Origin of the sequence: Pseudomonas sp. W2-17, assembly GCF_041060445.1 — a bacterium.
Taxonomy (GTDB): Bacteria; Pseudomonadota; Gammaproteobacteria; order Pseudomonadales; family Pseudomonadaceae; genus Aquipseudomonas.
On record NZ_JAUFNS010000013.1, the window covers coordinates 1 to 56570 of the forward strand.

55 protein-coding genes are annotated in these 56570 nt (G+C 61.1%); 31 read left to right on the top strand and 24 right to left on the bottom strand.

Annotation, left to right across the window (positions count from 1 at the left end; all coding sequences use genetic code 11):
- Positions 1 to 316: 316 nt before the first annotated feature.
- Both QWI20_RS16875 and QWI20_RS16880 read left to right on the top strand, forming a co-directional pair.
- Positions 317 to 1456 (top strand): colicin E3/pyocin S6 family cytotoxin, encoded by a 1140-nt coding sequence (locus QWI20_RS16875; protein ID WP_369306421.1) that lies wholly within the window; start codon positions 317 to 319, stop codon positions 1454 to 1456.
- A gap of 11 nt (positions 1457 to 1467) precedes the next feature.
- Positions 1468 to 1707 carry a pyocin S6 family toxin immunity protein gene (locus QWI20_RS16880; RefSeq protein ID WP_369306422.1) on the top strand — a complete coding sequence of 80 codons (240 nt, stop codon included), beginning with the start codon at positions 1468 to 1470 and terminating at the stop codon, positions 1705 to 1707.
- 121 nt (positions 1708 to 1828) lie between these two features.
- Here QWI20_RS16880 and QWI20_RS16885 read toward each other — a convergent pair whose 3' ends face one another.
- The gene (locus tag QWI20_RS16885; protein WP_192172776.1) at positions 1829 to 3505 is read right to left on the bottom strand and encodes a DEAD/DEAH box helicase; all 1677 of its coding nucleotides are present in this window, start codon (positions 3503 to 3505) and stop codon (positions 1829 to 1831) included.
- A 414-nt stretch (positions 3506 to 3919) separates the two neighbouring features.
- Between QWI20_RS16885 and QWI20_RS16890 the strand changes: the two genes are divergently transcribed.
- Positions 3920 to 4711, top strand: a complete 792-nt coding sequence (locus QWI20_RS16890) for a crotonase/enoyl-CoA hydratase family protein (RefSeq protein WP_369306423.1) — start codon at positions 3920 to 3922, stop codon at positions 4709 to 4711.
- Here the strand turns inward: QWI20_RS16890 and QWI20_RS16895 are convergent, their stop codons facing one another.
- Positions 4712 to 5467, bottom strand: coding sequence for a spermidine synthase (locus QWI20_RS16895; RefSeq protein ID WP_369306424.1), 756 nt, complete (start codon positions 5465 to 5467; stop codon positions 4712 to 4714).
- Between the two features lie 227 nt (positions 5468 to 5694).
- Here QWI20_RS16895 and QWI20_RS16900 point away from each other — a divergent pair, with 227 nt between their 5' ends.
- The gene (locus tag QWI20_RS16900) at positions 5695 to 7041 is read left to right on the top strand and encodes a class II 3-deoxy-7-phosphoheptulonate synthase (RefSeq protein WP_369306425.1); all 1347 of its coding nucleotides are present in this window, start codon (positions 5695 to 5697) and stop codon (positions 7039 to 7041) included.
- A 189-nt stretch (positions 7042 to 7230) separates the two neighbouring features.
- Here the strand turns inward: QWI20_RS16900 and QWI20_RS16905 are convergent, their stop codons facing one another.
- Both QWI20_RS16905 and QWI20_RS16910 read right to left on the bottom strand, forming a co-directional pair.
- Entirely contained in the window at positions 7231 to 8478 is a 1248-nt protein-coding gene (locus tag QWI20_RS16905) for a winged helix-turn-helix domain-containing protein (RefSeq protein WP_369306426.1), read from the bottom strand.
- Positions 8479 to 8527: 49 nt separating this feature from the next.
- The gene (locus tag QWI20_RS16910) at positions 8528 to 8761 is read right to left on the bottom strand and encodes a DUF1127 domain-containing protein (RefSeq protein ID WP_369306427.1); all 234 of its coding nucleotides are present in this window, start codon (positions 8759 to 8761) and stop codon (positions 8528 to 8530) included.
- A 96-nt stretch (positions 8762 to 8857) separates the two neighbouring features.
- Between QWI20_RS16910 and QWI20_RS16915 the strand changes: the two genes are divergently transcribed.
- Positions 8858 to 9712 carry a LysR substrate-binding domain-containing protein gene (locus tag QWI20_RS16915; protein WP_065993052.1) on the top strand — a complete coding sequence of 285 codons (855 nt, stop codon included), beginning with the start codon at positions 8858 to 8860 and terminating at the stop codon, positions 9710 to 9712.
- A 19-nt stretch (positions 9713 to 9731) separates the two neighbouring features.
- On the opposite strand, the gene QWI20_RS16920 is transcribed toward QWI20_RS16915, so the two are convergent.
- Positions 9732 to 10478 carry a sulfite exporter TauE/SafE family protein gene (locus QWI20_RS16920; protein ID WP_369306549.1) on the bottom strand — a complete coding sequence of 249 codons (747 nt, stop codon included), beginning with the start codon at positions 10476 to 10478 and terminating at the stop codon, positions 9732 to 9734.
- A 222-nt stretch (positions 10479 to 10700) separates the two neighbouring features.
- On the opposite strand from QWI20_RS16920, the gene QWI20_RS16925 reads away from it, so the two are divergent.
- From QWI20_RS16925 to QWI20_RS16955, 7 genes are all read left to right on the top strand, one after another.
- Positions 10701 to 11174, top strand: a complete 474-nt coding sequence (locus QWI20_RS16925) for a MarR family winged helix-turn-helix transcriptional regulator (RefSeq protein ID WP_369306428.1) — start codon at positions 10701 to 10703, stop codon at positions 11172 to 11174.
- 155 nt (positions 11175 to 11329) lie between these two features.
- Complete coding sequence (locus tag QWI20_RS16930; protein ID WP_369306429.1) at positions 11330 to 11749, top strand: organic hydroperoxide resistance protein; 420 nt, start codon at positions 11330 to 11332, stop codon at positions 11747 to 11749.
- Positions 11750 to 11800: 51 nt separating this feature from the next.
- Positions 11801 to 12820 (top strand): alpha/beta hydrolase, encoded by a 1020-nt coding sequence (locus QWI20_RS16935; RefSeq protein ID WP_369306430.1) that lies wholly within the window; start codon positions 11801 to 11803, stop codon positions 12818 to 12820.
- Positions 12821 to 13083: 263 nt separating this feature from the next.
- Positions 13084 to 13581, top strand: coding sequence for a hypothetical protein (locus QWI20_RS16940; protein WP_369306431.1), 498 nt, complete (start codon positions 13084 to 13086; stop codon positions 13579 to 13581).
- Positions 13582 to 13689: 108 nt separating this feature from the next.
- Positions 13690 to 15558, top strand: coding sequence for a PAAR domain-containing protein (locus tag QWI20_RS16945; RefSeq protein WP_369306432.1), 1869 nt, complete (start codon positions 13690 to 13692; stop codon positions 15556 to 15558).
- Entirely contained in the window at positions 15545 to 16216 is a 672-nt protein-coding gene (locus QWI20_RS16950; protein WP_369306433.1) for a DUF2931 family protein, read from the top strand. The genes QWI20_RS16945 and QWI20_RS16950 overlap by 14 nt, the downstream gene beginning before the upstream one ends.
- Entirely contained in the window at positions 16203 to 16889 is a 687-nt protein-coding gene (locus tag QWI20_RS16955) for a DUF2931 family protein (protein ID WP_369306434.1), read from the top strand. Before QWI20_RS16950 ends, QWI20_RS16955 begins: the two co-directional genes overlap by 14 nt.
- Positions 16890 to 17038: 149 nt before the next feature.
- Here QWI20_RS16955 and QWI20_RS16960 read toward each other — a convergent pair whose 3' ends face one another.
- Positions 17039 to 17608: an elongation factor P gene (locus QWI20_RS16960; RefSeq protein ID WP_037011849.1), complete on the bottom strand. Its 570-nt coding sequence runs from the start codon at positions 17606 to 17608 to the stop codon at positions 17039 to 17041.
- An 87-nt stretch (positions 17609 to 17695) separates the two neighbouring features.
- Positions 17696 to 18841 carry an elongation factor P maturation arginine rhamnosyltransferase EarP gene (gene earP, locus QWI20_RS16965; protein WP_369306435.1) on the bottom strand — a complete coding sequence of 382 codons (1146 nt, stop codon included), beginning with the start codon at positions 18839 to 18841 and terminating at the stop codon, positions 17696 to 17698.
- Between the two features lie 123 nt (positions 18842 to 18964).
- On the opposite strand from earP, the gene QWI20_RS16970 reads away from it, so the two are divergent.
- The 12 genes from QWI20_RS16970 to QWI20_RS17025 all read left to right on the top strand — a co-directional run bounded on the left by QWI20_RS16970 (position 18965) and on the right by QWI20_RS17025 (position 30539).
- On the top strand, positions 18965 to 19360 hold the full coding sequence (locus tag QWI20_RS16970) for a hypothetical protein (RefSeq protein WP_369306436.1): 396 nt from the start codon (positions 18965 to 18967) through the stop codon (positions 19358 to 19360).
- Positions 19361 to 19414: 54 nt separating this feature from the next.
- Entirely contained in the window at positions 19415 to 19897 is a 483-nt protein-coding gene (locus tag QWI20_RS16975; RefSeq protein WP_369306550.1) for a transcription elongation factor GreAB, read from the top strand.
- 123 nt (positions 19898 to 20020) lie between these two features.
- Complete coding sequence (locus QWI20_RS16980; protein ID WP_065993044.1) at positions 20021 to 20227, top strand: hypothetical protein; 207 nt, start codon at positions 20021 to 20023, stop codon at positions 20225 to 20227.
- Between the two features lie 102 nt (positions 20228 to 20329).
- The gene (locus QWI20_RS16985; protein ID WP_369306437.1) at positions 20330 to 20890 is read left to right on the top strand and encodes a DUF1003 domain-containing protein; all 561 of its coding nucleotides are present in this window, start codon (positions 20330 to 20332) and stop codon (positions 20888 to 20890) included.
- A gap of 395 nt (positions 20891 to 21285) precedes the next feature.
- Positions 21286 to 22089, top strand: a complete 804-nt coding sequence (gene dkgB / locus QWI20_RS16990; RefSeq protein WP_369306438.1) for a 2,5-didehydrogluconate reductase DkgB — start codon at positions 21286 to 21288, stop codon at positions 22087 to 22089.
- Between the two features lie 522 nt (positions 22090 to 22611).
- Entirely contained in the window at positions 22612 to 23349 is a 738-nt protein-coding gene (locus QWI20_RS16995) for a FadR/GntR family transcriptional regulator (RefSeq protein WP_369306439.1), read from the top strand.
- Complete coding sequence (locus QWI20_RS17000; protein ID WP_369306440.1) at positions 23346 to 24350, top strand: ABC transporter ATP-binding protein; 1005 nt, start codon at positions 23346 to 23348, stop codon at positions 24348 to 24350. The genes QWI20_RS16995 and QWI20_RS17000 overlap by 4 nt, the downstream gene beginning before the upstream one ends.
- The gene (locus QWI20_RS17005) at positions 24347 to 25480 is read left to right on the top strand and encodes an ABC transporter ATP-binding protein (RefSeq protein ID WP_369306441.1); all 1134 of its coding nucleotides are present in this window, start codon (positions 24347 to 24349) and stop codon (positions 25478 to 25480) included. The genes QWI20_RS17000 and QWI20_RS17005 overlap by 4 nt, the downstream gene beginning before the upstream one ends.
- Positions 25477 to 26976: an ABC transporter substrate-binding protein gene (locus QWI20_RS17010; protein WP_369306442.1), complete on the top strand. Its 1500-nt coding sequence runs from the start codon at positions 25477 to 25479 to the stop codon at positions 26974 to 26976. Before QWI20_RS17005 ends, QWI20_RS17010 begins: the two co-directional genes overlap by 4 nt.
- A 43-nt stretch (positions 26977 to 27019) precedes the next feature.
- The gene (locus QWI20_RS17015) at positions 27020 to 27964 is read left to right on the top strand and encodes an ABC transporter permease (RefSeq protein WP_037011865.1); all 945 of its coding nucleotides are present in this window, start codon (positions 27020 to 27022) and stop codon (positions 27962 to 27964) included.
- On the top strand, positions 27964 to 28872 hold the full coding sequence (locus QWI20_RS17020) for an ABC transporter permease (protein WP_369306443.1): 909 nt from the start codon (positions 27964 to 27966) through the stop codon (positions 28870 to 28872). The genes QWI20_RS17015 and QWI20_RS17020 overlap by 1 nt, the downstream gene beginning before the upstream one ends.
- A 71-nt stretch (positions 28873 to 28943) precedes the next feature.
- On the top strand, positions 28944 to 30539 hold the full coding sequence (locus QWI20_RS17025) for a gamma-glutamyltransferase family protein (RefSeq protein ID WP_369306444.1): 1596 nt from the start codon (positions 28944 to 28946) through the stop codon (positions 30537 to 30539).
- Between the two features lie 210 nt (positions 30540 to 30749).
- Here QWI20_RS17025 and QWI20_RS17030 read toward each other — a convergent pair whose 3' ends face one another.
- From QWI20_RS17030 to QWI20_RS17040, 3 genes are all read right to left on the bottom strand, one after another.
- Complete coding sequence (locus tag QWI20_RS17030; protein ID WP_369306445.1) at positions 30750 to 31100, bottom strand: DUF202 domain-containing protein; 351 nt, start codon at positions 31098 to 31100, stop codon at positions 30750 to 30752.
- Positions 31097 to 31525, bottom strand: a complete 429-nt coding sequence (locus tag QWI20_RS17035; RefSeq protein WP_237253568.1) for a YidH family protein — start codon at positions 31523 to 31525, stop codon at positions 31097 to 31099. The genes QWI20_RS17030 and QWI20_RS17035 overlap by 4 nt, the downstream gene beginning before the upstream one ends.
- Positions 31526 to 32088: 563 nt before the next feature.
- Complete coding sequence (locus tag QWI20_RS17040; protein WP_369306446.1) at positions 32089 to 33402, bottom strand: L-fuconate dehydratase; 1314 nt, start codon at positions 33400 to 33402, stop codon at positions 32089 to 32091.
- Positions 33403 to 33659: 257 nt separating this feature from the next.
- On the opposite strand from QWI20_RS17040, the gene QWI20_RS17045 reads away from it, so the two are divergent.
- From QWI20_RS17045 to QWI20_RS17060, 4 genes are all read left to right on the top strand, one after another.
- Complete coding sequence (locus tag QWI20_RS17045; RefSeq protein ID WP_369306447.1) at positions 33660 to 34568, top strand: LysR family transcriptional regulator; 909 nt, start codon at positions 33660 to 33662, stop codon at positions 34566 to 34568.
- Between the two features lie 218 nt (positions 34569 to 34786).
- Positions 34787 to 36340, top strand: a complete 1554-nt coding sequence (locus QWI20_RS17050) for a UxaA family hydrolase (RefSeq protein ID WP_369306448.1) — start codon at positions 34787 to 34789, stop codon at positions 36338 to 36340.
- Positions 36341 to 36625: 285 nt separating this feature from the next.
- The gene (locus QWI20_RS17055) at positions 36626 to 37951 is read left to right on the top strand and encodes an MFS transporter (protein ID WP_369306449.1); all 1326 of its coding nucleotides are present in this window, start codon (positions 36626 to 36628) and stop codon (positions 37949 to 37951) included.
- A gap of 449 nt (positions 37952 to 38400) precedes the next feature.
- On the top strand, positions 38401 to 39912 hold the full coding sequence (locus tag QWI20_RS17060; RefSeq protein ID WP_369306450.1) for a diguanylate cyclase: 1512 nt from the start codon (positions 38401 to 38403) through the stop codon (positions 39910 to 39912).
- Here QWI20_RS17060 and QWI20_RS17065 read toward each other — a convergent pair.
- The 3 genes from QWI20_RS17065 to QWI20_RS17075 form a co-directional block, all read right to left on the bottom strand.
- The gene (locus QWI20_RS17065) at positions 39890 to 40672 is read right to left on the bottom strand and encodes a DeoR/GlpR family DNA-binding transcription regulator (RefSeq protein ID WP_369306451.1); all 783 of its coding nucleotides are present in this window, start codon (positions 40670 to 40672) and stop codon (positions 39890 to 39892) included. The two genes, QWI20_RS17060 and QWI20_RS17065, sit on opposite strands and share 23 nt — an antisense overlap.
- Before the next feature lie 67 nt (positions 40673 to 40739).
- On the bottom strand, positions 40740 to 41303 hold the full coding sequence (locus tag QWI20_RS17070; protein WP_369306452.1) for a GNAT family N-acetyltransferase: 564 nt from the start codon (positions 41301 to 41303) through the stop codon (positions 40740 to 40742).
- Positions 41304 to 41333: 30 nt separating this feature from the next.
- On the bottom strand, positions 41334 to 42611 hold the full coding sequence (locus tag QWI20_RS17075; protein ID WP_369306453.1) for a serine/threonine transporter: 1278 nt from the start codon (positions 42609 to 42611) through the stop codon (positions 41334 to 41336).
- A 357-nt stretch (positions 42612 to 42968) separates the two neighbouring features.
- Here QWI20_RS17075 and QWI20_RS17080 point away from each other — a divergent pair, with 357 nt between their 5' ends.
- Positions 42969 to 43418, top strand: coding sequence for an SgcJ/EcaC family oxidoreductase (locus QWI20_RS17080; RefSeq protein WP_369306454.1), 450 nt, complete (start codon positions 42969 to 42971; stop codon positions 43416 to 43418).
- A 71-nt stretch (positions 43419 to 43489) separates the two neighbouring features.
- Here the strand turns inward: QWI20_RS17080 and QWI20_RS17085 are convergent, their stop codons facing one another.
- Together QWI20_RS17085 and QWI20_RS17090 are read right to left on the bottom strand one after the other, a co-directional pair.
- Positions 43490 to 44824 carry an ATP-binding protein gene (locus tag QWI20_RS17085; protein ID WP_369306455.1) on the bottom strand — a complete coding sequence of 445 codons (1335 nt, stop codon included), beginning with the start codon at positions 44822 to 44824 and terminating at the stop codon, positions 43490 to 43492.
- Positions 44821 to 45504 carry a response regulator gene (locus tag QWI20_RS17090; RefSeq protein ID WP_369306456.1) on the bottom strand — a complete coding sequence of 228 codons (684 nt, stop codon included), beginning with the start codon at positions 45502 to 45504 and terminating at the stop codon, positions 44821 to 44823. The genes QWI20_RS17085 and QWI20_RS17090 overlap by 4 nt, the downstream gene beginning before the upstream one ends.
- Positions 45505 to 45714: 210 nt before the next feature.
- On the opposite strand from QWI20_RS17090, the gene dsbG reads away from it, so the two are divergent.
- Both dsbG and QWI20_RS17100 read left to right on the top strand, forming a co-directional pair.
- Entirely contained in the window at positions 45715 to 46473 is a 759-nt protein-coding gene (dsbG, locus tag QWI20_RS17095; RefSeq protein ID WP_369306551.1) for a thiol:disulfide interchange protein DsbG, read from the top strand.
- A gap of 140 nt (positions 46474 to 46613) precedes the next feature.
- Positions 46614 to 47177, top strand: coding sequence for a TetR/AcrR family transcriptional regulator (locus tag QWI20_RS17100; RefSeq protein WP_369306457.1), 564 nt, complete (start codon positions 46614 to 46616; stop codon positions 47175 to 47177).
- Positions 47178 to 47236: 59 nt separating this feature from the next.
- Here the strand turns inward: QWI20_RS17100 and fabF are convergent, their stop codons facing one another.
- The 9 genes from fabF to ihfB form a co-directional block, all read right to left on the bottom strand.
- A complete protein-coding gene (fabF, locus tag QWI20_RS17105) occupies positions 47237 to 48511 on the bottom strand; it encodes a beta-ketoacyl-ACP synthase II (RefSeq protein WP_369306458.1) in 1275 nt (424 codons plus the stop codon).
- 40 nt (positions 48512 to 48551) lie between these two features.
- Positions 48552 to 49355, bottom strand: coding sequence for an SDR family NAD(P)-dependent oxidoreductase (locus QWI20_RS17110; RefSeq protein ID WP_369306459.1), 804 nt, complete (start codon positions 49353 to 49355; stop codon positions 48552 to 48554).
- Between the two features lie 170 nt (positions 49356 to 49525).
- Positions 49526 to 49870, bottom strand: a complete 345-nt coding sequence (locus tag QWI20_RS17115; RefSeq protein ID WP_369306460.1) for a ComEA family DNA-binding protein — start codon at positions 49868 to 49870, stop codon at positions 49526 to 49528.
- Positions 49871 to 50068: 198 nt separating this feature from the next.
- Positions 50069 to 52066 (bottom strand): polysaccharide biosynthesis protein, encoded by a 1998-nt coding sequence (locus QWI20_RS17120; protein WP_369306552.1) that lies wholly within the window; start codon positions 52064 to 52066, stop codon positions 50069 to 50071.
- Positions 52067 to 52172: 106 nt separating this feature from the next.
- The gene (locus tag QWI20_RS17125; protein ID WP_369306461.1) at positions 52173 to 53189 is read right to left on the bottom strand and encodes a glycosyltransferase family 4 protein; all 1017 of its coding nucleotides are present in this window, start codon (positions 53187 to 53189) and stop codon (positions 52173 to 52175) included.
- A complete protein-coding gene (locus QWI20_RS17130; protein ID WP_369306462.1) occupies positions 53186 to 54154 on the bottom strand; it encodes a UDP-glucose 4-epimerase family protein in 969 nt (322 codons plus the stop codon). The genes QWI20_RS17125 and QWI20_RS17130 overlap by 4 nt, the downstream gene beginning before the upstream one ends.
- Before the next feature lie 123 nt (positions 54155 to 54277).
- Entirely contained in the window at positions 54278 to 55651 is a 1374-nt protein-coding gene (locus tag QWI20_RS17135) for a phosphomannomutase (protein WP_369306463.1), read from the bottom strand.
- A 196-nt stretch (positions 55652 to 55847) separates the two neighbouring features.
- On the bottom strand, positions 55848 to 56087 hold the full coding sequence (locus QWI20_RS17140; protein WP_369306464.1) for a lipopolysaccharide assembly protein LapA domain-containing protein: 240 nt from the start codon (positions 56085 to 56087) through the stop codon (positions 55848 to 55850).
- 17 nt (positions 56088 to 56104) lie between these two features.
- The gene (gene ihfB, locus QWI20_RS17145) at positions 56105 to 56404 is read right to left on the bottom strand and encodes an integration host factor subunit beta (RefSeq protein ID WP_037011901.1); all 300 of its coding nucleotides are present in this window, start codon (positions 56402 to 56404) and stop codon (positions 56105 to 56107) included.
- Positions 56405 to 56570 lie beyond the last annotated feature (166 nt).

The window sequence follows — 56570 nt, forward strand, 5'->3', positions numbered from 1 at the left end:
GTTACTGGCCTGAGGAGGGCTTTTTTTCTCTTTGCATAAATAAAGAATACCCCGAGTTGATCGGGGCATTTTTTGATTAGCTGCTGGTTATTTCGTTTTCACACGGTCTGTGTAGGACCGGCTTTAGCCGGGAAGAGGCCAGCGTGGGCGCCATCAGTTTTGCGGTGTTGCACCTGACGCTTTCCCGGCTGAAGCCGGTCCCACTGACATCATAAGCCTGTCCGCACGGCAACATCCCGTAACCGCCCCATCGTTGACCACTCGTCGGACCGCCTGCATCCTGCGCCGCCTTAAATTGGCGGGCATCAGGAAGGTCATGTTCAAGGACGATAAAGAAGATCCCTTTTGGGCTAACTCGATCTTCAAAGGCACTACGCTTCCCAACGGAGGCGCGTCGTGGGCAGCGTGGAACCCGCCTCCCGAACCCGTGCGGGTGCCCACTCCAATGCCTGAGCGCTGGCCCGAGCCGAAGGCGCGTACCGACAAGGTATTCGCTAAATCCTGTACCGGGGAATGGTGCAGCACTGCCGCCGGAACCACAGTAGAACCCGTCTCCAACTTCGGCGCGATCATGATGGCGGGCGCCATGCTGCTGCCCTCTGCCTCCGACGCCATTGCCGCCGCACTCGGCGCAGACATGGGATTAGGCCGAATGGCCGGTGGCGGCATCATGCAGCGCAGCCACACTTGGCTGCTTCGCGGAGCCGGCGGACCGGCGAGTCTCTTCATTGTGGGCATGCTCCCGGCGAAGATGGGCGACGGCACGCTCTACACCGATGACGAATTGCGCAACCTGACTCAGGCAACAACACGGGTGCGTTTCCAGCTGCGCCTGGATGCCGAAGGCGAATTGCAGATTTACGGCATCCATTCCAAGGCATCAGGCGACGATTCGGTCCGCACCGTGCAAGCCCGCTGGAATGCCGACAAAAGCGCGATGGAAGCCCATCTCAACGGCGTCACCATTCTCATGACGCCGCGCCGAGGTCGATACGGGACGCTGGAACCGCTGGTTTATCCTGAAAACAGCGACGCGCGCTTAGGCACCATTCTCGTCCACCCGATCCCGGACGACGCCGACAGCCAGCTCGAAGGCCTCCCCGGCGACGACATCACCGCAGAAGACTGCATCCTCGTCTTCCCCGCTGATTCGGGGCTGAGGTCGATGTATGTGGTGTATGCGCGGCCGTTTAATGGGGATCATGGGTATCATCCGCCACCCGCTGGACTTGAAGCCTTCCCAGATGCAGTGAAAGTGACCGGTAAAACAAAGGTCCAAGGTGGAGGTGGTCTTCGCAAACGCTGGAAGGATGGCAAGGCCCGTATATTGGAATGGGACAGCCAACATGGAGCGGTTGAGATTTACGATAAACAAGGTAAGCACCTGGGTGAGTTCGACGCCGTCACTGGCGAGCAAACCAAACCAGCACAGCCCGGCCGCAAAGTAGAAAAATAGGAGCTACCTCCATGTACCTAGAGATTAATGGTTTTCTGCCGAATGATGATCCGGACGATTCTTTGAAATACGAGCTGGCAGTGGACAGAGCGCTGACTGATCAGATAGTCAGCGTTCTCGGCCACGAAAGTCTTAATGCCATGGCTGCAGCCGAATGGCCTCTTAAGAGTAAGCAAGTTGCAGAGCTCTCGTTACTGCTTGGACAGCCCCTCCCCTCGCATCTGGCATTATTCATAGGCGTCGTCGCGTAGGCGTCATCACCGTGGCTCAAAGTGAGTCTCCACTCAAGCCCAGCAAATCGCCAAATCTCACACAAAAAAAATCCCCGAACCAGTCGGGGATTTTTATTCGGACGATCAGCTCAAGAGCAGATCAGTCCTCGCGATAGCGACGCAGCTTCAGCTGCTTACCGGCAACGCGGGTGTCTTTCAGCTTGGCCAGCAGACGCTCGAGGCCGTCTTCCGGCAGCTCGACGAGGCTGAAGCTGTCACGCACCTGGATGCGACCGATTGCTTCGCGAGCCAGACCGCCTTCGTTGAGGATGGCGCCCAGCAGGTTTTTCGCAGCGATGCCGTCGCGGGCACCCAGCGCGGTACGGCAGCGAGCACGGCCTTCGGCCAACGGCACCGGGGCACGACGTTCGCGATCGCCACGATCAGGACGGTCGCCTGCTGGACGCTCAGGACGATCACCACGTGGCGCGTTGTTCGGCACCAGTGGACGTTCTTTTTCGATCGCGCTCAGGGTCAGCGCCTGACCATTGGTGGCCTTGCGCAGCAGAGCAGCGGCCAAGGCACGCGGAGTGCAACCGATGTCGGCAGTCAGGCGGTCCAGCAGTTCGCCATGGCTTGCTTCGGCATCAGCAACCAGCGGCGACAGGCTGTTGGTCAGTTTCTTGATGCGGGCATCGAGAACGGCCTGGGAGTCCGGCAGGCGGACTTCGGCGATTTTCTGACCAGTCATGCGCTCGATCACTTGCAGCATGCGACGCTCACGCGGCGTTACCAGCAACAGCGCGCGACCTTCGCGACCGGCACGACCAGTACGGCCGATACGGTGAACGTAGGCTTCCGGGTCGTACGGCATATCAACGTTGAACACGTGGGTGATACGCGGAACGTCAAGACCACGAGCAGCAACGTCGGTCGCAACAACGATGTCCAGACGGCCATCCTTGAGGGAGTCGATGACGCGCTCACGCTGGTTCTGGGCGATGTCGCCGTTCAGCGCAGCAGCCTTGTAGCCTTTGGCTTCAAGGGCGCTGGCCAGATCCAGAGTGGCCTGCTTGGTGCGCACGAACATGATCAGGGCGTCGAAATCTTCGACTTCCAGCAGGCTCAGTACGGCAGAGGTCTTCTGGTCAGCGTGAACCAGCAGGTGAGCCTGCTCGATCGCGGTAACGGTTTGGGTCTTGCTCTGGATCTTGACGTGTTTCGGGTCTTTCAGGTGACGCTCTGCGATCGCGCGGATCGACTGCGGCAGGGTCGCCGAGAACAGCACGGTCTGACGCGTTTCAGGCATGGCCTTGAAGATGACTTCGAGGTCATCCATAAAGCCCAGCTTGAGCATTTCGTCGGCTTCGTCGAGAACCAGGTGGTTCACGGTCGCCAGGACTTTCTCGTCACGACGCAGGTGGTCGCACAGACGACCCGGAGTAGCGACGACGATTTGAGCGCCGTTACGAATGGCTTTCAGCTGCGGGCCCATCGGCGCGCCGCCGTAGACAGCCACAACGGTCACGCCCGGCATTTGCTTGGCGTAGGTTTCGAACGCGGTGGCCACTTGCAGGGCCAGCTCACGAGTCGGCGCGAGGATCAGCGCTTGCGGCTCGCGTTTCGTCGGGTCGATCAGGCTCAGGATTGGCAGAGCGAAGGCGGCGGTTTTACCGGTACCTGTCTGCGCCTGACCGATCATGTCGTGACCAGCGAGAATAATTGGGATCGATTGCTGCTGAATGGCCGAAGGCTCTTCGTAGCCGGTAGCGATAACAGCTGCAAGAATGGTCGGGTGAAGGTTAAGAGCGGCGAAGCCGCCGGATTCCTGGGTCATGGGTCTGCCTCTGAGTGCATCCGCAAAGACCCATGCTTCAAAGCTGCGCGTGCCGTGTAAGACCCTAGAGTCACCCTGGCTGCTTTGTCGGCGGGGATTTGCGAAAACGTATTGATGAATGGATCGTCATGGGTGATTCGTGACCGAACCGATTCGAGAAGATGGCTTCGCGAACCTAAACCGTGACGAGGGCCCTATGAAAGGCCGGCGCGCACTATACCGGAATTGCTGAAACAAGTGAGGATTTTTTTCGCGAAACAGCCCCTTGCGGCCAACTGTCACAGGCTTTGCGCAAAGCTGCGTCAGTGTCTACTTTTCAAGTGCCCGGTATCGGTTGCGAGCAGAGCTTAAACGATTCACCCAGACAGTGCGACACCCCACCCTCCTTTCTCCTCATCTGCAGGACATAGCGACATGACCTCTTCGATCAAAGGCCACGTCAGCCGGGAACAGCGCGGCGCAATCATGCTCATCGGTCTGGACCGGGTCGCCAAACGCAACGCCTTCGACCTGGACATGCTCAATCAGTTGAGCCTGGCCTACGGCGAGTTCGAGCGTAACGATCAGGCACGGGTCGCGGTGGTGTTTGCCCATGGCGATCATTTCACCGGCGGGCTCGATCTGGCCGAGGCCGGCCCGGCATTGCGTGAGGGCTGGACACTGCCGCCCGGCGGTTACGATCCCTGGGGGCTGTCGATCGGTCCGCGGGTCAGCAAGCCGGTGATCGTCGCGGCCCAAGGGTGGTGCCTGACGCTGGGCATCGAGCTGATGCTCGCCTCCGATATCAACCTGTGCGCGAGCAATGCCCGCTTCGCCCATCTGGAAGTGCAGCGCGGCATTTTTGCCTGCGCCGGCTCAACCCTGCGGCTGCACCAGATCGCAGGTTGGGGCAATGCCATGCGCTGGCTTTTGACGGGCGATGAATTCGATGCCCACGAAGCCTGCCGCATGGGCCTGGTGCAGGAAGTGATGGCACCCGAGGACCTTCTGCCCTCGGCGCTGCGCCTGGCCCAACACATTGCCGACCGCGCACCGTTGGGGATTCGCACCACTCTGGAGTCCTCACGTCAGGCGCTGCTCGAAGGTGAAAGCGTGGCGGCCAAGGCGTTGCCGGCGCTGGTCCGGCGGGTGCTCGACAGCGAGGACGCCAAAGAAGGCCTGCAGGCGCTGCTGGAAAAACGCCCGCCGCTGTTCAGGGGTTGCTGATCAGGTCGCAGGCCGCAGCGTATTGATCAGCGGCAACAGCGAATAGCCCAGGTGCGGCGCGAGGTTTTCGGCGCGCAGGGTCAGGGCGTCAATGTCCAGCGTCTGGTCCAGGTCGGCAGGCACGATAAGGATGACGTTGCCCTCCTTGACCGGCAGCTCCCAGTAATGGCGGTGATACAAACCGCGCAGCAGCGCCGCGCCCAAAGGTTTGCCATCGTCCGACGCCCACTGATTGATGATCAGCCAGCCGCCGGGGTTGAGGCGCTGTTGGCATTTCTCGAGAAACCCCCAGGCCAGATGGCCCACGGCGGGACCGGTATCGGTGTACAGGTCGACGAAGATCAGGTCCGCGTCCTCGGCGGTCGGCAGCAGGTCGAGGGCGTCGCCGATGCGCACATACAGCCGGGGATCGTCCTGCAGGCCCATGAATTCCATGGCCAGACGCGGCACGTCGGGGCGCAGTTCGATGGCTTCGACGTCGTCCAGAGGCAGAAACTTCAGACACGCCTGGGTCAGCGTGCCCGCGCCCAACCCCATGAACAACGCGCTTTCCGGGGCGGGATGGCACAGCGCGCCAATGAACATGGCGCGGGTGTAGTCGTATTCGAGCCAGGCCGGATCGGCCGTGAACGTGCAGCTTTGCTCGATGGCGTCACCGAACTCCAGGAAGCGGTAATCGGCCACTTCAAGTACACGGATCTTGCCGAATTCGTCGTGAACTTCGGCCAACACGTGCTCTACGCGTTCCTCGGTCATTGCTGTTCTCGTGCCCATGGTCAAAGTGATCGGGATCGCGCCCGCAGGGATCGGCCTCGCCGCACTCAGCGATTGGCGTTGCCGTGCGCCGCGCCTCGTGTGCAGACAGACGCAAGAGGCAACCCGGAAAAGCGCGGATTGTCGGCGAATCGCGCCACGCAGGTCACGCAAATTCTCGGGGTGAGCTGCTAACATGCCTGCCCGATCGCACTGACTTCGAGTTCAACATGAGCCAACCCTGGAGCCCCGACAGCTGGCGCAACCTGCCTATCCAGCAGCAACCTCAATACCCCGACGCCGACCATGTTCGCCGTGTCGAGCAGACCCTCGCCAGCTATCCCCCGCTGGTGTTTGCCGGGGAAGCGCGCGAGCTGCGCAGGCAGTTTGCCGAGGTGACCGAGGGCCGGGCGTTTCTGCTGCAGGGTGGCGACTGCGCCGAGAGCTTCTTTGAGTTTTCCGCTGCGAAAATCCGCGACACCTTCAAGGTGCTGCTGCAAATGGCGATCGTCATGACCTTTGCCGCCGGCTGCCCGGTGGTCAAGGTCGGGCGCATGGCGGGGCAATTCGCCAAGCCGCGGTCTTCCAACGACGAGACGATAGACGGCGTCACTCTGCCGGCCTATCGCGGCGACATCGTCAACGGCATCGGTTTCGACGAGAAGAGCCGCGTGCCCGACCCGGATCGTCTGCTGCAGGCGTATCACCAGTCCACCGCGACCCTCAATCTGCTGCGTGCTTTCGCCCAGGGCGGTTTCGCCGACCTGCATCAAGTGCACAAGTGGAACCTGGATTTCATCGCCAATTCGGCGCTGTCGGACAAATACAGCCAACTCGCCGATCGCATCGACGAGACCCTGGCGTTCATGCGCGCTTGCGGCATGGACACCTCGCCGCAGCTGCGCGAAACCAGTTTCTTCACCGCCCACGAAGCGTTGCTGCTGAATTTCGAGGAAGCCTTCGTCCGCCGCGACAGCCTGACCAATGATTTCTACGATTGCTCGGCGCACATGCTGTGGATTGGCGACCGCACGCGGCAACTGGATGGCGCCCACGTGGAATTCCTGCGCGGCGTGAAGAACCCGATCGGCGTCAAGGTCGGCCCGAGCATGAACACCGACGACCTGATTCGCCTGATCGATATCCTCAACCCGGACAACGATCCGGGCCGCCTGAACCTGATTGCGCGCATGGGTGCCAACAAGGTCGGCGACCATTTGCCGGGGCTGATCCGTGCCGTCGAGCGCGAAGGCAAGAAGGTGCTGTGGAGTTCGGACCCGATGCACGGCAACACGATCAAGGCCAGCAGCGGTTACAAGACCCGCGACTTCGCCCAGATCCTGGCGGAAGTGAAGCAGTTCTTTCAGGTGCATCAGGCGGAAGGGACCTACGCCGGTGGCATCCACATCGAGATGACAGGACAGAACGTTACCGAATGCATCGGCGGCGCCCGTCCGATTACCGAAGATGGCTTGTCAGACCGTTACCACACCCACTGTGATCCACGGATGAATGCCGATCAGTCGCTGGAACTGGCGTTTTTGATTGCCGAGACGTTAAAGCAGGTGCGTCGGTAGGTCGTGATGGGACCGACTGTAGGAGTGAGCTTGCTCGCGATGAGGCATTAACAGACACCCTTGCAGCGTCTGAATGACCGCATCGCGAGCAAGCTCACTCCTACAATGAACCGCGAATAAGAGATGCAGTAAACGCCGCCCGCGCATTGCTCCCCGCCCCTTCCCGGCTAAAGCCGGTCCTACGTTTCATTACAGATGATCAAAACCGCTGGCCACAAACGCCTCCCGCAAGCGCGCCGCACTGGCGCGCTGGCAGTTGATCAGCACATCAGGCAGCTCCAGCCAGTTGGCCAGTTGCCGCAAGTGGAATGCGAGGGCGTGCATGCCTTCGTCATCCAGTCCGGGTTGCTCTTCGTGAACCCCATGAACTGCCAGACGCCCCGCCGCCCTTTCAGCACGCAGGTCAATGCGCGCGGCGATGCGTTCGTTGTGCAGAAACGGCAGCACGTAATAGCCGTACACCCGCTTGTGCGCCGGGGTGTAGATCTCCAGTCGGTAGTGGAAATCGAACAGCCGCTCGGTGCGCGCCCGCTCCCAGATCAGTGAATCAAACGGCGACAGCAACGCGCTGGCGGCAATCTTGCGCGGCACGGTCAGCCCCGGAAGTGTGTACGCCGGTTGCTTCCAGCCCTGCACCTGAACCTGCTGAACCGCGCCCTCCTCCACCAGTTCCGCCAAACCGCGCTTGGCCGGTGCCGGGTCCTGCCGAAAATAATCGCGGACGTCCTTTTCGGTACCGACGCCCAGCGCTTTGACCGCATGCAGCAGCAAGCCGCGCTGGGCATCGGATTCGCTGACATCAGGGTGATTGACGATCGCCGACGGCAGAACCCGCTCGGGCAGATCGTACAGCCGCTCGAAACCGCGACGGCCGGCGACCGTGACCTCACCCGCTGCAAACAACCATTCCAGCGCATGCTTTTCGGCGCTCCAGTCCCACCAGGGTCCGGCGCGCTCCTGCCGGGTGCTGATGCTCCCCGCGCCCAACGCGCCCTGCTCGCGGACGGTCTGCAGCACCCGGGCGATAACGGTCTGCTGCTCGCGGCCGAACTTCGCCAGTTGCTGATAAATGCCCTCGCCCTGGGACGCGCGCTGCATCCGCCAGCGCATCAGCGGGTACAGCTCGACCGGCAGCAACGACGCCTCGTGGCCCCAGTATTCAAACAGCTTGCGATGCCGCCCCTGGCTCCACGCCGCCTGCTCCAGCAATGTGCGCGAATAAGGGCCGAGCCGGGAAAACAGCGGCAAGTAGTGCGATCGCACCAGCGCATTGACCGAATCGATCTGCAGCACCCCGAGTCGTTGGACCAGTTGCGTGACGTGCGCTGCCTTGATCGTCGCAGGCGGCTGGCGGCTGTTGAAGCCTTGGGCGGCCAGCGCGAGGCGACGCGCGTGCTTGAGGGAAAGGGGCGGGTAAATCGACGGTTCGGCGGGCATTGCGACCTCCATGGCGGTGCCCAACGCTAACCGATCCCCCGCTGCTCTGTCAGTGCTTCATCGGGTCATCCCAGAAAGGACGCTCCATTTCTTCGTAGACATCCGCCCGGCTCAAACCCAGGTCTTTCAGCGCGTCATCGCTTAGCGTGGCCAGTTCGACGCGCTGCCGATGCAGCTTGCGCCAGCGAGCGACGTGCGCCACTAACGACTTCCACCAACGTTCCGGCGCGGATTCCCGCGACAGAGGTTTTGCGACCAGTACGTAACCTTTTTGACCTTTCATCGTCTTGCCCTCCAGTGGGGATGGGCAGATTCTCTCGCCGCGCCTAAGATCAATCCAACGAATGTTTCTTATGCACTGCATCTGGGAGATTGATGCATGACCACTTACCCGAGTATCGACAGCGAGCTGCTGCGCACCTTTGTCGCGATCGCCGATGAGGGCGGTTACACCAAGGCGGGCGAGGTGGTGAATCGCACGCAGTCGGCCGTGAGCATGCAGATGAAACGGCTCGAGGAGGACGTGGTGCGACGCCCGTTGTTTCTCAAAGACGGCCGCACCATCAGTTTCACGGCCGAAGGCCAGGTGCTACTGGGTTACGCGCGACGGATCCTGAAACTGCACAGCGAAGTGTTCAACACCCTGCGCGAGCCGCACATGGTCGGCACGGTGAAGATCGGTACGCCGGATGATTACGTGATGCGCTTTCTGCCGGGGATTCTGCAGCGCTTTGCCCAGGCGTATCCGCTGGTGCAGGTGGAAGTGCATTGCGAGTCTTCGTCGCAATTGCTGCAACGCCAGGACCTGGACCTGAGCATCGTCACCCGTGAACCCGGCAAGGAAATCGGCCAGATCCTGCGCCAGGAGCGGTTTGTCTGGGCAGTCGGCGCAGGCTTTTGCCCACAGGAGCAGACGCCGATGCCGCTGGCGATGTTCAACACCGATTGCTTTTGCCGCCAGTGGGCAATCAACGCGCTGCAGGCGTCCGGCCGTGAATTCCGAGTGGCCTACACTAGCGCGAGCCTGTCAGCGATCATGGCGGTGGTCAGTGCCGGCCTGGCAGTAACGGCGCAGTTGCAAAGCCTGATCACCTCGGACCTGGAAGTGCTGGGTGAACAGCACGGGCTGCCGCAGTTGCCGTCGGCGAGCATCGTGCTGCTGCGCAACCCCAATAACCCATCGCCGATCACCGAATGCCTGGCCGATCACATTGCTGAAGGGTTCAGGCTGTAACAAGTACTATCGCGCTAGATCACAGCTTGAAGCACAGCATGATCGCGCAGATCACCAGAAAGCCGCAGAACAGCGAGCGCAACACGCGCTCTGGCAAACTGTGGGCCAGCGCGACGCCCCAACTGATACTCGCCAGCCCGCCAATGGCCAGCGGAATGCCCATCAGCCAGTCGACGTGGCCGTGCAACGCGTAGGTCGCCAGCGTGATCGTGGTGCTCGGCGCCGCCAGTGCCAGCGCCAGGCCTTGGGCCGCCACCTGGGTCGCGCCGAACAGGCCGGTCAGAATCGGCGTCGCAATCACTCCGCCGCCGACGCCGAACAGCCCGGCGGTGACACCCGAGCCGAGGCCCAGCAGCCACAACCATCGGGTGTGACGCAGCTCGGCGCCGGCGCTGCCTTTGCGCCAGAACATCTGGATCAGGTTGAACAGCGTCAGCACGACGAGAAACCCGACGAAGCCCAAGCGCATGCTTTGCGGGTCAATGCGCACGGCCCACAGCGAGGTCAGCCAGGACATCGTGAAACTGGGCACGATGAGCATCAGTGCATGACGCACCGACACCCGATTGCGCTGGTTGTAGCGCCACAGCGCCAGCAGCACATTGGGCAGCACCATCAATAACGCCGTGCCCTGGGCCAGTTGCTGGTCGAGCCCGAACAACACGCCCAACGCCGGAATGGCCACCAGCCCGCCGCCAATGCCGAACAGTCCGCCCAGCGTGCCCATGGCGGCGCCCAGCAGCAGGTACATCAATACATCGACAATCCGGGCGATCCTCTGAACCGATTTCAGCGCGCATGCTACGCAGTCAGCACCGCCGAGGAAATCCGCTTTGGCGATATCCAGGATGTCCACCCGACGCACAAACAGCGACGTTTACCTCCGATCGATAGAGAGCCACACGCCGGGCGATTACCGAAATTATCTGGTGCATTAAACATCAGGGCACTAAATTACCGAGCATTACTGACTGAGCGAGGGACACCCATGAACGCCAACGAGCCCACCCACAAGGCCGGCGCTGGCAGTTGCGATGAATTGCTGCTGGATAACCAGCTGTGCTTCGCCCTGTACTCGACTTCGCTGATGATGACCAAGGTCTACAAGCCGTTGCTGCAGGAGCTGAAGCTGACTTACCCGCAATACCTGGCGATGCTGGTGCTGTGGGAGCGCGACGGCCTGACCGTAGGAGAAGTCAGCACTCGCCTGCTGACTGACCCCGGCTCGCTGACGCCGCTGCTCAAACGTCTGGAAGTCGAAGGCCTGATCCGCCGGACCCGCAGCAAGGAAGATGAACGCGTTGTGCTGCTGACCCTGACCGAGCCAGGCAAGGCGCTGCACGCAAAGGCGCAAAGCGTTCCGCAATGCATTCTGGCCGCCAGCGGCATCAGTCTTGAGCAGCTCAAGGCCCTGCAGAAAGATCTGCTCGCGCTGCGTGGAAATCTCCACGAAAGCATCTGATCAACCGCGCAATCGGGCCCTCTGAAAAAATCTTAGAAATTTATCTTGCGCGCTAAACATTAGCGCAGTACATTCTCCCTCACTTGCTTAGCGCACAAACATTTAGCGCCAAGCTAAAGCTCGAATCCAGAACCATCAGCACGTGAGGAATTACCATGCAAGCTCTCTACACCGCAGTCGCAACCGCAACCGGTGGCCGTGATGGCCGCGCTGTTTCCGACAACAAAATCCTCGACGTCAAACTGGCCACGCCTAAAGAACTGGGCGGCGCAGGCGGCGAAGCCACCAACCCTGAGCAACTGTTCGCTGCCGGTTACTCGGCCTGCTTCATCGGCGCACTGAAATTCGTTGCCAGCCAGAGCAAGAAAACCATCCCCGCTGACGCATCGATTACTGCCCATGTCGGCATCGGCCAGATCCCCGGCGGTTTCGGTCTGGACATCGACCTGCACATCAGCCTGCCGGGCCTCGAACAAGCCGAAGCTCAAGCGCTGGTCGATGCAGCCCACCAGGTCTGCCCTTACTCCAACGCCACACGCGGCAACGTCGACGTTCGTCTGCACGTGACTGTGTAAAAGCCTGGCGTAAGACCTCGCCTCCAACCCTCGTCTGACCGGGAGAAGAACATGAACACCTTTGGCAAGATTGTGGCTGGCTCGCTCCTCGCACTGTCCGTCGGCAACGCTTTCGCGGCAACCGACACGGGCGTCGAGCACAACACGCAGGCGTTTCTGGACGCGCTGAATTCGGGAAGCGGCAAGCCGATCGAACAGCTTTCGCCCAAAGATGCCCGCGCCGTGCTGACCGGTGCCCAGGCCGGGGTCAAGCTGACCCTGCCCAAGGCCGATGTCAGCCAGAAGACGATTTCGGTGGACGGCCAGAACATCAGCCTGACGATCGTTCGTCCGGCGGGCGTCAAAGGCACCTTGCCGGTGTTCATGTACTTCCACGGCGGCGGCTGGGTGCTCGGCGATTACCCGACCCACGAACGTCTGGTGCGGGATCTGGTGGAGGGTTCGGGCGCAGTGGCGGTGTTCGTCAACTACACCCCTTCGCCTGAAGCGCACTACCCGACGGCGATCAACCAGGCCTATGCGGCGACCAAATGGGTCGCCGAGCATGGCAAGGAAATCAACGTCGACGGCAAGCGTCTGGCGGTGGCGGGCAACAGCGTCGGCGGCAACATGGCGACGGTCGTCAGCCTGATGGCCAAAGACAAAGGCACCCCGGCCATCCGTTACCAGGTGCTGTTGTGGCCGGTGACTGATGCCAACTTCGATACCGGTTCGTACGATCAGTTTGCCGAGGGTCACTTCCTCACCCGCAACATGATGAAGTGGTTCTGGGACAACTACACCACCGATCCGAAACAGCGCGCCGAGATCTATGCCTCACCGCTGCGGGCCACGACCGATCAGTTGAAAGGTCTGCCGCCTGCCCTGGTGCAAACGGCGGGTGCTGACGTGCTGCGCGACGAAGGTGAAGCCTACGCTCGCAAGCTGGACCAGGCCGGTGTGCCGGTCACCGCGGTTCGCTACAACGGCATGATTCACGACTACGGCTTGCTGAACGTGGTCAGCCAGGTGCCGGAAGTGCGCTCGGCGCTGCTGCAGGCCTCGCAAGAGCTGAAGGTTCATCTGAAGTAAAAGCGTAAGCCGGCGTCAACCCGGCGCCCACCAGCAAACTGAAGCCCCTGAACTCGCCAGAGTCAGGGGCTTTTTGCTGAGTACGAATAGACACTTTCTGCAAGAAAAGGACGACGCGTTTTTCATTTCCGTCCTACGTCATCGCAGGCTAGGCGCTTCGGTTTCCGGCTTTGATCCTGATCATCATTTCTGCCCGACCCGCTCAATCACCCCGCATTGATTGATACGGCCCTCTCAGAATGATCACGACTCAGGACCTGAGCATGAATACCTCACTCGCTCCTATGTACACCAATGAAGTGACCGGCGACTTTCTTCAGTCGCTCGACACGCCCACCTTCACATCTGAGCAAATAGCTGGATTTCACGAAAAAGCTGCGGCGGTCATTCGCAAAAACGAAGCCTATTGCCTGGCCCATCCGCCCATCGGCATCTACCGGCTTGCCACTGAAGGCAGCCAGACCCGCAACGGCGGCATTGTTCAAGAAACGCAGTCGACTATCACGTGCACCCTGGAGAACGGCGAGCAAGTGCGCGTAGCGCATAAGGGAGACTGCGTTCGTTATCCCGATGGTTCCACGGCCCACATCATCACAGGCGCAGGGCACAGCAATAGCCACATTGCACTGGTGGGAAGCCGCTTGTGCAATGGCGACGACATCATCAACACGCCACAGCCCCACGTATTGTTCGTAGCCCGTCAGGGCGTCCCGTTGGCTGACGACTTTCTGCCCGCCGCTGGCAGCGCGAACGCCGAATAACACCCCACTTGCTTCCATTGCGCGACCTGCCCATCAGGCTTTCGCGTGGATCTCTCACATCTCCACTCTTTCGCGTGGACGCGACACCTGAACAGGGAACGAGCATCGATGGCTATCGGTTATTACATTCGACTGTACGACAAGACCAGCTGTGGCGGATTCGTTACGCAAGCAACCTCCCGCATGGTGTTGCACGGCATTGAACAGTCGCGAGAGGGCGACGCGGTGAAGTGTGGTGTGGACGGTAAAACCTATCGGATCAGAGGCGGAATTTCCCACAGGACCAGTGACGGCATTCGCCTGGCCGGCACCCTGGACAGTGTCAGCGGTTGCCCCTGTAGAGCCCGGTTGGAGGCATCGCTGTTCTGTGCAATCTACGAGAGCGAGGAAAGTGCGGCGGCACTAGCGGCCAAACCTTCTTCCGCCGCTGGTGACAGGCAAGGTGCTGCCGTTGCAGCTAAGTCCATGCCACTCAGTGCACGCCGTACTGCCGACGCGCAGAGGGAGCAGGACCTCGAAGAAGAAGAAGAGGAAGAAGTCGAGCAAAAGCAACTTATCACCTTGCGCCTTGGCGTGTTCTTTGATGGCACCGGTAACAACCAGGCCAACAGCGAAACGGTTGCAGGTTGCATGGCGCAGGATGTCGGGCTGGGAAATGAGGCCGAAGAGATTCAGAAGTTCTGTGCCGAGTTTGGCTATGGGATTGACGGGAGTGCGCCGGACAACAGCTTTGGGAATGAAACCTCGAATGTGGCGCGGCTTTATGATTTGTATAGGGACCATTCTGACGTCTCGATCGAGCCGGATGCTGAAGAAGCCGCACTAAAGGTTTATCTGGAAGGCATTGGGACTGTTAGCGGTGGCGAGGATGACCTGTGGGGGCAGGCGACTGGAATAGGGAAAAACGGGGTCGTTGCGCGGGTTGAGCAGAGTTCGGCATTGATCGTGGAGCGCTTGCTGAGATTTAACCGCAACAATCCTGAAGTAACTATTCGCCGTCTTGAGATCGATATATTCGGTTTCAGTCGTGGAGCCGCCGCGGCTCGTCATTTCGCCAATGACATACGAAAAGGCGTCGACAGCCTGCTTGCAAAAGCATTGCCTACCGATAAATCAATGTTCGTTGAAGGATTCGGTTGGCGAGTCCAGGATGATCTCCATCTGAACTTCATTGGTCTTTTTGACACCGTGCCAGCTATCGTCACGCCGTTAATGCTGGATTTCAGCCCCGGCAATGATCGCAACGGGGGACTCAACCTGGGACTTCCAACGGGTGCCGCTCGCAAAGTGGTGCATTTGGTAGCGCGGGATGAGCATCGCTTGAATTTCGCCCTGATTCGCACCGACAACGATATCGTTCTGCCCGGCTCGCACTCAGACATTGGTGGAGGCTACCGACCTCGTATGCGTGAACGGCTGCTGGTTGCGAAACCGGCCAGTAGCCAGGAACGAAAGAGCACGGCTAACGAACAGTCGCTTGCGTTTTCGCAATCCATTCAAAGCGTCGGTCCTTTGGTCAGGCGCTTAATAGATCAAGGTCTTGAGGTGGATATACATTGCCGCTCCGAAGACGATGAGCGCACGCAGGAAAATCAAATTCCCCTTCACAAGCAGGTTTACGTCCTCACCACACTTGATCGTGAAGTGGAGGGAGACTTGTCGAAGATTTATTTGCGGGTTATGCGTGAGCTAGCAGTACAGCACGGCGCCCCGCTCGATGTGATAAACGACCGCGACCAGCGCCTGTCCTTGCCCACTGATCTCGCCACTATTTCAGCGAAGATCCTGGATTATGCAACTGGTAGGAGAGCAACGCTTGATTTGAACACCGCTGAAGAGGCCTTGTTGTTACTACGGTACATCCATCTTTCAGCCAGTTGGAACGCAGTGAAAGACAGGAATAGAACGAGCGTCGGGCCCATGTTCATCAACCGGCCAACCAATAACCATCAGCGGATTGTTCATGGCAATCGGTAAGTTCAATTCGCTGATTGGATGTGTATTGGGTTTGATCTTGAGCGGATGCAGTAGCGCTAATGACTATGGCGTAGAGCTACCGTACGACGCATGGCGATTGGGCTTTCTGGCTCCCAACTACATGGAAGTCTGGATTGAGACAGCAAACGTCGTCGATGTGAAAGGCCGATTATTTAGACGTGCAATGAGTGGCGTGGCGGCAGTTCAGACTCCGCCCAACCTTAAGGGAACCCCGAGAGGATGGCCCAAAAACCCCGGGGATGGAGCAGGAAAACATGTTTGGCGTGCAGATGTCCCTCGGCTGATCTATGTACGCTGGCAATCGTTAGCAGAACCCCAAACCTATGACGCCTACATTGATATTCCGGAACGAATTCAGCAATCCATGCTTGAAGGCGGGAAAACCTATTGCGATTCAAGCAACGTATGGATCGATGACTACCGAAAGAATCTGGTGGTGGGACTCGCTCCCGGTGGTGTTGTCAAAACCTGGCTCATGGGAGTTTGTATCGACGCGATTGAAGTCAGCCGCGTGCAAGGTCGTATAGTCGAAAAAGGTCCTCATGAAGGCCATTCAAACGGCCTTTACTATCGCCCTCCCAATGAGGCGTCGCAAGCATACATCGACAAGTTCGGCATCCCTTATGACTCTTGGTAAAGGCCGATCAAACAACATCAGCGTCCTATTCGGATGCGCACTGGGCCTGATCCTGAGCGGATGCAGTAGCGCTAATGACTACGGCGTGGAGCTGCCTTACGACGCATGGCGACTGGGCTTCTTTGCTCCCAGCTACATGGAAGTCTGGATTGAGACAGCCGATGTAGTCGATGTCAAAGGGCGGTTATTCAAACGGGCCATGAGCGGAGTGGCGGGGATTCAGACCCCACCCAAGCTCCGGGGGAATCCAAAAGGCTGGCCTGAACAACTGGGCGACGGAAAAGGCAAGCACGTCTGGCGAGCAGATGTTCCCCGGCTGATCTACGTACGCTGGCAGTCTTTGGCCGAGCCACAAACCTACGAGGTTTACATTGATATCCCGAAGCAAATTCAGCGATCCATGCTTGAAGGCGGGAAAACCTATTGCGATTCAAGCAACGTATGGATCAATGACTACCGAAAGAATCTGGTGGTGGGACTCGCTCCCGGTGGTGTTGTCAAAACCTGGCTCATGGGAGTTTGCATTGATGCGATTGAAGTCAGCCGCGTACAAGGTCGCATAGTCGAGAAAGGTCCTCATGAAGGCCATTCAAACGGCCTTTACTATCGCCCACCCAATGAGGCATCGCAGGCCTACATCGACAAATTCGGCATCCCATACGATTCCTGGTAGGCCCAGTCGAAGATGAATCCCCGTAATAACCGCTCGCTCAGCCCCGCGTGACGCACCCAGCCCCGCAAAAACCCCCACAAAAAAGCCCGACTCGATGGTCGGGCTTTTTCATTTCCGGCATCACATCACCGGCATTACAAAAACTGTGCTTATTTGGCACGGCCTTTGTAGGAACCGCCTTCGCGGGTGTCGATTTCGATCTTGTCACCGATTTCGATGAAGTCAGCCACCTGCAGCTCGGTGCCGTTGGCCAGTTTGGCCGGCTTCATGACCTTGCCCGACGTGTCGCCACGAGCCGAACCTTCGGTGTAGTCGACGGTGCGCACGATGGTGGTAGGCAGCTCTACGGAAACCAGACGGTCTTCGAAGAAGATCGCTTCGCAGACGTCGGTCATGCCTTCTTCAACGAATGGCAGAACGGCTTCGATGTCTTCAGCGTTCAGCTCGTACATGGTGTAGTCGGTGGTGTCCATGAACGTGTAAGTGTCGCCGCTGATGAAAGACAGCGTGGCTTCTTTACGGTCCAGGATCACGTCTTCCAGCTTGTCATCGGCGCTGTAGACGATTTCGGTCTTGTAGCCGGTCAGCAGGTTCTTCAGCTTGGTCTTCATGATCGCGCTGTTACGGCCCGACTTGGTGAATTCAGCTTTCTGAACCAGCCAAGGATCGTTTTCCAGCTTGATCACGGTACCGGGTTTAAGCTCTTTACCAGTTTTCATTACGAGTATCCGAATTTGGATGAAAGATCTTTCTAAGCCCTGTACGAAAAGCCACTTTTCGTACAGGGCTTAATACAAGGCCGCGTATCATATCCAACTTTGGTAAAACCTTACCAGCGCAGTCGTCAGATCGTCCTGCAAGGCCTGTTCCAGACACCAGCGCTGGGCATGGGCGGCCAGTTCGTCGGCGTGTTGTTCCAGCGCCTTCCAGCCCTGAGTCATGTCTGTTCCGCCATTCCAGCTGCGCCAGACCTCGGTCAGCGCCTGCTGCGCCTCCTCCGACAATCCCGCCAGATACAACTCCAGAAACGCATCGAGTTTGGCCCAGTGGGCGTCGTCGTCCTGCTCATAGATGTGCCAGATCAGCGGCCGCCCCGCCCATTGCGCGCGGACGAATGAATCTTCGCCGCGCACCACATTGAATTCGCAGCACCACAACAGCTGGTCATAGTCTTCCTGGCGCACAAACGGCAGCACCTGAATCGTCAGGCCATCGCGCACCTGCACGGCGCCCGCCTTCAATTCTTCCACGCCCAACCAACGCTGAACGTCGCCCAGAATACGGCCTTCAGGCACCAGCAAATGGGTCGTGCGATCAGCCCGGGCCAGGCAATCCAGCCAACTGCCGAGGCCGGCGTGTTCGTAGGCAAACAGCGACATCAGCCGCGCATCGGCGTGGGGCGCGATGTTCAGGCGCTGGAGAAAGGACTGCCGCACGGCAGGATCCGCCTGAAATGCCTGACGTTTTTCGATCAAGCCTGCTTCACGCAACAACCCGCCGGTTTTTTCGGTGAAGCCGGGGAAGAAGAAATACTTGCGCAGGCCCGAGGACTGGATCGAAGGCAGGCCATGGCAACCGGAGACCCATTCCTCGGCGCTGAGGTATTCGAGGTTGAACCACAGCGGCCGCTTCTCCCGCCCGAGCATGGCCTCGATGTAGTCCGGCGGCAGGCGACAGGCGAAGGCTTCGACCACGACGTCCGGCAGCGCGGCCGGTTGCCACGTGTTGGGCCATTCCTTCGGCCAGTGACAGACGGTCACGCCATCGCGCATTTGCTCTTCAGCAAGGGGATCGGCGCCCGGGCACAGCCGCGCGAAGGCGTTCAGGTCATCGATCCAGAGGCGAACCTTCAGGTCGTGTTCGGTGACCAGTTGTCGGGCCAGGCGAAAGGTCACGCCGACGTCGCCGAAATTATCGACAACGCTGCAGAAAATATCCCAAGAGGCTTTCATCCGGGCTCCCTGAGGATGTTCAAAAAAACCGATTGTCCTTCATTGCGGCGCAGAATCACCAGCCCCGGTCGTGCGACAATCACTGCCACCGCTGGCCACATGCATACAAGTCTGGAGTCTGTCATGTACGTCAACCACCGCGAACTGTCCGTCACGCTGCGCCCGCTCAAGCTGATTCTGTCGATTGCCGCCGGTATCTGGCTGGGCTTTCTCGCCGTCCTGCTGAGCCTGTGGCTGATCTATAAAATGCTCCCCGCCGAGCAGACCCAGGCGCTGAACAATGCGGCCGCGCAGATCACCGCCCCGCCTGCGGCCAAGTCTAAGCCGGAAAGTGATAACCCGATGTTCGATCAGTACCGGCAGATCCTGCGCGACAGCGAAGCGCGGCAGAACCAGGAAGCCGAACAGGCCGAGCGGCAACGCAGCTTCAATGGGCCGAAATGTCAGTTCTGGATGCAGCAGAACCAGACCGCCCCCAGCGAGAAAAGCCGTGCGAGCGTCTATCAGTTCTGCGGTTGAATCCCCTTTGTCGAGCCATTCCATGTCCGTGAATACGCCATGCCCGCCATGCCCGTGAACAAGCAAACCGTCCTGCAGTGCATCGTCGAGAAGCTGCAGGTCGATCTCGATGTGGCCGTGCGGGCGGCGCAAACGGCGTACGAAACCGCGACCCACGAAGAGAACATCGCTGAGAACAAGTACGACACCCTGGGGCTTGAGGCGTCGTATCTGGCGGCGGGTCAGGCGCGGCGCGTGGAAGAAATCCGCCAGTCGCTGAACCTCTGCCGCAACCTGGTGCTCAAGCCTTTTGATGACCAGCGCGGCCTCCAGACCGGCGACCTCATTGCCCTCCAGGCAAGCAGCGGCGCGGAGCAACTGCTGTTTCTCGGGCCAGACGCGGCGGGGCTGAAAGTCACCGTGGACGGCCAAGTGATTACGGTGATCACGGCACGCTCGCCACTGGGTCAGCGCCTGCTTGGCAAGCTTGATGGCGATGAGGTGGAGGTGGTAGTGAACGGCAGCCGCCAATCGTTCGAGATCACGCAAATCCTGTGACCCACTGATCATTTGCAGGGTTGTAGCGTCCGACTTTTTGTGGGTAAGGTGCAGAGTCGCACCACAAAGGGTGAACCCCGGAACACGGAGCCGGGGACACGGATTTAACCAAGGAGATATTTCATGACGAACGTCATCACTTTCCCTGACGCCCATGAACGTGATCGCCTCAAGTCCAGTGACCACCACGGGTTGAGATACCTGAACAAGAAAGAGCGACAACTGATCGACCGCCTGCGCATGACCAGTCACGCCGGCCGCCAGTACGTTTACGACTACGCCAGCATCATGCAGCGCTCCAAGCCGCTGTACCCCGAACCGGTGGACTGAAGCGGCTCACTCGGGACAGACGCTGGTTCAGCAGAGGTTCAGTACAACGCCAGGGGGCGTGGGCCTATAGTGGGCAGATGTTTCTGTCTTCAGGAAAGCCCCATGCCCACTGCAACGCCTGTCCCTTCGCCCGCAGAACCGGGCACGCCCGCCGCCGACGCGCCGGTGGATCACCTGCGTTTTCACAAACGCCACGCGCACCTGGCGCCGACCTTTGGCACCGATGCCTTCGCCCTCAAGGCAGAGGCGTTCGCGCGCTTCTTCGGCACGCCCACTTTTCTCGGCGCACAGACGCTGCTGGTGTTGCTGTGGGTGGGCGCCAACCTGAGCGGGCTGGTGTCGTTCGATCTCTACCCGTTCATCCTGCTCAATCTGGCATTCAGCCTGCAGTCGGCCTATGCCGCGCCGCTTATTTTGCTGGCCCAGACTCGACAGGCCGCCCGGGACAAAGCCAGCGCCGATGCCGACGCGGAGCACCGAGAAGCGCTGGCGACGGCCAACGAAGAGCGTATGGCCCGCGCGGCGCAAAACACCGCACAGATGCTCGAACTGCTGGAACAAAACACCCGACTCACCGAAATGACCAAAGTGCTGACCGAGCGGGTGGAAGCGCTGACGGCGGACATGCACAAGCATTTCGTTAAACGCGATGGGCATGTTTGAAGGTGTTCGGGATTTGGCTTGCCCCCACAGCAGATCTGCGGCACGCGCAAAATCTTGGTCTGGCAAGGGACCTTGTAGGAGTGAGCTTGCTCGCGAAGAGGCCAGTACATCCGCTAAATCTTCTTTGGCTGAAATACCGTCTTCGCGAGCAAGCTCACTCCTACAGTTTCTCCGTTTTTCGGCATGACAATGCAGCGCGCTGGCTAAGGACAGCTTCTACGGAGATCACATCTCACTGAACGATCACACCTACACGCTGCCCCAAACTCCATGGCATTCATGATCCCCCTTCAAAAGTCCCGTGCCCGCGCTGTGGTTTTTCCCTGCCAGCCGACGCGGGATACTGGGCATCTGCTTCGTTTATCCCCTTCCCCCTTGAACTCTGGAGTCTTCCCATGACTGTTCCCGCATTTGGCCTCGGCACCTTCCGCCTGAAAGATCAGGTCGTCATCGACTCGGTCAGCAACGGCCTGGAGCTGGGCTATCGCGTGATCGACACCGCGCAGATCTACGGCAATGAAGCCGAGGTCGGTCAGGCCATCGCACAAAGCGGCGTGCCCCGTGACGCGCTGTACATCACCACCAAGATCTGGACCGACAACTTCGCCGCCGACAAGCTGATCCCGAGCCTGAAGGAAAGCCTGGCCAAACTGAAAACCGATCATGTCGACCTGACGCTGATCCACTGGCCATCGCCGAAAGGCCAGGTGCCCGTCGCCGAATTCATGGGCGCGCTGCTGGAAGCCAAACAGCAAGGCCTGACTCGCGAGATCGGTGTCTCTAACTTCACCGTGGCGTTGATGAAAGAGGCCATTGCCGCGGTCGGCGCCGAAAACATCGCCACCAACCAGATCGAACTGCACCCCTACCTGCAAAACCGCACCGTGGCCGATTTCGCCAAACAGCACGGGATCAAGATCACGTCTTACATGACCCTGGCCTACGGCGAAGTGCTGAAGGACGCGGTGATCGAGCAGATCGCCCAGCGCCACAATGCAACGCCCGCCCAAGTGACGCTGGCGTGGGCCATGCAGTTGGGTTACGCGGTAATTCCGTCTTCGACCAAACGCGCGAACCTGGAAAGCAACCTGAAAGCCGTCGACCTTAAGCTCAGCGAAGACGACATGGCGCAGATTGCCCAGCTGGACCGCGGTCATCGCCTGACCAGCCCGGCCAGCCTCGCGCCGCAGTGGGATTGATTTGAGCATGAGACCAGAGCGATCCATCTGACACCCTGCTACCTGGATGTAAATATGGCTCGTGTGGGAGTGAGCTTGCTCACGAAGACGGCAATTCAACCAATGAAGATGTAGCGGATGTAATGGCCTCTTCGCGTTCAAGCTCGCTCCCACAGTAGCCAGTGTGTGCTTGGCCGGAGCGGGGTGTCAGGAAAAAGGGAATGCCACAACACTCGAACTGAGCCCTGAATCCGACGCCCCCTAATAACGCACCCGAACCATAAACAGGCGCCCTGCCTGGCCCCTTCCTGAAATTGGTTCGCTTACCGCCTGAACCAATCCCGCCCCTCCCCGCGAACCAGACTTCCGAACCATTGCCGATTGGCCCGAAGCGCCGGGATCACGCCTGTGCGCCCCCCCGGCCATCGGACCTCGCCAGTGAACCAATTTCCATTGGCATCGCTATTGCACTCGTCCTCTGTAGCCTAGCCGTGCTTCACAAAACGGCCAGGCCTCCGGTTCACCCCGTGACGAGAGACGCAGATGGACAGCATCGACACCGACGCAACCCACGACACTTCGTCGAAGATGGCCCTCGACGCGCTGCGCCAACTGGTTGCGCAGCAGGCGGCGTTTCCCCAGCGGCCGTTGCCGACCGAGCGCGACCTGGCAGTGGATTTCGGCGTCAGTCGCCGGGCCATTCGCCGCGCGCTGGCGGTTCTTGAAGCCGAGGGTCATATCTGGCGGCGGCAGGGCAAGGGCACCTTCGTCGGCCCTACCCCGCCGAGCGCTGCCATGAGCTTTGCCAAGCTCTCAAGCCGGACCAATTTCAGCGAGGTCATGGAAGCCCGCATCTATCTGGAACCGGCATTGGCCTCCTTGGCCGCGTTGCGCGCCAGCGGCGAACAGATGGCGATCCTGCGGCGGCTGGCCGAGCGCACCACTCACCAGCAACACGCCAGCGAACCCGACGCCGAAGGCATCGAACTGTGGGACAGCGCGTTGCATCGCGCGATCGCTGAAGCCGCCGGCAACCGGCTGATGCTGGACATCTTCGAAATGCTCGACGCGATCCGGCTTGATCCGGCATGGCGCGACCTGCGCCAACGTGCCCGCAACACCGACCGCCTGAGCACCTACAGCCACGATCACCACGACATCATCGGCTCCATCGAAAGTCGCGACCCGGCCAAGGCCGCCACCGCCATGCGCGGTCACCTGCGTGCGCTGCAACAGGCGCTTGATAACGTCATCCAGCAAGACCTCGAGGCCAGCGTATGAGTGCTTCACCCGCGAACACCCCATCGGTATTGAGCGTCAGCGACCTCACCGTGCGCTTCAAGGATGCCCCGGCGAATGTCGTCGACGGCGTGTCGTTCTCCATCCAGCCGGGCAAGACCCTGGCCATCGTTGGCGAGTCCGGCTGCGGCAAAAGCGTGACGTCCATGGCCTTGATGGGCCTGTTGCCCGACACCGCGACGGTTCAGGCCAGCGCCTCGAACCTGCTGGGCGAGCCCTTGCTCGGTATGTCCGACGCGCGCTTGCTGGACGTGCGCGGCAATCGCATGGCGATGATCTTTCAGGAGCCGATGACCTCGCTGAACCCGGTGTTCACCATAGGCGATCAGATTGCCGAAAGCGTGATTCGCCACCAGGGCCTGTCCGCCAGCGCCGCCCGCCAGCGCGCGCTGGAAATGCTGGAAAAGGTCCGCGTGCCCGACGCCCTCCAGCGCCTCGACGCCTACCCCCACGAGTTGTCCGGCGGCATGCGTCAGCGCGCGATGATCGCCATGGCGCTGGCCAATGATCCCGCGCTGATCATCGCCGACGAACCCACCACCGCCCTGGACGTGACGATTCAGGCGCAGATTCTTTCGCTGGTCGCCAGCCTGCAGGCTGAAACCGGCACCTCGATGATGCTCATCACCCACGACCTCGGCGTGGTCGCCGAAGTGGCCGACGAGGTCATCGTGATGTACGCCGGCCGCGTCGTCGAAAGCGGTTCGGTGAAGACACTGTTCGATGATCCGCAGCACCCCTACACCATCGGCCTGATGGGTTCGATGCCCTCGGTCGGCCCTCGCGAAGGGCGGCTGGCGACGATCAACGGGCGCGTGCCAACGCCGGCTGAAATGCCCAGCGGTTGCCGCTTTGCCAGCCGTTGCCCGTTCGTCATCGCCGCCTGCCGCGAAACTCGCCCGCCGTTGCTGGAAGTCTCCGTTGGGCATTTCGCTGCGTGCATTCGCGTGCCACTTGAACAGCATCTGGGAGTCAGCGCATGAGCCGGTCAGGACAACAGATCGTTGAGGTCGGGAGCGCGGAAACGGCGCTCGACAAACCGATTCTGGAAAGCATCGCGGTGAGCAAACACTTTCACAGCGAAGCCGGCTTGTTCCAGCGCAAGAAGCCGCCAGTGCAAGCTGTTAACGAAGTGTCCCTGGCCGTGCGCCGGGGCGAAACCCTGGCACTGGTGGGTGAATCCGGTTCGGGTAAATCGACCCTGGGCCGGGTGTTGTTGAACCTGCTCAAGCCAACCGCCGGGGACGTTATTTACGAAGGCCGCAATCTGGGCAATCTGCCCGCCGACAAGCTGCGTCAGGTCCGCCGCGATCTGCAGATCATTTTCCAGGACCCGTTCGCCTCACTGAACCCGCGCATGAGTGTCGAATCAATCATCGGCGAGCCGATCTGGCTGCACCGCGACGACAGCCGCAGCGCACGCCAGGACAAGGTCGCGGAGCTGTTGCGCACGGTGGGTCTGGCGCCGGAGCACGGCAGCCGCTTCCCCCACGAATTCTCCGGCGGTCAGCGTCAGCGCATCGGCATCGCCCGCGCGCTGGCCTCGGAGCCACGGCTGATCCTCGGCGACGAACCGGTGTCGGCGCTGGATGTCTCGGTGCAGGCGCAGGTGGTCAATCTGCTGGAAGACCTCAAGCACCAGTTCGGCCTGACCCTGCTGATCGTCGCCCACGGCCTCGCGGTGATCCGCCACATGAGCGACCGCGTGGCGGTGATGTACCTCGGCGAGATCGTCGAGCTGGCGCCGGTCAATGCACTGTTCGAAACGCCCTTTCACCCCTACACCCAAGCGCTGATGGCCGCCGTGCCGGTCAGCCACCCGGACCTGCGCCGCCCGCGCCCGTTGCTCGGCGGCGACATGCCAAGCCCGAGCAAGCCGCCCTCAGGTTGCCGCTTTCACACCCGTTGCCCCCACGCGAAAGCGCTGTGCCGCGAAGTGAAACCGCTTTTCGAAACCGTCGAGCCGGGGCGTCAGGTGGCCTGCCATTACTGGCGCGAAATCGCCAACGCCGGCGCCGGTTCGCTGATCGTGCCGACCCCCAGCGCCGCCTACAGCCAGCGCCTGAATCTGTTCAAAAGCCATCAAGCCCTTTCTCTGGAGAGTCAGCCATGAAATTCGCCCACCTGATGACAACCACGTTGTTGCTGCTCGCTGCGAATGCGGCTGTCGCCGAAACCACCTTGCGCATCGGCATTCAGGACGACCCTGACATGCTCGACCCGCACCGCTCGCGCACTTACTCGGGGCGTCTGGTCTACACCGCGCTGTGCGACAAGCTGGTCGACGTCAATCCTGATCTGACCTACGCGCCGCAACTGGCCACCGCCTGGAACTGGAGCGAGGACGGCAAGACACTGACCATGACCCTGCGCGACGGCGTGACCTTCCACGACGGCGAGGTATTCGACGCCGCCGCCGTGAAGTTCAACCTCGACCGCGCGCGCACCCTGCCCGACTCCCTGCGCAAGAGCGAACTGGCGTCAGTGGAAAGCGTGGACGTGATCGACGCGAAAACCGTGGCGATCAAGGTCAAGCAGCCCGACGCGACGCTGATCTCGCAGCTGTCGGACCGCGCCGGCATGATGCTCGCGCCCAAGGCTTCGGCGACCGACGTGGCCTCCAAGCCGGTGTGTTCCGGGCCGTACAAATTCGTTCAGCGCGTGCAGCAGGACCGCATCGTGCTGGAGCGCTTCGACAACTACTGGAACAAGCAGGCGTACCACTTCGACAAGGTGATTTTCCTGCCGATTCCGGACACCTCGGTGCGCCTGGCGAACCTGCGTTCCGGCGACCTGGACATCATCGAACGCGTCGCGCCCACCGACGTGAAGACCGCCAAGGCCGACAGCCACGTGCAGGTGTTCAGCACGCCGGGCCTGGGCTACATGCAGCTGATGTACAACACCAACAACGGCGACAAGGCCAACAACCCGCTGGGCAAGGACAAGCGCGTGCGCAAGGCCTTCGAGCTGGCCATCGACCGTGACGCGATCAATCAGGTGGTGTTCGAAGGCCTGTACGCGCCAAGCGCCCAGCCGTTCCCGAAAAACAGCCCGTATTACGACAAGGATTTGCCGGTCCCGACCCGCGATGTCGAAGCCAGTAAAAAGCTGCTGGCCGAAGCCGGGGTGAAGACGCCTCTAGTCGTCGAGCTGAAAGTCGCCAACAACCCCATCGCGCAACAGGTCGGCCAGATCATTCAGGCGATGGCCGAAGAGGCCGGCTTCAAGGTCAATCTGATCGCCACCGAATACGCCACGCTGCTCAGCGAGCAACAGGCCGGCAACTTCCAGATCGGCATGAGCGCCTGGTCGGGCCGTCCTGATCCGGATGGCGATATCCACCAGTTCGTGACCTGCAAGGGCGGCCAGAACGACGGGCATTTCTGTGACCCGAAACTCGACGAGCTGCTGAACAAGGCGCGCACCGTGAACGATCAGGCCCAGCGTCAGGCCATCTACTTCGAGGCCCTGCGCCTGCTCGCCGAAGACGTGCCGACCAGCTATCTGTACTTCGATCCGCGAATCATCGCCATGCGCAGCAACCTCACCGGTTTCGTGCCCAATCCCGATGGTTTGATTCGCCTGACCAACGTCGCTTTCAAATGACAGCGGCGCGCGTGGACAACCGCTTCGGCCGCGAGGATTCGTCATGCTGACTTTCATCCTGCGACGCCTGCTCAGTGCCATTCCGACGCTGATCCTGGTTTCGCTGTTCGTCTTCACCCTGCAAAAGCTGCTGCCCGGTGATCCGGTCCAGGCCATGGCGGGTGAAGAGCGCGACCCGGCGGTGATGGAATACCTGCGCGAGAAATACCGGCTCAACGACCCGCTGCCGCTGCAATACGTGCACTGGGTCGGCAACGTCCTGCAGGGCGACTTCGGCACTTCGCTGCGCACCGAACAACCGGTGACCGTGCTGCTGGCGTCGAAGCTGCCGGTGACCATCGAGCTGGCGGTGCTGGCGTTGATCATCGCGTTGGTGATCGGCATACCCACCGGGGTGATCTCGGCGGTGCGCAAGGGCACGTCGGTGGACTACGCGGCCAACGTGTTCGCCCTGTCAGGGATCTCCATTCCACACTTCTGGCTGGGGATTCTGTTGATCATGATCTTCGCCGTGAAGCTGCAATGGCTGCCGGCCTCGGGCTTCGTGCCGCTGGGTGAAGACGTCGGGCAGAACCTGAAAACCCTGATTCTGCCGGCCTTCGTGCTGGGCGCCGGGCTGTCGGGCGTGCTGATGCGCCATACCCGCAGCGCGATGCTTGAAGTGCTGCGCGCCGACTACGTGCGCACGGCCCGGGCCAAGGGGCTGTTTCCGCGCACGGTGATTCTGAAGCACGCCTTGCGCAACGCGCTGATGCCGATCGTTACGCTCACCACGCTGCTGTTCGGTGAATTGCTCGGGGGCGCGGTGCTGACCGAGCAGGTGTTCAGCATTCCCGGCTTCGGCAAGATGATTGTCGATGCCGTGTTCAACCGCGACTACGCCGTGGTGCAAGGCGTGGTGCTGTGCGTCGCGATCGGTTTTCTGCTGCTGAATCTGCTGGCGGACGTGCTCTATCGCCTGATCAATCCGCGTCTGAGGACTGCCTGATGACTTCGATTGCGACCCATCCTTCAGCGCCGCTGAACGCGCCGTCCCAGGCGCCGTTGAGAGAACCATTGCGGCCGCGCACCCGTTCACCGTTCGTGAAGAAATTCCTCGCCAACAAGGGCGCAGTGGTCGGCGCGGTGGTGCTGATCGTCTTTATTCTTGCCGCGCTGCTGGCGCCGTGGATTGCGCCCCATGACCCGCTGAAAGCCAACTTCCTCGCCGTGCGCAAGGCGCCGTCGCTGATCTACTGGCTGGGCACCGACGAACTGGGCCGCGACCTGTTTTCCCGCCTGCTCTGGGGGGCGCGCAGTTCGTTGCTGGCCGGCGGGGTTTCGGTGGCGATTGCCATGGTCATCGGCGTGCCGCTGGGCCTGCTGGCCGGGTACTTCGGCGGCAAGCTCGACGCGGTGATTTCGCGCATCATGGAAGCGCTGCTGTCGTGTCCGTTTCTGGTGCTGGCGATTGCCCTGGGCGCGTTTCTCGGCCCGAGCCTGAGCAACGCGATGATCGCCATCGGGCTGTCGGCGATGCCGATTTTCTCGCGCCTGACCCGCGGTCAGGTGCTGGCAATCCGTCACGAAGATTACCTGGAAGGCGCCCGCGCCATCGGTTTGCCGGATCGCTGGATCATCCTGCGCTACGTGCTGCCGAACGTGCTCTCGCCGCTGGTGGTGCAAGCGACGCTGACCATCGCTTCGGCGATTCTGGCGGAAGCGAGCCTGTCGTTCCTCGGCCTGGGTCAGCAACCGCCCTCGCCGTCCTGGGGCTCAATGCTCAACACCGCGAAGAACTTCATGGAACAGGCGCCGTGGATGTCCATCGCCCCGGGCGTGGCGATCTACATCACCGTGCTGTGTTTCAACCTGCTGGGCGACGGGCTGCGTGATGCCCTCGATCCGAAAAGCTGACGGCTTTGATGCCCACAGGCTCGAAAGCTGCGCCCCTATAACCGATCAACTGCCAAGAAGAGAACGACTGCATGTTCGATGATCTGGATTACAGCCAACCTTACGCGTCCGCCCGCTCGCCGGTGATGGGCAACAACATGGTCGCCTGCTCGCAACCGCTGGCCGCACAGGCCGGGCTGGACATGCTGCGTCAGGGCGGCAACGCCGTTGATGCCGCCATCGCCGCCGCCATGGTGCTGACCGTGGTCGAACCCACCGGTTGCGGCATCGGCAGCGACGCCTTCGCCATCGTCTGGGACGGCAAGACGCTGCAGGGCCTGAACGCCTCGGGCCGCTCGCCGAACGCCTGGACGCCGGAGCATTTTGCCGGCCAGCAGGAAATGCCCCAGCGCGGCTGGGCATCGGTGACGGTGCCGGGCGCGGTGTCGGCCTGGGTCGCGTTGTCCGAGCGCTACGGCAAGCTGCCCTTCGCCACCCTCGCCGCACCCGCCATCGGCTATGCGCGCGACGGTTACCAGGTGACGCCGATCATTGCCGAACTGTGGCGGCGCGGCGCCGGATTGCTGAAGGATCAACCGGGCTTTGCCGAGTGCTTCCTGCAAGGCGGCAAAGCGCCGAAGGCCGGCGAGAAAGTCACGCTCAAGGATCACGCCAAGACGCTGGAGCTGATTGCCGACACCAAGGGCGAAGCGTTCTATCGCGGCGAGCTGGCCAAGGCAATGATCACTCACGCCAACGCCAATGGCAGCGTCATGAGCCTTGAGGATCTGGCAAACCACCGGGTGGACTGGATCGATACCTTGTCGGTGCCGTACGCCGGCGCCATGGTCCACGAGCTGCCGCCGAATGGTCAGGGCATCGCCACGCTGGCGGGTCTGGGCATCCTCGAAGCGCTGGGCGTGGGCGAGCAGCCGGTGGACAGCGTCGAGACCGTGCACCCGGTGCTGGAAGCCATGAAGCTGGCCCTTGCCGACCTCAACCAGCACGTCACCGATAACGACCACATGCGCGTCGCCGCGGAACACATGCTCGACCCGGCGTACCTGCGCGACCGCGCGGCGCTGGTCGGCGAACAGGCGCAAGACCCGCTGCACGGCGCGCCCAAGGCCGGCGGTACGGTGTACCTGTCGGCGGCGGACGAGAGCGGCATGATGGTCTCGTTCATCCAGTCGAACTACATGGGTTTTGGTTCGGGTGTGGTGGTGCCGGGCACGGGCATCAGCCTGCAGAATCGCGGTGCGGGCTTCACCCTGGACCCTGATCACGTCAACACCGTCGCGCCAGGCAAACGGCCTTTCCACACCATCATTCCGGGCTTCGTGATGAACGCCGACGGCACGCCGTTGATGTCCTTCGGACTTATGGGCGGGCCGATGCAGGCGCAGGGGCACTTGCAGATGATGCTGCGCATTCTTCGCTACAAACAGAACCCCCAGGCCGCCGCCGACGCACCGCGCTGGCGCATCGAATCCGGCCTCAAGGTCGCGGTGGAGCGCTCGTTTGATCCGAAGGTGATCGAGGCGTTGCGCGCCAAGGGCCACGACGTGGAAGTTGAAGACCCCAGCGGCGTGTTTGCCTTCGGCGGCGCGCAGATCATCCAGCGCACGGCCCATGGGTATGTGGGCGGGACCGATCCGAGGAAAGACGGGCTGGTGGCGGCGTATTGAGTCACCCGGGGACTGATTAATTTACGGTGAAGCGCTGTAAATAAATCAGTCCCCTCTACCGGCGCAGCCCCGATCCTTCGGCTGATGCAAAACCTGTGGGATCGAGTTGGCTGAAAGATTGCGGCGTGTCAGACGAAGCACATGTCACAGCCAGACCTGATTTTTTGGGCAAGCGGGCCTTTACAGAATTCATTCGATTCACGCCCTTCTTCAGCCAGACACCACCGCAACAATCCCCACCAGACTCAACACCATCACCGTGCAACCCAGCACCGCCACTTCACGCAACGGCGCAGGAATGCGCTCTTGGGTCATCCCCCGGGCGCTTTTACGATAGCGGACGTTGAGGCCGATCTGGATCAGGATGCCCGCCATCAGCGAAAGAATGACGGGCAGCAGCGCCACCCACCCAAACGGCGGAATCCAGCGCAGAAACAGGATGCACACGCCGATCAACGTCAGCAGCGTGCGGCGCCAGGCCAGCAGTGTGCGTTCGGGCTGCAGACCGGGATCGTCGTGGCGCAATGGCGTCGACGGCACGGCATGACCGCGCTGATTCACGACGCGCCGTAAATCAGAAAGACGATCAGCCCCGCCGCCACCAACCCGCCACCCAACGACAGAATCGGCACCAGCACCGGCAACGGCAGCGGCTTGCGTTGACGCATCGCCCGCTCGACCTTCAGCCAGCGCACGCAGGCACTGGCGCTCACCAACAAGGCCAATACCAGCAACGACAAGGCCACGGCCCGACGCAGGCCGGGGCTGAACACGTCACTGGTGAAGGCTTCGACCGCAATGCCACCGGCCAGAAACGCCAATGCCGTGCGAATCCACGCGAGAAACGTGCGTTCGTTGGCGAGGGTGAAGCGCGGGTCGGGTTCGCAACCGCCACCGAGCAGCGAAGCTGAGAGCCGATCCCGCTCCGGCGGCGTGACGGGGGCATTGGCGGGAGGGATGACGTTGCCGGGCTCAGGGGAGTTCATGTCGCACCGTGGTCGGGTAGATGCGACGTATCATACCGGTCATGCCCGGGAAAGGCCCGTGTCCACAGCGACATGGGGTTGTCTGTTGCCGCAGCGCGCGCCCCTCCAAACGGCTAGGTCGCGTAGAGATGGAACGATGATGTACTTGCTCACGAAGGCGCCGGGACATTCAGTCATTTTCTCTGGTGGCTGAAAGTCAGTCTTCGCGAGCAAGCTCGACTCCCACGGGATGGTGGGTTGCCTCGATATTTCGGCCAGTTAGGAGGACGTGTGGGGGTGAGCTTGCTCACGAAGGGGCCGGGACATTCAGTCATTTTCTCCGGTGGCTGAAAGTCAGTCTTCGCGAGCAAGCTCGACTCCCACGGGATGGTGGGTTGCCTCGACATTTCGGCCAGTTAGGAGGACGTGTGGGAGTGAGCTTGCTCACGAAGGGGCCAGTACATCCGCTAAATCTTCAGCGGTTGAACCGCAGTCTTCATGAGCAAGCTCATTCCCACGGGTTGGTGGGCTGCCTCGATATGTCGGCCAGTTCGGAGGACTTGTGGGAGTGACTAACATTTAAATCATCTGTTGGCAGCCAACTCCACCCACACCGCGCCATCGGGATATTGGTACCGCTCCAGCGTCTCGGGGTGCATCTCGATGCTGTACCCGGGCCGTTGCGGTGGCATGTAGCGGCCACGGCGGATGACCACCGGATCAAGGAAGTGCTCGTGCAAGTGATCGACGTACTCCAGCACGCGTTTGTCCAGGGAGCCCGACACGGCGATGTAATCGAACAGCGAGATGTTCTGCACGTATTCGCACAACCCGACGCCACCACCGTGCGGGCATACCGGGATGTCGAATTTGGCCGCCATCAGCAGCACGATCAGCACTTCGTTCAGCCCGCCCAGCCGTGCCGCGTCGAGCTGGCAGAAATCCAGCGCGCTGGCCTGGAACATTTGCTTAAACATCACCCGGTTGTGGCAATGCTCGCCGGTCGCCACGCCAATCGGCGCGATACGCTGACGGATCGTCGCGTGGCCGAGAATGTCATCGGGGTGGGTCGGCTCTTCGATCCACCAGGGCTCGAACGCCGCCAGTCGACGCATGTTGCTGATCGATTGCTCGACGCTCCAGACCTGATTGGCGTCCATCATCAGCGTGCGTTCCCAGCCCAGTTCGTCGCGCAGGATTGCGGCGCGGCGCATGTCTTCTTCGATGTCCGAACCGATCTTCTGCTTGATGTGGGTCCAGCCTTCGGCAACGGCTTCGCGGGCCAGCCGGCGCATCTTCTCTTCCGAATAACCCAGCCAGCCCGGCGCGGTGGTGTAGCCCGGATAGCCCTCCTCCAGCATCTGCGCCTCGCGCTTCGCCTTGCCCGGCACTTGCCGACGGAGCAGCGCGATGGCCTCTTCAGGGGTGATGGCGTCGGTGACGTAGCTGAAGTCCAGGCATTTCACCAGTTGCTCGGGGGTCATGTCGGCCAGCAACTTCCAGACCGGCTTGCCCTCGGCCTTGGCCCACAAGTCCCACACGGCATTGACCAGCGCGGCGGTGGCCAGATGGATCACGCCCTTTTCCGGCCCCAGCCAGCGCAACTGGCTGTCGCCTGCCGTGATGTTGTGCCAGAACGCGCCCATGTCTTCAGTGATCGATTCCAGGGTCAGCCCCACCACGCAGGGCGCCAGGGAGTGAATCGCTGCCGCGCAGATTTCGTTGCCACGGCCGATGGTGAACGTCAGGCCGTGGCCTTCCAGCCCGTCGGACGAATCGGTGTGCAGCACAACGTAGGCGGCGGAATAGTCCGGCGCGCTGTTCATCGCGTCGGAACCGTCGAGAGACAAGGACGTGGGGAAGCGGATGTCGCGGACGGAAATGGAGGTGATCTGCATAGTGGGCTCTTATTGTTTGTGGCAACGCATACCTGTAGGAGTGACCGGGGTGGCGTTCCAACTGGCTCGCGGTTGCAGCGTGCCAGTCAACGCTTCAGTACCTGATCAATCGCAATCGCGAGCAAGCTCACTCCTACAGTCATAGCCAACTGTAGGCCGAACCGCGATACAGGCATAATCGCAAAATCCTAATCATCGATACCAAATCCGATATGTCAGACGCGTCACCTTCCGCCGGTCTGCCTGGCACGTTCCCGATGTTGAAAATCTCCAGCCGGCAGATCGCCTTGCTCAACGCGTTGGGCGAACTGGGCAATCTGCGCAAGGCCGCCGCCGCCATTCACACTACCCAGCCCGCTGCCAGCCTGTTGTTGCAACAGCTGGAAGAGCGTCTCGGCGTGCAGCTGTTCGAGCGCTTGCCGCGCGGCATGCAGCCGACGCTGTTCGGCGAGGTGATGATTCGCTACGCCCAGGGCGCGCTGCATGAATTCGAATACGCCGAAGCGCAGCTGGCCGAGCTGGCACGCGGGGCGACGGGGATGGTGCGCATCGGCACGGTCATGGGCCCGGTGCCGACGCTGCTGACCAGTGGCGTGCTGGCGTTCAAGGCTGCGCACCCGAAAGTGCGTGTCGCCCTGGAAGTCGGCACCAGTGATGAGCTGCTGCCAGCGCTGATTCGTGGCGATTTCGATGTGGTGCTGGGCCGGCTGCCCGATCAGCTCGACGGCCAGAGCCTCGACATTCAGCTGTTCGAACAAGGTGAACGCATGCGCATCATCGCCCGGCCGCGGCACCCGCTGGTTGACCACAGCAGCTTGACCCTGACGGAGCTGGCGCCGCTGACCTGGATCCTTCACCCGATCGGCAGCCCCATGCGGCGCCAGGTTGAAAATGCATTGCAGGCGGCGCAGTTGATTGCGCCGCTGGACATCGTCGAAACCCGTTCGATTCTGGCCACCACCTCGATGCTGGAATCCTCGGAAATGATCGCCGTGGTGCCCAATGACGTCGCGCAGCACTACGCGCGCTACGGCATGATCGCCATTCTGCCGGTCGAGTTGCCGCTGAGCATGGCCAATCTCGGGCTGATGACGTCGAAAGCCCGACCGATGTCGGCAGCGGTGAAGGCGCTGCTGACATTTCTAAAGTCTCCGACAGCTGCATGAACCGATAACCCTGCGTTATCGATCAATCGAAACCTTTCATTGGGAAATTACCCACTGGCTTCATAGAGTGGCTGAAAATCGGCCAACAACGTCCGCGCTTATTAAACGGCGTCGTGTACACCGTGAATAACAATAACCGGCCAGCCACGGTGCCGCTTCCCACGGGGAGCCGTCGCCTCGCACCGCTGAAGCAGGCCGCCACCGTCATGAGAGGCCGCATGGAACTCATTGCCAAAACCGCTGCGTTCGACAGCAGCGCGCTGTTCATCCGCCTGAACCCCCTCGATAACGTGCTGATCGCTCGCCAGGCGCTGAACGAAGGCACGCACCTGGACGAAGAAAACGTCACCGTCTCGCAGCCGATTCCTTCCGGGCACAAGGTCGCGGCGGTCCGGGTCGAGCAGGGTCAGCCGCTGCGGCGTTACGGCCAGATCATTGGCTTCGCTTCACAGCCCATCGAGGCCGGGCAGCACGTGCATGTGCACAACGTCGAGATGGGTGACTTCTCCCGTGACTACGCCTTTGGCGCCGACGCCCACGAGACGCCCAAAACCGAGGCGTTCTTTCAGGGCATCGTGCGCGCCGATGGACGCGTGGCGACGCGTAACTACATCGGCATTCTCACCTCGGTGAACTGCTCGGCCACCGTGGCCCGTGCCATCGCCGACCGCTTTCGTCGAGATATTTTCCCCGAGGCCCTCGCGCACTACCCCAACATAGATGGCGTGGTCGCGCTGACCCACGGCTCGGGCTGCGCCATCGATTCCAAGGGCGAGGCCATCGACCTGCTGCGTCGCACCCTCGCGGGCTACGCCGTGCACCCGAACTTTGCAGCGGTGCTGGTGGTGGGCCTGGGCTGCGAGACCAACCAGATCCAGGACATGCTCGACAGCCAGGGCCTGAAGGCCAGCGACCAACTGCGCGCGTTCACCATTCAGGGCACCGGCGGCACGTCGAAGACCATCGCCAGCGGCATCGCCCAGGTGCAATCGCTACTGCCCCAGGCCAACCGGATCACCCGGGAAACCGTCAGCGCCCGGCACTTGATCGTCGGTCTGCAATGTGGCGGCTCCGACGGCTATTCCGGCATCACCGCCAACCCGGCGCTGGGCAATGCCGTGGACCGGCTGGTGGCGGCGGGCGGTACGGCGATTCTGTCTGAGACCCCGGAAATCTATGGCGCCGAGCATTTGCTGACGCGGCGGGCGGCCAGTCAGGCCATCGGCGAGAAGCTCGTCCAGCGGATTCACTGGTGGGAGGACTACTGCCAGCGCATGAACGCCGAGCTGAACAACAACCCCTCCGCCGGCAACAAGGCGGGCGGGCTGACGACCATTCTGGAGAAATCCCTGGGTGCGGTGGCCAAGGCCGGCTCGACCAACCTTATGGGCGTGTACGAATACGCCGAAGCCGTCCGCGCCCAGGGCCTGGTCTTCATGGACACCCCTGGCTACGACCCGGTGTCTGCCACGGGGCAAGTGGCCGGCGGCGCCAATCTGATCGCGTTCACCACCGGTCGCGGTTCTGCGTACGGTTGTGCGCCGACACCGTCGATCAAGCTGGCGACCAATAACCGCGTGTTCGAATTTCAGCAGGAGGACATGGACGTCAATTGTGGCGGCATCGCCGATGGCACGACGACGATTGAAGAACGCGGCGCGTACGTGTTCCAGATGATGCTGGACATCGCCTCCGGCGCCCGCAGCAAAAGCGAGCAGCACGGTTATGGGCAAAACGAATTTGTTCCGTGGCACATCGGTGCGGTGACCTGACAGGACGGGCTGCCTTGGCAGGACCGGCTTTAGCCGGGAAGTTTTTAGGCGTCAAAGCGCAAGATCGATGGTGCTCAAACCGGCCCCTTCCCGGCTGAAGCCGGTCCCACAGGGGAAATGCGTCGTCTGCTGAAACGCGTTTTTCTGGTAGGACCGGCTTCAGCCGGTAAGCTCTTCAAGCGTCACACCACAACATCGATGGTGCCCAAACCGGCCCCTTCCCGGCTGAAGCCGGTCCTACACGAACGAAGCCATTAAGCCCCACAACAATAAAAAAGGTGCGCAATGAAATCCCTCAAGACCTACCAGACGATCACCATCGTCTTCCTGATGCTGTTCGGGATCGTCAATTATCTGGACCGCAGCGCGCTGTCCATTGCCAACACGACGATCCAGAAAGACATGCTCATCAGCCCTTCGGAAATGGGCATTCTGTTGTCGGCGTTCTCGCTGGCCTATGCCTTCGCGCAGTTGCCGATGGGCATGATCATCGACAAGCTCGGCAGCAAGATTGCGTTGGGCGGCGCGCTGATGGTGTGGTCCATCGCGCAGACGGCGTCCGGTTTCGTCAACAGCTTCAGCGGCTTCTTTGCTCTGCGCGTGCTGCTGGGGATCGGCGAGGCACCGATGTTTCCGTCAGCCGCCAAAACCCTCAACGAGTGGTTCGAAGAGCACGAGCGCGGCACGCCGACGGGCATCGTCTGGTCGGCGACCTGCATCGGCCCGTGCCTGGCGCCGCCGCTGCTGACGCTGTTCATGGTCAACTTCAGCTGGCGCGGGATGTTCATCATCACCGGCGTGCTCGGCATCGTGCTGTCGCTGTGCTGGCTGACGTTCTACAAAAGCCGCGCGCAGTACCTGAAGGAACTGGCTGCCGAGGGACGCGAGCCGATCGTTCAGGTGGTTCAGGTCGATGCTGCGCCCAAGGCTTCCTTCTTCGCCGGCTGGCTGGACCTGTTCAAGCACCGCAGCACCTGGGGCACATTCCTCGGTTTCATGGGCGTGATCTACATGCTCTGGCTGCACCTGACCTGGTTGCCCGGCTACTTCCAGCGCGAACACGGCCTCGACCCCTATCAAACCGCCTGGGTGGTGTCGTTCGCCTACGTGTTCGGCGCGATCGGCACCATCGCCGCCGGACGCATCTGCGATCGGCTGGTCAAGCGCGGCGTCGGCGTGCTCAACAGCCGCAAATACACAGTGATTGGCGGGCTGGTGTTTGCCGCCGTGTTCACCCTGCCGCTGACCTTCGTCACCGGACTGAGCGGTTGCGTCGCCCTGCTCTGCCTGGCGCTGTTCGGCATCAATCTGTCCAGCGCCACGGCGTGGATGGTGGTCAATACCGTGGTCGACACCAAACGCGTGGCGTCCCTGGGGTCGATCCAGAATTTCGGCGGCTACATCGCCGGCTCCATCGCGCCGATCGTCACCGGGTTCAGCGTGCAATATTCCGGCACCTTCGCCACGGCCTTCGCGGTCAGCGCCATTGTCGCGTTGCTGTCGGCGGTCGCCTACTTCGTGTTACTCAAGGCGCCGATCCCCGAACACACCACCACGGTGCAGAAGGACTGGCAGGCGAATCGGGATGAGGTGCAAGGGCGTCGGGTTTGATGGGTGCTCCTTCAGCGGATTCCTGTGACCTCGCACTCCCCCCCAGGAATGCTGCAGTAGCCAGCCGAACGCAGCACCTGTGGGAGCGAGCTTGCTCGCGAAGGCGGCATTCCACCCGCTGAACATTTAGCGGATGTACTGGCCCCTTCGCGAGCAAGCTCGCTCTCACATGTCAACATCAGCCAAACTCGCACACGGCCCTATAACCACGTCACGCCCACACCGCAGCACATCTCCCGCAGATGATTTATACGCCATAAATTTCCCTTCAAAATCCCGCACTTGTCCTACGCTGTGAGTCAGACGGGTCGCTGTTGCGATGCTGCGTGTCCGAACGAGAGGATTGTTCGTCACAGTGGCGGGTCTGAAATCGTGGCAGTCAGCGAGGGTGTGGTTTGAGACAGGTAGAAGGATCGGAGCTCGGCGTCAGAAACCGACGACTCAAACGCATGCCGGTGTTGTGGCTGGCGGGGCTGTTTACCTTGTTGGTGTGCATCTCCATCACCAGCATCACCGTCTGGCAGTTACGCCAGACGCGCATGCACGAGCTGGAAATCGCCAATACCAACGTCGCCAACCTTTCGCGCTCAATGGCGCAGCACGCCGATGACGCCTTCGACCAGGCCCACATCGCCGTCTCGTCGGTGGTCGAACGGCTTTCCTTCGATGGCTTCGGCGCCGCCAGCGGTTCGCGCATGCAGGACTATCTGCGCGCCACCGCCGCCAGCGTCGAGCAGATCCAGGGCCTGTTCATCTACGACAAGGACGGCAACTGGGCGGCAACCTCTCTCAACCACATGCCGGCCAACGCCAACAACGCGGACCGAGAATATTTCCGCTTTCACCAATCCATCGACAGCACCCTCCCCCATATCGGGGCGGCCATCCAGAGCCGTTCCACCGGCGACTGGATCATCCCGGTATCGCGACGGGTGAACGATGAGATGGGCAACTTCGCCGGTGTGGTGCTGGCCACCGTCGAACTGAACTACTTCGAACGGTTCTTCGAGCGCTTCGACATCGGCAAGCATGGGGTCATCACCCTGGCAATGGCCGACGGGACCGTGTTGGCACGGCGTCCGCTCCTCGAAAACGTGCGCGGTACGTCCATCGCCGACGGCGAATTGTTCCGTCTCCACGTCAGGGAACACTACGAAGGCACGGCGAACGTCGTGTCGATGCTTGATCACGAACAGCGCCTGTATGGCTACAAGAAACTGGACCGCTACCCGATGGTGGTACTCGCCGGCCTGTCCCAGCGCGAAGTGCTCGACGAGTGGCGGCAGTACGCATGGCGCTCACTGGCGATCATCATCTGCGTGGTGGTCGCCAACCTGCTGTTTGGCGTCTTGCTGTTCCAGCAGATCCGTTTCGGGCTCAACGCCGAATCACAGCTGCGCATTGCCAGCCACTCGCTGGAAAAACTCGCGCTGCAGGACAGCCTCACCGGCCTGGCCAATCGTCGGCATTTTCAGGAGATTCTCAGCCTGGAATTTCGCAACGGTGAGCCCAACCTGCATCCGCTCAGCCTGATCATGATCGACATCGATTTTTTCAAGAGCTACAACGACAACTACGGCCACGTGGCCGGCGACAAATGCATCGTTGCCGTGGCCGAATGCATTCGCAGCAACCTCAACCGTACCGGCGACCTGGCGGTGCGCTACGGCGGGGAAGAGATGGCCGTGTTCCTGCCCTACAGCGACGTGCACGGCGCGGTGAGCCTGGCGGAAAAGATCCGGTTGGCCGTGCTCACCCGAGCCCTCGAACATCAGGGCAATCCGATCGGCATCGTCAGCATCAGCCTGGGGGTTTATGGCTGTAAAGCGCAGGAATGCCAGAGCATGGAAGACTTCGTAAAACGCGCGGATGCCGCGCTGTACGCCGCCAAACATCAGGGGCGAAATCGCACCGTGGCCTGGCAGGAATCGACGGTGCTCAGTGCGCTGCCCGCGCCGTAACGATCTGCGCGACCTTGCCGCGAAACAGCTCCAGCCGGTCATCCGGCGCGTCATGTTCAACCACCAGCGCGCCAACTTCCTCGCACTGGGCGACCTGATAGTGAGCGATGCTGGAGAGCTTCTCGTTGATCACCGCCACCGCCACCTGACCGCTGCGCGCCACCACGGCGCGCTTGAACTCGGCGACGGCCATGTCGAACGCGGTTACGCCCTTCAGCGCATCCAGCGCACAGGCGCCAAGAAAGCACAGATCGAAGTTGAAGTGGGCGAGTTGCTGAATCGTGGTGAAGCCGTACGTGCTGCCCGCCACGGGGCTCAGGCGCCCGCCGAGCAGAATCACCTCCACTGACGGCAGCTTCATCAGCTCGACGGCGATCAGCGGCGCGTTGGTGGTGACGGTCAACGGCATGTGCGGATCAAGGGCTTTGGCGATCGCCAGATTGGTCGAGCCACCGTCGATAAACAGGTGCTGCCCGGCGCTGATCAATCCCGCCGCCGCGATGCCCAACTGACGCTTGCGCCCGGGCTCATGCTCCACTCGCGCAGCGATCGGCCCGTCCGACGCCAGCGAAATCGCCCCGCCGTACACGCGTTTGCACAAGCCGGCGGACGCCAAAGCGCCGAGATCGCGGCGAATGGAATGCTCGGACACATTGAATTCGGCTGCCAGCTCCGCCGCAATCACCCGACCGCGCACGGCCAGACGCTCGGAGATCAAACGCTGACGCTCGCCGGGGAATGCTTCGGGGTTAGCAGACATAAGGCCTCGATAAAGAGCTGAATCGATCAGAAACGAGCAGGATCATGGGGCGCACTCTGGCGCCCTGTCAAACCACAGGCTGGACATGTCCTGACAGGCTAAGTGATTTGCAGAAAAACACGTTCGGGTGAGACTCAGCCTGCAGGCGATGTACCGCCAAGCCGGTTTCTTCGTAGCCCTGTCGAGGGTAAAACTGCAAGGCACGAGTGTTCCTCGCCCAAACCGTCACCCATATCATTGAAGCACCCCGGGCCGATGCTTCTCGTTCCGCGCTACGGAGCAGCTGCCACCCTATCCCATGCCCGGCAAATCGCTCCTGCACATAAAGGCGCTTGAGCTCGGCCGCATGCTGGTCGCTAACCAGAAGGTGACCCGTTTGCAGACAGATCTGAGTAAAGCCGACCAGATGCTCATCGACTTCAGCGAGCAGGAACATGGAGTCAGATCGCTCGAGGTTCCCGGAAATGGTTTCGGGCGCGAACGATTCGAGCGCTTCCCGCGCGATGGCGTCACGAACGCCCTCGGTCGCATAGGTGTCCATGAACACCTGCATCCCCAACACCGCAATCGTGAGCACATCCGATTGCGTGGCAGGGCGCAGGGTAAAATCGAGTGTGTCGCTGTTGGCCATGTTCGCCCCTTCCTTGACTGCGATTGTTGATCACTGCATCAACGAATAAACCAGCGCCGAGATCGAGATCAACCCTATCACCACCACGAACACGTTCGACAGTTTTCCCGCACAGCGGCGCATGGCGGGCACTTTGCGCACGGCGTACATCGGCATGAGAAACAGCAGCGCCGCAATCACCGGGCCGCCGAGGGTTTCGATCATCCCGAGAATGCTCGGGTTGAGGGTTGCCACCAGCCAGCAGACCACCAGCATGAAGCCTGCGGTCAGCCGATCGAGCGCACGTGGCGAAGGACGGCGGCCGGTCTTTATCACCAGACCTTTGAGGCCCTCGCTGGCGCCGATGTAGTGACCCAGGAACGACTTGGTGATCGCGACGAATGCAATCAGCGGCGCCGCGAACGCGATGGTCGGGTTGCTGAAATGGTTGGCCAGATAGGACAGGATCGACAGGTTCTGCGCCTTGGCTTCCGCCAGTTGCTCCGGCGTCAGGGTCAGCACGCAGCTGAAGACGAAGAACAGCACCATGACCACCATCAGCAGATGAGCACGGGCGAGGATCTGCGCGCTACGGGGTTCGGCCTGCTCGCCATACTGGCGCTTCTGGTCGACGGCAAAGGCCGAAATGATGGGTGAGTGGTTGAACGAGAACACCATCACCGGAATCGCCAGCCATAGCGTGTGCAGCAGCGCCGAAGGTGCCGGAAGGCTGCTTGCCGTGGTGAGAATGCCGCCGTTCCAGTGCGGAATCAGGAACACCGCGAGGAACAGCAACGCCACGATAAACGGGTACACCATCAGGCTCATGACCTTGACGATAATCTGCTCACCGCAACGCACCACCGCCAGCAGGCCAAGGATCAGCACGAACGCCAGCAGCGCGCGAGGCGGCGGCTGCACATGCAGTTGATGCTCCATGAAACTGCCGACCGTGTTGGTCAGCGCCACGCTGTAGATCAGCAGGATCGGAAACACGGCGAAGAAATACAGCAGCGTGATCAGGGCACCGGCTTTCTTGCCGAAATGCTGCTCGACCACCTCGGTGATGTCCGCGCCATCCCGGCCCGAGAGCACGAACCGGGTCAGCCCGCGGTGGGCATAGAAGGTCATCGGGAAGGCCAGCAGGGCCAGAATCACCAGCGGCCAGAACCCGCCGATACCCGCGTTGATCGGCAGAAACAACGTGCCCGCGCCGATGGCGGTGCCGAACAGTCCGAGCATCCAGGTGGTGTCGTTGCGGTTCCAGGGAGTCACGCTCGCGGGTGCGGCGTCGACGGTGTGTTCGACGCTGTTGGCCTGATCATTCATCCGGTCGATTCTCCGTTGCCGGTGATTGCTACATGGTCAAAAGCGCGTCGAAAAACGTGGCAGTCGGCGCCCCTGACCGGTTCTCTACAGGGAAAGGGGCGCGATTGTCCGGGATTAGAGAGCAGAATCAAAGGCTTGTCGGACCAAAAGCCTGCGGGCCCGGTTGATGAAAGTTACAAACCGGCTTAACTTCCTGCACAAATCAGCAACGCTTCTTACTTAAAAAACCAGAAAATTCCCACACCGAAAACGGACGAATTAGTGTGCGAAATGTATTGTAAATCCATGGGAGTACAACTTCCGTTAGCCCTCCATTAGGCTCTCGACCCACATTCAACCGCCCATGGAAGGTAACGCATGCTCAAGACATTTGCCGTCATCACACTGCTCACTGCAAGCACTTACGCGCGTGCAAACAACGCTCCCGCGCAATGCGCAACACTTGATCAGCAACACGCGAAAATCCTGTTCGAACGCTGGAACAACGCACTGCAGACAGGCGACTCAGGCAAGGTGGCGGCGAACTACACGGCCGATGCCGTGCTGCTGCCGACCCTCTCCAACCAGCCCAGAACAGACCTTGCCGGCAAACTCGATTACTTCAATAAGTTTCTCAAGAACAAGCCCGTCGGCACCCTCGACAGCAGCACGGTCATCACAAGTTGCAACAGCGCAATCGACACCGGTACTTACACATTTCGTTTCAGCGACAATTCAGAAGTCCAGGCGCGTTACACCTTCACGTACGCACTTGTGGATAACCAATGGCTGATTACCTCCCACCACTCTTCGGCCATGCCGGAGTAGCGGACATTCAGCAAACAGTCGGCCTGACACTCAATGCCAGGCTGACTGCACTTTCAGATCCTTCCCACAGCTCACTCGCCTGCGACATCCCGCCGCAACGGCATGCTCAGCTCCACCCGCAAACCGTCATGACGGCTGTCAAAGCGCAGCGAGCACGCGCAACGCTGAACAATGGCCTGAACAATCGCCAAGCCCAGCCCGGCGCCAGGGCTCTTGCCGTTGCGCCAGAAGCGTTGGGTGAGCTTGTCCAGGTCCGGCTCGGGAATGCCGGGGCCATGATCGCGAACGCGGAAATGCGCCTGCCCGTCGAAGGTTTCGACACTCAGTACCACCTTCGCATCGGCCTGGCTGTGGCGCAGCGCGTTGTCCAGCAGATTGCGCAACGCGGCGACCGCCAGTGCCGCCGGCATCTGCACGGCGGCGCGGGACAGCTGCGACGGCAGGATCAGTTCGATACGTTGTTCGTCGCCGTGACTGGCATCGTGAATGGCCAGCCGCGCGACCTGCTCGGCGTCGCACTGCACGCCGTCGTCAAACGACAGGCTGCCCTCGACCCGCGCCAACAGCAGCAGCTGTTCAAGGGTGCGGTGCATCCGGTCGGCGCCCTCCTCCGCATGGGCCAGCGCCGTGTCGCGCTTCTGGCCGTCGGTCATGCGCGCCACTTGCAGATGGGTCTTGATGGCCGTGAGCGGGCTGCGCAGTTCATGGGCAGCGTCGCCGGTCAGCCGCCGCTCGCGCTCCAGGGTCTGGGCGATGCGCTGAAACAGCTGATTCTGGCTGACCAGCAGCGGCTGCAACTCGGTGGGCAGGTTCGGCACGTCCAGCGGCTCGACCGAGTCGGCGCTGTGCCGATTCAAGGCGTCGCGCATGCGGTTGAGCGGCGCCAGCCCCCGGCCGATGCCGAACCAGACCAGCGCCAGACTGCCGAACAGCGCGACCAGCACCGGCACCGATGCGGCCAACAGCACCGAATGCCCCAGCACGTCGCGCTCGATCTGCCGGTCGGCGGTGGTCACCCGCACGTTGTCATGCATCATCGTGTACACGCGCCAGTGGTCGCCGTTGATCATCTGGTCATGAAAGCCGCTGGCGTCGGCCTTCAGCGGTTCACTCGGCGAGCTGTCGGTGCGCGCCAGCACCTGCCCGCGCAGGGAACTCAATTGACACGCCATGCCGTTGGGCAACGCCGGATCGTCCGCCCGCAACGCGCGGGTGTCGCTGCCGGTGGGCATCTGCATCTGTTCCAGCAGCCCGGCCACCATCCGCGCCGAGGCCTCCAGACGTTGATCGAGGGATTGCATCATCTGCGTGCGCAAGTCCCTCAGCATCCACGCTGCGGCCAGCACCCAGATCAGAATGAACGCCGAGCCCAGGATCAGACTCAGCCGCGTGCGCAGGCTCATCATGGCGTGGACTCCGAATCAAGGCCGGCCGGGCCGAGGCGATAGCCCAGACCGCGCACGGTTTCGATGATGCCGCCGCCCAGTTTGCGCCGCAGGTGATGGATGTGAACGTTGAGGGCGTTGCTCTCGACCTCGTCGCCGAAGCCGTACACGCAGTCCTTCAGCTGCTCGCCGGAAAGCACGCGGCCGCTGTTGTTCAGCAACGCTTGCAGCAAGGCCTGTTCACGGCGGGAGAGATCAACCGGCTGACCGGCCAGCCGAGTTTCCCGACTGCTCGGGTCGTAGCTGAGCACGCCGTGTTCGATCACGTTGACGCTGCGCCCGGCCATGCGTCGCACCAGGGTGTGCAGGCGCGCGCTGAGTTCACGCAGGTCAAAGGGCTTGAGCAGGTAATCGTCCGCCCCGGCCTGTAAGCCGTCGACGCGGTCGGTCACGGTGTCGCGAGCGGTGAGAATCAGCACCGGGATTTCGACCCCCTGCTGGCGCAACTGCCGCAACAGCTTCAGGCCATCTTCATCGGGCAAGCCGAGGTCGAGAATCATCACGTCGAAATGTGCGGCCGACAGCATCGCCCGCGCGGACGAGGCCGTGGCCACGCGATCCACCGTCAGGCCCTGGGCATCGAGGCCCGCGACGATGCCGCTGGCAATCAGGTCGTCGTCTTCACAAAGCAGTACGTGCATGGTCGGCCCCAAAAAAAAGGCGATTGAAGCGCAGAGGGATTAACGGCGGATTATGCACGAGCCGCCGCAGACACGACGCGCCCCGTAGGGTTAATCGACTGTTAATCGCCGCTGCTCAGCATCGGGCAACCGAGAACGCGCTGCACACACTCATCCCGCAGCATCAGCGGATGTCTGCCTCCTCTCTGCAAGGACCACCCCATGAACTTTATGCGCCCTGCGCTCATCGCCGCCGCCGTTTCGCTCAGCCTGTCAGGCGCGCTGGTTCACGCCGAAGATCTCCCTGCCCCGATCAAGGCGCTCGAAGCCAAGGGCGCAACCATCAAAGGCAGCTTCGACGCACCGGGCGGGCTGAAGGGTTATGCCGCCGAGTATCAGAATCAAGGCATGGCGCTGTACCTGACCCCTGACGGCACGCACGTGCTGGCCGGCAATCTGTTCAATGAAAAGGGCGAGGACCTGAGCACCGCGCCCCTGCAGAAGCTGGTCTATGGACCGATGGCCGAGGCGATGTGGAGTCGCATGGAAAACAGCACCTGGATCGCCGACGGCGCCAAAACCGCGCCGAAAGTCGTCTACCTGTTCAGCGACGCCAATTGCCCGTACTGCAACCTGTTCTGGGAGCAGGCGCGGCCTTGGGTGACGTCCGGCAAAGTGCAATTGCGTCACATCATGGTCGGCGTGATTCGCGAAGACAGCGCCGCCAAGGCCGCCAGCCTGCTGGCCGATGCGAACCCGGAAATGGCTCTGCAGAACCACGAACAGGCGGGCAAAGCCAGCACGCTCAAGGCCATGCAGAACATCCCCAAAGACATTCAGGCCAAACTCGACGCCAACATGAAACTGATGGAAGACATGGGCCTGTCCGCCACACCGTCGATCTTCTACAAGGACGAAGCTGGGCACCTGCAGCAGCAACAAGGCGCGCCCCGGCCTGAGGCACTGACGAAGATGATGGGTCCCAAATAGCCGCGGATTATTGAGGCGGTCTGGCGTGGGCCCTTCTGACCGGTGGCGACACGCGTGACAACGCGGGTACTGCACCGACGTGTCATCCGTGTAAAAATGTCGACCACCATTTCAAGAGCCACAGTCGGGAGGCTCGCTCCATGCGTTACGCCGAAGATCACAAAGCCCAGACCCACCAGCGCATCCTTCAGGAAGCCGCCGCACGCTTTCGCCGTGACGGCATCGGCGCCACCGGTTTGCAGCCGTTGATGAAGGCACTGGGCCTGACCCACGGTGGTTTTTATGCCCACTTCAAATCCAAGGACGACCTGGTCGAGAAATCCCTGCGCTGCGCTGTCGACCAGATGCAAGCCTCGCGCGCGGAGAAACTGGCCGAAGACAGCTCGACCCAGGCGTTCATCGACGCATACCTGTCGACGGCCCATCGCGATCACCCGGAAAAGGGTTGCCCGTTGCCGACCATGGCGTCGGAGCTGGGCCAACGCGGTCAACCGAGCGAGATTACTGACGAACTGATCAACCGCATGCTCGCCACCCTCGAAGCAGGAATGCCGGCCGACGGGCAAAGCAGCGACAAGAGCGTGATGCTCATGTCCGGTCTGGTGGGGGCGATGGTGCTGGCGCGCAGCGCAAAGGATCCGGCGCTGGCCGAGCGGATTCTGGAGACCACCCGCGATCAGCTCAAGCAACTGATCGAAGGCTGACGCTCACTTCCCTGCCCTTTCCGGGCAGTGAAGCGTCCCGCATATTGCAGCGATGCCTTTCAGGGATGCCAGCGACGAAACAGCACGCTGGCGTTCACGCCCCCGAAGCCAAAACCGTTGGACAGTGCGTACTCGATGTTCATCGGGCGCGCCTTGCCATGGACGATATCAATGCCTGCCGCCGCTTCATCAGGGTTCTCCAGATTAAGGGTCATCGGCGCGATCTGATCGCGGATCGCCAATGCCGTGAAGATCGCCTCGATACCGCCCGCCGCGCCGAGCAAGTGCCCGGTGGCTGATTTGGTCGACGTCACGACGACGCCATTCTGGTCGCCGAACACCGTTTTGATCGCGGCCATTTCACCCCTGTCGCCCACCGGAGTCGACGTGGCGTGGGCGTTGACGTGCTGAACATCGGAGGGCTGAATGCCGGCCTGGCGGATCGCTGCCTGCATCGCCCGGCGCGCGCCACTGCCATCCTCCGGACCCGCCGTCAGGTGATAAGCGTCCGCGCTGGTGCCGTAACCGACCAGTTCGACAATGGGCGTTGCCCCGCGGGCGAGTGCATGCTCCAGGGTTTCGATGACGATGATCCCTGCGCCTTCGCCCATGACGAAGCCGTCGCGGTCACGGTCGAAGGGCCTTGAAGCGCGCTCCGGTGTGTCATTGAAACCATTGGAAAGCGCCCGCGCGGCAGCGAAACCACCCAAGGCGACGCGATCGATACAGGCTTCGGCGCCACCGCAGATGGCCACGTCCGCTTCCCCATTGCGGATCAGCCGCGCGGCGTCGCCGATCGCCTGAACACCCGCCGCACACGCCGTCACCGGCGCGCCCAACGGGCCTTTGAAACCGTGCTGGATCGACACATGCCCGGCCGCCAGATTGACCAGAAACGAAGGAATGGTGAAAGGCGACAAACGCCGCGGCCCGCGGGTATCCGTGACGCGCACGGCCTCGGCGATGGCACCAAAACCACCTACGCCGGCGCCAATGATGGTCGCAGTACGCTCCCGCTCCTCCTCAGTCGATGGCGCCCAGCCCGCCTGCTTGACCGCCTGTTGCGCAGCGCCCAGCGCAAACAGGATGAAGCGGTCCATCTTCTTCTGCTCCTTGGGCGCCGCCGCGGCGTCAGCGTCGAACCCGGCTTCAGGGTCTTGCTCCAGGGTCGGCACCGGGCCGCCGACTTTGCCTGCCAGGTCAGCCACCGTCTCCTCAGGCAACTGCACAATGCCGGAGCGGCCTTCAAGCAATCGCTTCCATACCGCTTCGACGCCGGAGCCCAATGGCGTTACCAGCCCCATACCTGTCACTACGATGCGACGCTCGCTCATGGGTTCACCTTTTCCTCATTTTTGGCAGTCGCCGGCACCGTTAAGCGCCAGCCGTTTTGTAACGTTGCGCCGCGTGCTGCAGCGACAGATTAGGCCCCAGCGCCAAGCGCGCCTGGGTGAAGGCCTGCCAGTCAGCGGCATCCGGCAACGATGGAATGGTGATCAGCTCTTTCTGATCGAATCCGGCCAGCGAAGCATCGACCATCTCGTTGACGTCCATGACCATTTCCGGCGGGAAGGCGTTGATGTCCAGACCTGCGCGCTCCCAGATTTCAGTGCGGGTCGCGCCGGGCAGCACGGCCTGAACCTGCACACCCTTTTCGCTCATCTCGGCGGCGAGCGACTGGGTCAGGCTCAACACATAGGCCTTGCTGGCGGCATACACCGCGTTGAAGCGCTCCGGCAGCAGTGGGACCACGGACGCGATATTGACGATCGCCCCGGTACCGCGCGCCGCAAAACCGGCCGCTGCGGCGGACGCCAGATGGGTCAGCGCCACGATGTTGAGTTGAATCAGACGGTCCACTTCGCCCAGATCCGATTCGGCGAGTGGCGTGCTCAGCGCAACCCCGGCGTTGTTCACCAGCAGCGTGATGGATGCGTCCGAGCGCAGACGCTGCTCGAGGACGCTGACATCGGCGGGCTGGGTCAAGTCGGCTTTCATCACCTCGACATTGATCGAATGTTTCGCGCGCAGATCCGTCGCCAGTGCTTCCAGTCGCGACTGGTCACGGGCCACCAGCAGCAGATCAAACCCGCGCTGCGCCAGGCGGTCCGCATAGGTGAAGCCAATGCCCGACGACGCGCCGGTGATGACAGCTTTGCCTTGAGTCTGGGTAGTCATGAACGTTCTCCGTGGGAAAGTGAGCGTAGCTGCGGAGGGATATTACGCCCGTAATTTAAAAAATAATATGTCGGTCGACATTTTTCTATGTGGGTGGGTAAACGGTGCGCCTGGAGTCATGACGGGCATAAAAAAGGCCGATCAAAGATCGGCCTTGAGCTCATGGGGTTTCAGTCAATTGCCAGCTTGTCGCGGTTCTTGTCCAGCAGCGCCTTGCCGATGCCCTTCACTTCGATCAACTCATCCACGGCCGTGAATCCGCCGTGTTCTTCGCGGTAAGCAACGATGGCGTTGGCTTTGGCCGCGCCAATGCCGGACAGCTCTTTCTGAAGGGTTTCCGCACTCGCGGCGTTGAGATTGACCTTTGAGCCTTGCACGCCCGCTGGCGCGGAAATGGCAGGTTGGGTGGCGTCTGCCGGGGTGACGGCAGGGGTGGCAGAAGGCGCGGCAGTCACAGCGAGAGACGTACCCGCCAACAGCGCGAAGATCAGAGAGGACAGATAAGAAGTACGCATGAGTCATGCTCCATGGGCATCGTAAGTGGAAGCAGCATTCCTGAGCTGCTTCCCAAACCTAGCCGATGGCGGCAGACCGTCAACGCAGGGATCGGTGACCGGATATGTACCGACTCGCAGGCCCCGTACAGCCGGGCCTCGCGCTCGTTTCAGTGCCCAATGTCGCTGCGTAAGAAAAGGTTTCCGGAACGCGAGCGTCTACGGTTCCCGGCGACGCTGCTGGTGAATCCAGTCGACGATATCGCCCTCTGGCGCATAACCGCTGACCGTATCGCCGAGGATCTGCCGAACGCGGGTGTAATCGTCGTCGTCCAGTGCCTTGAGCAGCTGCGAGAGACTCTGCTTGAAGACGTCCCACGACAGAAAGTCTTCCTGCGCGCTCATGATCATCGGGTGGCGAGTCGCCGCCACGTTGTTGCCGATCAACAGTTCCTCATAGAGCTTCTCGCCAGGCCGCAGCCCGGTGAACTCAATGGCAATGTCGCCCTGGGGATTGTGCTCCGAGCGGATGCTCAGGCCCGACAGGTGCACCATCTTCTCGGCCAGCTCGATGATGCGCACCGGCTCGCCCATGTCGAGCACGAAGACATCGCCGCCCTGCCCCATGGAACCGGCCTGGATCACCAATTGCGCCGCTTCCGGGATGGTCATGAAGTAGCGGGTGATTTTCGGGTGGGTGACCGTCAGCGGGCCACCGGATTTGATCTGCTGATGGAACAGCGGAATCACCGAACCGGATGAACCCAGTACGTTGCCGAATCGCACCATGATGAATCGCGTCTTGTTGACCTGATGCACATTGGAGCGGTCGCCGAACATCACCGGCGCGGTCTCCCGGCTCAGTGCCTGCAACGTAAGCTCGGCCAGGCGCTTGGTGCTGCCCATCACATTGGTCGGGCGCACGGCCTTGTCGGTGGAAATCAACACGAAGTTGGCCACGCCCGCCTGCAGCGCCGCTTGGGCCGCGTTGAGCGTACCGACCACGTTGTTGAGCACGCCTTCGGCGATGTTGTGCTCGACCATCGGCACATGCTTGTAGGCCGCCGCGTGGTACACGGTGTTGACCTGCCAGGTCTTCATCACGTCCAGAAGCTTGGCGTGATTGCGGATGGAGCCCAGGATCGGCAGCAGTTTGACCTTGAGCGACTCTCGGGCCACCCGCCGCTCCAGCTCGGTCAGAATCGTGTACAGGTTGAATTCGCTGTGATCGAGCAGTAACAGCGTGGTCGGCTTCAGCAGCAGGATCTGCCGGCACAGCTCCGAGCCGATCGAGCCCCCTGCCCCGGTTACCAGTACGCACTGGTTCTTGATGCAGTGTTCGAGGAGTTCCTCTTGCGCAGGCACGGCGTCGCGCCCGAGCAGGTCGGCGATGTCGACTTCCTGAAGATCGTCAACCTTCACTCGGCCAGCCGCCAGATCAGAGAAATTCGGCACGCTGCGAACATGAAGCGGGAAGCCTTCCAGGAAGCCAAGGATTTCCCGCCGACGGGCTCGGGCCGACGACGGAATCGCCAGCAGGATTTCCTGGGCGCCGGTGACGTCGATCATCTGCTGAATATGCTTGGGCTTGTAGACCAGCAGTCCGGAAATGACCCGGTTGGAAATCGAATCGTCATCATCGATGAACGCCACCGGCCGCATCGACCGGCCCATGCGCAGTGCAGCGACCAATTGGTTACCTGCCGCGCCGGCACCGTAGATGGCGACTTTTGGCAGGCCATCGTCGCGGGTGGCAAAGGGCACATGGCGAGCGGCGGAAAACCAGTCGCCGAGAAAATACTGACGCATTGCCAGGCGCAGGCCACCGATCATGACCATGCTCAGCCACCAGTAATTGAACATCACCGATCGCGGCACCACGTGCTGGTGGTTGCTGTAGAGATAGACCACGACCCCGAGAATCAGAGCCGAGAGGCTGACGGCTTTGATAATGGCAATCAGGGCGTCGTTGCCGAAATAGCGCATCACCGCGCGGTACATGCCGAAACGAATGAACAACGGGATCGCCACAACGGGCGCGCTTGCGAACAGCCAGGTATGGATTTCCAGGGGGTTGATGAGTTCATCAATGCCCAGGCGGACGACAAACGCCATCCACAACGCGAACCAGATCAGACAGACGTCTGCGGCGACCTGCATGATCCGCTTGTGCCGGCGAGGCAGCGCCAGCAGCGAAGTGCGTATTTTTCCCATCATCCCCTCAAGCACGCGTTCAAACTCCTTTCAGTCGACCCCTGCACCGGCCATTGATTCCTGCCCCACAGGGGAATCGGATCAACAGCATCAGCGCCAATGTCCACGCTCAGCCCTTTTCAAGCGCCCCTGCCTTGAAGATGACTGCCAGGGCGAGCAGTGGAGTGTAAGCAATGATCACGCCGAGTGCGCCGTCCAGCCCGAAACGGGCGACACACACAGCGACCGGCAACAGCCAGCACAGATTGATTACACCGACTGCGGACGTCACTGGAAGGTGCTTGCCAAACCGCCGCGAGGCAAATTGATAAGCGTGACTTCTGTGCGCCTCATAGACCTTGTCGCCCCGAACGAGCCGACGGATGAGGGTTACTGTAGCGTCTACGATGAAAACCCCGAGGAGAATAAGCCATACCCACAAGAACTGCGAGGAAATCCACGCGCCCTGGAGTGACAGACAACCGAGCATGATGCCGAGGAATCCGCTGCCGGCGTCACCCATGAAGATCTTCGCCGGAGGGAAATTCCAGAACAGAAAGCCCGCCACGGCGCACGCCAACAGGATCGGCAGCCACACCAGGGTGGCAACACCGCTCAGGGCGTAGATGATCGCCGCGCCAACGCAGACACAGATTGCCTCTACGCTGGCAAGGCCGTCGATGCCGTCCATGAAGTTATACAGATTGAGCAGCCACACCAGGTAGAACGCCGTCAGCACGTTAACGATCAAGCCCGGATCGAGCGTCACGCCGAACACGCTGATTGCCGGAAGGCCGCCTAACCAGAACAACGCCCACGCCGCGGCGAAGAAATGCCCCAGCAAGCGCCATCGCGCGGCGATGTGGCCGTGATCGTCGAGAAACCCCAGCGCTGCGATCAACGCGCCCGCGCCGAACAGGGCCAGGAACAGCTCGCGGCCCATCAGTCCCGCCCATAGCAACCAGACCAGCGCGACCAGATAACTGATGACAATCGCCACACCGCCGCCCCGTGGCGTCGGAAGGGTGTGAGAGCTTCTACCGTTCGGGATATCAAGCAAGCTTTTGTGCAGCGCATAGCGTCGCAATACATGCGTCAGCGCAAACGCAAACACGACAACCGCAACTGCGACCCACCAATAATTCATGCTCGATCCGTCACCAGAAAATGCTCGACGGTCTTCTTGAGGCCGTCCTCTGCCAACACCGGCGGCTGCCACTGCAACCGTTCGCGGGTTTTGCTGATGTCCACCCGCAGCGAACCCAGCACACGCTCGGCCGCCGATTTACGCCCCAACAGTGTGGCGCCGAGCATGATAAGGGATTCGGGTACGGGAATGAGCCAACCGGATGCCCTCATCTGCGCCTTGAGGCGGCTGGCCAGTTCGGTCGTGGAGAGGTCCTGGTCATCGCTGACCAGAAAGACCTGGTTCGCGGCGGCAGGATGATCGATGCAGACGCGGATCAGGTCGGTCAGGTTATCCAGCGAGACCAGGCTGCGCGCATTGTTCACCGCACCCAGTGGCAGCGGCACGCCCTTGCGCAGCGTGCGCATCAGTTGCAGGAAGTTGGCTTTGACGCCGGGGCCGTAAACCAGCACCGGGCGGATGATGACGACTTCCATCGCGCAGGTTTTGGCCAGCGCCAGAAGGCCTTGTTCCGCTTCGTGCTTGGAGATGGCGTAGGGATCGCTTGGATTGGGCGCGTCGTCCGGACGAAAGCATTCGCCCCGCGCGGTGGACTCGCCGTTGACCTTGATTGTGCTGATAAAGATGAAACGCCGGACGCCTGCTGCGGCGGCCTGCTCAGCCAGATTCAGTGTCCCGAGGGTGTTGACCTCCCGGTACAGCGAAAGCGGCTCGGCCGCGGTGTCGTGCATGACATGCACCCGCGCTGCGGCGTGAATGACCGTGTCGACGTCGTGCAGAACGGCTTGCCATGGGGTGTCGGCGTTCAGGCCGGCAACGGTGGCCGTCGTCACGTTTGGAGAAGAGTTGGGCGTTGCCCGTCTGCGGACCGCGACAATGTGTGCGTCGGGCAGGTGTGCAAGGTGGTCAACCAGCGCTGTTCCCAAAAATCCCGAACTGCCTGTTACCAGGATTTTTCTGGTCATATCCGATCCATGCACATAAGAATTCGCCGTCCATCATGACGGCCGCTGCGAAACAGCGGCGCCATTGTAGACGATTGGCCCGCCGCCCTGCCATTCAGTCGGCAGGACCGCGCGCCAAGTGCATCACTTGCCGTTGATCAGCGCTTCGATCTCTTTGACCTTGGCTTCAACGAGCGCTGGGTCACGACGGCTCTCGACGTTCAGACGCAGCAACGGCTCGGTGTTGGAGCCGCGCAGGTTGAAGCGCCATTCGGCGAACTCGAGGCTGATGCCGTCGGTTCTGTCGATGTTCGAGCAGGACGGCGTGTAGTGTTCCAGGATCTTGGCGATGATGGATTTGACGTCTTCGACCTTGTAGTTGATTTCGCCGCTGCATGGGTAGGCCGCCATGCGCTCATCAACCAGTTGCGAGAACTTCTTGCCGGACACCGACATCAGCGCGGCGACCAGCAGCCACGGGATCATGCCACTGTCGCAGTAGGCAAAATCGCGGAAGTAGTGGTGAGCACTCATTTCGCCGCCATACACGGCGTCTTCCAGGCGCATGCGCTCCTTGATGAACGCGTGACCGGTTTTGCACAGCACCGGCGTACCGCCCGCCTGCTTGACCTGATCAATGGTGTTCCAGGTCAGGCGTGGGTCATGAATGATTTTCGAGCCCGGGTGTTGCTTGAGCAGCATTTCGGCCAGCAGGCCCACCAGGTAGTAGCCCTCGACGAAACGGCCCTGCTCGTCAAAGAAGAAGCAGCGGTCGAAATCGCCGTCCCACGCCAGGCCCAGATCGCAGCCGTGCTTGAGCAGCGCGTCGCGGGTGATGCTGCGGTTTTCCGGCAGCAGCGGGTTAGGCACGCCGTTGGGGAAGTTGCCATCCGGTTCAGCGTTGATGATTACCCACTCGAACGGCAGCTGGGAGCGGATCGCGTCCAGTGCAGGACCGACCGCGCCATTGCCCGGGTCCGCAAGGATCTTCAGTGGACGAAGATCGGCGTCTTTGACGTAGGTCAGCAAGTGTTCGATGTAGGCGGTCTTGTCCGGCTTGGACTGAACGCTACCGTGCTGAGCGGCAACCTGACCGAAATCGCCCGCATCGACGCGCTGGCGAATGGCATCAAGCCCGGTATCACCGCTGATGGGACGGGACGATTTCTGGACCAGCTTCATGCCGTTATAACCCTTCGGGTTATGACTGGCCGTGACCATCACGCCGCCGTCTGCTTCGTAGTGGCTGGTGGCGAAGTAGACTTCTTCGGTGCCGCACAGGCCGATGTCGATGACATCCGCGCCGGCTTCCTGAATGCCTTTGATCAACGCTTGAGCCAGGGCCGGGCTTTCAAGACGCATGTCTCGGCCCACTACGATATTTTTGGCACCCAGTTCGACAACCATGGACCGCCCTATGCGGTATGCGATGTCATCGTCCAGGTCATTGGGCACTTGGCCACGGATGTCGTAGGCCTTGAAGCAGCGAGTCTGAAGAGCGGGATAGTCGGAATTCATGTGTAAAAACCTATGCGACGAAAAAACCCGAAGGTTCCTCTGTTCAGTAGAAGCAGCTCGAATGACGAACTGCACGCAACCCTCGCGCCTGAAAGCTTGAGGCGTGGGTTAGGCATTGAAAAAGGAGATTAGTTATAGGTGCGCTTGTAATTATCTTCAACGCAAGCGTCGAGGTGTCTGGCGCGCGGGGATTCTATCAGGGTAGACGTGACGCCTTGGGTTTCCTGCGCAGACGCGCGACTGAAACCAGCAGGGGGCCAATCAACATGCCCACCAACAATGCAAAGATCACCGGCACGGCGACCGGCAGCTCGGGTGCATTCCAGCCAAAGAACATCAGGGCGACGTTCTGCTGGTTTTCCAGCACAAATACCACAATCACCGCTGCGATCAACAGGGCGATAGCCAGAAAGATCAGACGCTTCACATTTCGCATGAGAACTCCTCAAAGAGCTATTGGAGCTCATGCTCCTCTTCTTCGTTCACCCGGTCGCGGAGCTCTTTGCCTGGTTTGAAGTGAGGAACGAACTTGCCGTCGAGGCTGACAGACTGACCTGTCTTAGGATTACGGCCTACGCGAGGCGCGCGATAGTGGAGGGAGAAGCTGCCGAAGCCGCGTATTTCAATACGGTCGCCTGTCGCCAGGCACTGCGACATCTGCTCGAGCATGGTCTTGATGGCCAACTCCACATCTTTGGATGAGAGCAGTCCTTGATGGGTGACAATTCGTTCGATCAACTCCGACTTCGTCATATTTTTCCCTTCTTTTTCAAGCAGCTAGGTAAAGCGCTTTGAAGGTTTTAGCATGACCAGAAGGATTTGAACAGAGTATGTCCAGACTTAAATGAGTGGAGGTTGAAGATCCTCAACAGGCATTGGCCGAACACAGCTCAAAAACACTCGCCCACAAAAAAGGGCG

Bases quoted from the DNA above. Each gene is read 5' to 3' on its own strand.
- QWI20_RS16875 (WP_369306421.1), top strand. From the start codon at position 317: ATGTTCAAGGACGATAAAGAAGATCCCTTTTGGGCTAACTCGATCTTC.
- QWI20_RS16880 (WP_369306422.1), top strand. From the start codon at position 1,468: ATGTACCTAGAGATTAATGGTTTTCTGCCGAATGATGATCCGGACGAT.
- QWI20_RS16885 (WP_192172776.1), bottom strand. From the start codon at position 3,505: ATGACCCAGGAATCCGGCGGCTTCGCCGCTCTTAACCTTCACCCGACC.
- QWI20_RS16890 (WP_369306423.1), top strand. From the start codon at position 3,920: ATGACCTCTTCGATCAAAGGCCACGTCAGCCGGGAACAGCGCGGCGCA.
- QWI20_RS16895 (WP_369306424.1), bottom strand. From the start codon at position 5,467: ATGACCGAGGAACGCGTAGAGCACGTGTTGGCCGAAGTTCACGACGAA.
- QWI20_RS16900 (WP_369306425.1), top strand. From the start codon at position 5,695: ATGAGCCAACCCTGGAGCCCCGACAGCTGGCGCAACCTGCCTATCCAG.
- QWI20_RS16905 (WP_369306426.1), bottom strand. From the start codon at position 8,478: ATGCCCGCCGAACCGTCGATTTACCCGCCCCTTTCCCTCAAGCACGCG.
- QWI20_RS16910 (WP_369306427.1), bottom strand. From the start codon at position 8,761: ATGAAAGGTCAAAAAGGTTACGTACTGGTCGCAAAACCTCTGTCGCGG.
- QWI20_RS16915 (WP_065993052.1), top strand. From the start codon at position 8,858: ATGACCACTTACCCGAGTATCGACAGCGAGCTGCTGCGCACCTTTGTC.
- QWI20_RS16925 (WP_369306428.1), top strand. From the start codon at position 10,701: ATGAACGCCAACGAGCCCACCCACAAGGCCGGCGCTGGCAGTTGCGAT.
- QWI20_RS16930 (WP_369306429.1), top strand. From the start codon at position 11,330: ATGCAAGCTCTCTACACCGCAGTCGCAACCGCAACCGGTGGCCGTGAT.
- QWI20_RS16935 (WP_369306430.1), top strand. From the start codon at position 11,801: ATGAACACCTTTGGCAAGATTGTGGCTGGCTCGCTCCTCGCACTGTCC.
- QWI20_RS16940 (WP_369306431.1), top strand. From the start codon at position 13,084: ATGAATACCTCACTCGCTCCTATGTACACCAATGAAGTGACCGGCGAC.
- QWI20_RS16945 (WP_369306432.1), top strand. From the start codon at position 13,690: ATGGCTATCGGTTATTACATTCGACTGTACGACAAGACCAGCTGTGGC.
- QWI20_RS16950 (WP_369306433.1), top strand. From the start codon at position 15,545: ATGGCAATCGGTAAGTTCAATTCGCTGATTGGATGTGTATTGGGTTTG.
- QWI20_RS16955 (WP_369306434.1), top strand. From the start codon at position 16,203: ATGACTCTTGGTAAAGGCCGATCAAACAACATCAGCGTCCTATTCGGA.
- QWI20_RS16960 (WP_037011849.1), bottom strand. From the start codon at position 17,608: ATGAAAACTGGTAAAGAGCTTAAACCCGGTACCGTGATCAAGCTGGAA.
- earP (WP_369306435.1), bottom strand. From the start codon at position 18,841: ATGAAAGCCTCTTGGGATATTTTCTGCAGCGTTGTCGATAATTTCGGC.
- QWI20_RS16970 (WP_369306436.1), top strand. From the start codon at position 18,965: ATGTACGTCAACCACCGCGAACTGTCCGTCACGCTGCGCCCGCTCAAG.
- QWI20_RS16980 (WP_065993044.1), top strand. From the start codon at position 20,021: ATGACGAACGTCATCACTTTCCCTGACGCCCATGAACGTGATCGCCTC.
- QWI20_RS16985 (WP_369306437.1), top strand. From the start codon at position 20,330: ATGCCCACTGCAACGCCTGTCCCTTCGCCCGCAGAACCGGGCACGCCC.
- dkgB (WP_369306438.1), top strand. From the start codon at position 21,286: ATGACTGTTCCCGCATTTGGCCTCGGCACCTTCCGCCTGAAAGATCAG.
- QWI20_RS16995 (WP_369306439.1), top strand. From the start codon at position 22,612: ATGGACAGCATCGACACCGACGCAACCCACGACACTTCGTCGAAGATG.
- QWI20_RS17000 (WP_369306440.1), top strand. From the start codon at position 23,346: ATGAGTGCTTCACCCGCGAACACCCCATCGGTATTGAGCGTCAGCGAC.
- QWI20_RS17005 (WP_369306441.1), top strand. From the start codon at position 24,347: ATGAGCCGGTCAGGACAACAGATCGTTGAGGTCGGGAGCGCGGAAACG.
- QWI20_RS17010 (WP_369306442.1), top strand. From the start codon at position 25,477: ATGAAATTCGCCCACCTGATGACAACCACGTTGTTGCTGCTCGCTGCG.
- QWI20_RS17015 (WP_037011865.1), top strand. From the start codon at position 27,020: ATGCTGACTTTCATCCTGCGACGCCTGCTCAGTGCCATTCCGACGCTG.
- QWI20_RS17020 (WP_369306443.1), top strand. From the start codon at position 27,964: ATGACTTCGATTGCGACCCATCCTTCAGCGCCGCTGAACGCGCCGTCC.
- QWI20_RS17025 (WP_369306444.1), top strand. From the start codon at position 28,944: ATGTTCGATGATCTGGATTACAGCCAACCTTACGCGTCCGCCCGCTCG.
- QWI20_RS17035 (WP_237253568.1), bottom strand. From the start codon at position 31,525: ATGAACTCCCCTGAGCCCGGCAACGTCATCCCTCCCGCCAATGCCCCC.
- QWI20_RS17040 (WP_369306446.1), bottom strand. From the start codon at position 33,402: ATGCAGATCACCTCCATTTCCGTCCGCGACATCCGCTTCCCCACGTCC.
- QWI20_RS17045 (WP_369306447.1), top strand. From the start codon at position 33,660: ATGTTGAAAATCTCCAGCCGGCAGATCGCCTTGCTCAACGCGTTGGGC.
- QWI20_RS17050 (WP_369306448.1), top strand. From the start codon at position 34,787: ATGGAACTCATTGCCAAAACCGCTGCGTTCGACAGCAGCGCGCTGTTC.
- QWI20_RS17055 (WP_369306449.1), top strand. From the start codon at position 36,626: ATGAAATCCCTCAAGACCTACCAGACGATCACCATCGTCTTCCTGATG.
- QWI20_RS17060 (WP_369306450.1), top strand. From the start codon at position 38,401: ATGCCGGTGTTGTGGCTGGCGGGGCTGTTTACCTTGTTGGTGTGCATC.
- QWI20_RS17065 (WP_369306451.1), bottom strand. From the start codon at position 40,672: ATGTCTGCTAACCCCGAAGCATTCCCCGGCGAGCGTCAGCGTTTGATC.
- QWI20_RS17070 (WP_369306452.1), bottom strand. From the start codon at position 41,303: ATGGCCAACAGCGACACACTCGATTTTACCCTGCGCCCTGCCACGCAA.
- QWI20_RS17075 (WP_369306453.1), bottom strand. From the start codon at position 42,611: ATGAATGATCAGGCCAACAGCGTCGAACACACCGTCGACGCCGCACCC.
- QWI20_RS17080 (WP_369306454.1), top strand. From the start codon at position 42,969: ATGCTCAAGACATTTGCCGTCATCACACTGCTCACTGCAAGCACTTAC.
- QWI20_RS17085 (WP_369306455.1), bottom strand. From the start codon at position 44,824: ATGATGAGCCTGCGCACGCGGCTGAGTCTGATCCTGGGCTCGGCGTTC.
- QWI20_RS17090 (WP_369306456.1), bottom strand. From the start codon at position 45,504: ATGCACGTACTGCTTTGTGAAGACGACGACCTGATTGCCAGCGGCATC.
- dsbG (WP_369306551.1), top strand. From the start codon at position 45,715: ATGCGCCCTGCGCTCATCGCCGCCGCCGTTTCGCTCAGCCTGTCAGGC.
- QWI20_RS17100 (WP_369306457.1), top strand. From the start codon at position 46,614: ATGCGTTACGCCGAAGATCACAAAGCCCAGACCCACCAGCGCATCCTT.
- fabF (WP_369306458.1), bottom strand. From the start codon at position 48,511: ATGAGCGAGCGTCGCATCGTAGTGACAGGTATGGGGCTGGTAACGCCA.
- QWI20_RS17110 (WP_369306459.1), bottom strand. From the start codon at position 49,355: ATGACTACCCAGACTCAAGGCAAAGCTGTCATCACCGGCGCGTCGTCG.
- QWI20_RS17115 (WP_369306460.1), bottom strand. From the start codon at position 49,870: ATGCGTACTTCTTATCTGTCCTCTCTGATCTTCGCGCTGTTGGCGGGT.
- QWI20_RS17120 (WP_369306552.1), bottom strand. From the start codon at position 52,066: ATGATGGGAAAAATACGCACTTCGCTGCTGGCGCTGCCTCGCCGGCAC.
- QWI20_RS17125 (WP_369306461.1), bottom strand. From the start codon at position 53,189: ATGAATTATTGGTGGGTCGCAGTTGCGGTTGTCGTGTTTGCGTTTGCG.
- QWI20_RS17130 (WP_369306462.1), bottom strand. From the start codon at position 54,154: ATGACCAGAAAAATCCTGGTAACAGGCAGTTCGGGATTTTTGGGAACA.
- QWI20_RS17135 (WP_369306463.1), bottom strand. From the start codon at position 55,651: ATGAATTCCGACTATCCCGCTCTTCAGACTCGCTGCTTCAAGGCCTAC.
- QWI20_RS17140 (WP_369306464.1), bottom strand. From the start codon at position 56,087: ATGCGAAATGTGAAGCGTCTGATCTTTCTGGCTATCGCCCTGTTGATC.
- ihfB (WP_037011901.1), bottom strand. From the start codon at position 56,404: ATGACGAAGTCGGAGTTGATCGAACGAATTGTCACCCATCAAGGACTG.